At 63.1% G+C, this 56469-nt stretch carries 51 protein-coding genes and 1 pseudogene (1 of these 52 only partly in view); 23 read left to right on the top strand and 29 right to left on the bottom strand.

The window, feature by feature from the left end:
• A protein-coding gene (locus KHP60_RS09565) for a YggS family pyridoxal phosphate-dependent enzyme (protein ID WP_213563668.1) crosses the window boundary here: on the bottom strand, window positions 1-443 show its 5' portion. The gene continues 352 nt to the left of window position 1, outside the view; the window shows 443 of its 795 coding nt (coding positions 1-443); the start codon lies at window positions 441-443; the stop codon falls past the left edge of the window.
• Complete coding sequence (locus KHP60_RS09560; protein WP_213563667.1) at window positions 440-1675, bottom strand: PLP-dependent aspartate aminotransferase family protein; 1236 nt, start codon at window positions 1673-1675, stop codon at window positions 440-442. Before KHP60_RS09560 ends, KHP60_RS09565 begins: the two co-directional genes overlap by 4 nt.
• Window positions 1676-1796: 121 nt before the next feature.
• On the opposite strand from KHP60_RS09560, the gene KHP60_RS09555 reads away from it, so the two are divergent.
• Entirely contained in the window at window positions 1797-3233 is a 1437-nt protein-coding gene (locus KHP60_RS09555; protein WP_213563728.1) for a PLP-dependent aminotransferase family protein, read from the top strand.
• Window positions 3234-3268: 35 nt separating this feature from the next.
• Here KHP60_RS09555 and KHP60_RS09550 read toward each other — a convergent pair whose 3' ends face one another.
• The 11 genes from KHP60_RS09550 to KHP60_RS09500 all read right to left on the bottom strand — a co-directional run bounded on the left by KHP60_RS09550 (window position 3269) and on the right by KHP60_RS09500 (window position 13616).
• Window positions 3269-3961, bottom strand: coding sequence for a B3/4 domain-containing protein (locus KHP60_RS09550; protein ID WP_213563666.1), 693 nt, complete (start codon window positions 3959-3961; stop codon window positions 3269-3271).
• Window positions 3962-3984: 23 nt separating this feature from the next.
• The gene (locus KHP60_RS09545; RefSeq protein ID WP_213563665.1) at window positions 3985-4230 is read right to left on the bottom strand and encodes a hypothetical protein; all 246 of its coding nucleotides are present in this window, start codon (window positions 4228-4230) and stop codon (window positions 3985-3987) included.
• A 97-nt stretch (window positions 4231-4327) separates the two neighbouring features.
• Complete coding sequence (locus tag KHP60_RS09540; RefSeq protein ID WP_249688661.1) at window positions 4328-4552, bottom strand: hypothetical protein; 225 nt, start codon at window positions 4550-4552, stop codon at window positions 4328-4330.
• A gap of 150 nt (window positions 4553-4702) precedes the next feature.
• On the bottom strand, window positions 4703-4873 hold the full coding sequence (locus KHP60_RS09535) for a hypothetical protein (protein ID WP_213563664.1): 171 nt from the start codon (window positions 4871-4873) through the stop codon (window positions 4703-4705).
• A gap of 45 nt (window positions 4874-4918) precedes the next feature.
• Window positions 4919-5599 carry a hypothetical protein gene (locus KHP60_RS09530; RefSeq protein ID WP_213563663.1) on the bottom strand — a complete coding sequence of 227 codons (681 nt, stop codon included), beginning with the start codon at window positions 5597-5599 and terminating at the stop codon, window positions 4919-4921.
• Window positions 5600-5686: 87 nt separating this feature from the next.
• Entirely contained in the window at window positions 5687-6580 is an 894-nt protein-coding gene (locus tag KHP60_RS09525; protein WP_213563662.1) for a metallophosphoesterase, read from the bottom strand.
• A gap of 18 nt (window positions 6581-6598) precedes the next feature.
• Window positions 6599-7717, bottom strand: a complete 1119-nt coding sequence (locus KHP60_RS09520) for a GTP pyrophosphokinase family protein (RefSeq protein WP_249688660.1) — start codon at window positions 7715-7717, stop codon at window positions 6599-6601.
• A gap of 186 nt (window positions 7718-7903) precedes the next feature.
• Window positions 7904-8458 carry a hypothetical protein gene (locus tag KHP60_RS09515; protein ID WP_213563661.1) on the bottom strand — a complete coding sequence of 185 codons (555 nt, stop codon included), beginning with the start codon at window positions 8456-8458 and terminating at the stop codon, window positions 7904-7906.
• Window positions 8459-8547: 89 nt separating this feature from the next.
• The gene (locus KHP60_RS09510) at window positions 8548-9156 is read right to left on the bottom strand and encodes a type II TA system antitoxin MqsA family protein (RefSeq protein ID WP_213563660.1); all 609 of its coding nucleotides are present in this window, start codon (window positions 9154-9156) and stop codon (window positions 8548-8550) included.
• Window positions 9146-9481 (bottom strand): hypothetical protein, encoded by a 336-nt coding sequence (locus KHP60_RS09505; protein WP_213563659.1) that lies wholly within the window; start codon window positions 9479-9481, stop codon window positions 9146-9148. The genes KHP60_RS09510 and KHP60_RS09505 overlap by 11 nt, the downstream gene beginning before the upstream one ends.
• A 433-nt stretch (window positions 9482-9914) precedes the next feature.
• Window positions 9915-13616 carry a vitamin B12-dependent ribonucleotide reductase gene (locus KHP60_RS09500; protein WP_213563658.1) on the bottom strand — a complete coding sequence of 1234 codons (3702 nt, stop codon included), beginning with the start codon at window positions 13614-13616 and terminating at the stop codon, window positions 9915-9917.
• A 1124-nt stretch (window positions 13617-14740) separates the two neighbouring features.
• Between KHP60_RS09500 and KHP60_RS09495 the strand changes: the two genes are divergently transcribed.
• The 3 genes from KHP60_RS09495 to KHP60_RS09485 all read left to right on the top strand — a co-directional run bounded on the left by KHP60_RS09495 (window position 14741) and on the right by KHP60_RS09485 (window position 16283).
• Complete coding sequence (locus KHP60_RS09495; RefSeq protein WP_213563657.1) at window positions 14741-15508, top strand: ImmA/IrrE family metallo-endopeptidase; 768 nt, start codon at window positions 14741-14743, stop codon at window positions 15506-15508.
• 102 nt (window positions 15509-15610) lie between these two features.
• Complete coding sequence (locus tag KHP60_RS09490; protein WP_213563656.1) at window positions 15611-16024, top strand: NADH:ubiquinone oxidoreductase subunit NDUFA12; 414 nt, start codon at window positions 15611-15613, stop codon at window positions 16022-16024.
• 31 nt (window positions 16025-16055) lie between these two features.
• Window positions 16056-16283, top strand: a complete 228-nt coding sequence (locus tag KHP60_RS09485; RefSeq protein WP_213563655.1) for a hypothetical protein — start codon at window positions 16056-16058, stop codon at window positions 16281-16283.
• A gap of 8 nt (window positions 16284-16291) precedes the next feature.
• Here KHP60_RS09485 and KHP60_RS09480 read toward each other — a convergent pair whose 3' ends face one another.
• Together KHP60_RS09480 and KHP60_RS09475 are read right to left on the bottom strand one after the other, a co-directional pair.
• Complete coding sequence (locus KHP60_RS09480; protein ID WP_213563654.1) at window positions 16292-16909, bottom strand: hypothetical protein; 618 nt, start codon at window positions 16907-16909, stop codon at window positions 16292-16294.
• A gap of 87 nt (window positions 16910-16996) precedes the next feature.
• The gene (locus KHP60_RS09475) at window positions 16997-18001 is read right to left on the bottom strand and encodes an SDR family oxidoreductase (RefSeq protein ID WP_249688659.1); all 1005 of its coding nucleotides are present in this window, start codon (window positions 17999-18001) and stop codon (window positions 16997-16999) included.
• Between the two features lie 239 nt (window positions 18002-18240).
• Between KHP60_RS09475 and KHP60_RS09470 the strand changes: the two genes are divergently transcribed.
• Window positions 18241-18834, top strand: a complete 594-nt coding sequence (locus KHP60_RS09470) for a DUF2155 domain-containing protein (protein ID WP_213563653.1) — start codon at window positions 18241-18243, stop codon at window positions 18832-18834.
• A gap of 154 nt (window positions 18835-18988) precedes the next feature.
• Here the strand turns inward: KHP60_RS09470 and aat are convergent, their stop codons facing one another.
• The 6 genes from aat to KHP60_RS09440 form a co-directional block, all read right to left on the bottom strand.
• Window positions 18989-19660: a leucyl/phenylalanyl-tRNA--protein transferase gene (aat, locus tag KHP60_RS09465; RefSeq protein WP_213563652.1), complete on the bottom strand. Its 672-nt coding sequence runs from the start codon at window positions 19658-19660 to the stop codon at window positions 18989-18991.
• Between the two features lie 61 nt (window positions 19661-19721).
• Complete coding sequence (locus tag KHP60_RS09460; protein WP_213563651.1) at window positions 19722-20324, bottom strand: methyltransferase domain-containing protein; 603 nt, start codon at window positions 20322-20324, stop codon at window positions 19722-19724.
• Window positions 20325-20408: 84 nt separating this feature from the next.
• Window positions 20409-21767 (bottom strand): acetyl-CoA carboxylase biotin carboxylase subunit, encoded by a 1359-nt coding sequence (gene accC / locus KHP60_RS09455; protein WP_213563650.1) that lies wholly within the window; start codon window positions 21765-21767, stop codon window positions 20409-20411.
• Between the two features lie 8 nt (window positions 21768-21775).
• The gene (accB, locus tag KHP60_RS09450; protein ID WP_213563649.1) at window positions 21776-22252 is read right to left on the bottom strand and encodes an acetyl-CoA carboxylase biotin carboxyl carrier protein; all 477 of its coding nucleotides are present in this window, start codon (window positions 22250-22252) and stop codon (window positions 21776-21778) included.
• 26 nt (window positions 22253-22278) lie between these two features.
• The gene (gene aroQ, locus KHP60_RS09445) at window positions 22279-22746 is read right to left on the bottom strand and encodes a type II 3-dehydroquinate dehydratase (RefSeq protein ID WP_213563648.1); all 468 of its coding nucleotides are present in this window, start codon (window positions 22744-22746) and stop codon (window positions 22279-22281) included.
• A 276-nt stretch (window positions 22747-23022) separates the two neighbouring features.
• Window positions 23023-23802, bottom strand: a complete 780-nt coding sequence (locus KHP60_RS09440) for a DsbA family protein (RefSeq protein WP_213563647.1) — start codon at window positions 23800-23802, stop codon at window positions 23023-23025.
• Between the two features lie 302 nt (window positions 23803-24104).
• Between KHP60_RS09440 and KHP60_RS09435 the strand changes: the two genes are divergently transcribed.
• Entirely contained in the window at window positions 24105-25286 is a 1182-nt protein-coding gene (locus KHP60_RS09435) for a pyridoxal phosphate-dependent aminotransferase (protein ID WP_213563646.1), read from the top strand.
• 291 nt (window positions 25287-25577) lie between these two features.
• Here the strand turns inward: KHP60_RS09435 and KHP60_RS09430 are convergent, their stop codons facing one another.
• Complete coding sequence (locus tag KHP60_RS09430; RefSeq protein ID WP_213563645.1) at window positions 25578-28307, bottom strand: ribonuclease E/G; 2730 nt, start codon at window positions 28305-28307, stop codon at window positions 25578-25580.
• Window positions 28308-28955: 648 nt separating this feature from the next.
• Here KHP60_RS09430 and KHP60_RS09425 point away from each other — a divergent pair.
• From KHP60_RS09425 to prfB, 3 genes are all read left to right on the top strand, one after another.
• On the top strand, window positions 28956-30158 hold the full coding sequence (locus tag KHP60_RS09425) for an N-acetylmuramoyl-L-alanine amidase (RefSeq protein WP_249688658.1): 1203 nt from the start codon (window positions 28956-28958) through the stop codon (window positions 30156-30158).
• Between the two features lie 103 nt (window positions 30159-30261).
• A complete protein-coding gene (locus tag KHP60_RS09420; protein ID WP_213563724.1) occupies window positions 30262-32706 on the top strand; it encodes a penicillin-binding protein 1A in 2445 nt (814 codons plus the stop codon).
• A gap of 170 nt (window positions 32707-32876) precedes the next feature.
• A protein-coding gene (gene prfB / locus KHP60_RS09415) for a peptide chain release factor 2 (protein WP_213563643.1) occupies window positions 32877-34005 on the top strand; the annotation gives its coding sequence in 2 pieces (ribosomal slippage) (window positions 32877-32945 and window positions 32947-34005; 1128 coding nt in all).
• 230 nt (window positions 34006-34235) lie between these two features.
• Here the strand turns inward: prfB and KHP60_RS09410 are convergent.
• Together KHP60_RS09410 and KHP60_RS09405 are read right to left on the bottom strand one after the other, a co-directional pair.
• Complete coding sequence (locus KHP60_RS09410) at window positions 34236-34682, bottom strand: hypothetical protein (protein ID WP_213563642.1); 447 nt, start codon at window positions 34680-34682, stop codon at window positions 34236-34238.
• Window positions 34683-34762: 80 nt separating this feature from the next.
• Window positions 34763-35230 carry a peroxiredoxin gene (locus tag KHP60_RS09405; RefSeq protein ID WP_213563641.1) on the bottom strand — a complete coding sequence of 156 codons (468 nt, stop codon included), beginning with the start codon at window positions 35228-35230 and terminating at the stop codon, window positions 34763-34765.
• Window positions 35231-35497: 267 nt separating this feature from the next.
• Here KHP60_RS09405 and KHP60_RS09400 point away from each other — a divergent pair, with 267 nt between their 5' ends.
• Window positions 35498-38962: a DUF3971 domain-containing protein gene (locus KHP60_RS09400; RefSeq protein WP_213563640.1), complete on the top strand. Its 3465-nt coding sequence runs from the start codon at window positions 35498-35500 to the stop codon at window positions 38960-38962.
• A 4-nt stretch (window positions 38963-38966) separates the two neighbouring features.
• Here KHP60_RS09400 and tyrS read toward each other — a convergent pair whose 3' ends face one another.
• Complete coding sequence (tyrS, locus tag KHP60_RS09395; RefSeq protein ID WP_213563639.1) at window positions 38967-40229, bottom strand: tyrosine--tRNA ligase; 1263 nt, start codon at window positions 40227-40229, stop codon at window positions 38967-38969.
• 236 nt (window positions 40230-40465) lie between these two features.
• Here tyrS and KHP60_RS09390 point away from each other — a divergent pair, with 236 nt between their 5' ends.
• Together KHP60_RS09390 and KHP60_RS09385 are read left to right on the top strand one after the other, a co-directional pair.
• Window positions 40466-40585 carry a hypothetical protein gene (locus KHP60_RS09390; protein ID WP_213563638.1) on the top strand — a complete coding sequence of 40 codons (120 nt, stop codon included), beginning with the start codon at window positions 40466-40468 and terminating at the stop codon, window positions 40583-40585.
• 21 nt (window positions 40586-40606) lie between these two features.
• Window positions 40607-40930, top strand: a complete 324-nt coding sequence (locus tag KHP60_RS09385; protein WP_213563637.1) for a hypothetical protein — start codon at window positions 40607-40609, stop codon at window positions 40928-40930.
• Between the two features lie 21 nt (window positions 40931-40951).
• Here KHP60_RS09385 and KHP60_RS09380 read toward each other — a convergent pair whose 3' ends face one another.
• Window positions 40952-41608 (bottom strand): alpha/beta hydrolase, encoded by a 657-nt coding sequence (locus KHP60_RS09380; RefSeq protein WP_213563636.1) that lies wholly within the window; start codon window positions 41606-41608, stop codon window positions 40952-40954.
• Between the two features lie 232 nt (window positions 41609-41840).
• Here KHP60_RS09380 and KHP60_RS09375 point away from each other — a divergent pair, with 232 nt between their 5' ends.
• From KHP60_RS09375 to KHP60_RS09350, 6 genes are all read left to right on the top strand, one after another.
• Window positions 41841-43013 carry a cysteine desulfurase family protein gene (locus KHP60_RS09375; protein WP_249688657.1) on the top strand — a complete coding sequence of 391 codons (1173 nt, stop codon included), beginning with the start codon at window positions 41841-41843 and terminating at the stop codon, window positions 43011-43013.
• 70 nt (window positions 43014-43083) lie between these two features.
• Window positions 43084-44556 carry a Fe-S cluster assembly protein SufB gene (sufB, locus tag KHP60_RS09370; protein ID WP_213563634.1) on the top strand — a complete coding sequence of 491 codons (1473 nt, stop codon included), beginning with the start codon at window positions 43084-43086 and terminating at the stop codon, window positions 44554-44556.
• 117 nt (window positions 44557-44673) lie between these two features.
• On the top strand, window positions 44674-45426 hold the full coding sequence (gene sufC / locus KHP60_RS09365; protein WP_213563633.1) for a Fe-S cluster assembly ATPase SufC: 753 nt from the start codon (window positions 44674-44676) through the stop codon (window positions 45424-45426).
• Between the two features lies 1 nt (window position 45427).
• On the top strand, window positions 45428-46741 hold the full coding sequence (gene sufD, locus KHP60_RS09360; protein ID WP_213563632.1) for a Fe-S cluster assembly protein SufD: 1314 nt from the start codon (window positions 45428-45430) through the stop codon (window positions 46739-46741).
• A gap of 118 nt (window positions 46742-46859) precedes the next feature.
• The gene (locus KHP60_RS09355) at window positions 46860-48095 is read left to right on the top strand and encodes a cysteine desulfurase (protein ID WP_213563631.1); all 1236 of its coding nucleotides are present in this window, start codon (window positions 46860-46862) and stop codon (window positions 48093-48095) included.
• Window positions 48096-48114: 19 nt separating this feature from the next.
• On the top strand, window positions 48115-48489 hold the full coding sequence (locus KHP60_RS09350) for an SUF system Fe-S cluster assembly protein (protein WP_213563723.1): 375 nt from the start codon (window positions 48115-48117) through the stop codon (window positions 48487-48489).
• A gap of 123 nt (window positions 48490-48612) precedes the next feature.
• On the opposite strand, the gene KHP60_RS09345 is transcribed toward KHP60_RS09350, so the two are convergent.
• On the bottom strand, window positions 48613-49377 hold the full coding sequence (locus KHP60_RS09345; RefSeq protein WP_213563630.1) for an SDR family oxidoreductase: 765 nt from the start codon (window positions 49375-49377) through the stop codon (window positions 48613-48615).
• A gap of 236 nt (window positions 49378-49613) precedes the next feature.
• On the opposite strand from KHP60_RS09345, the gene KHP60_RS09340 reads away from it, so the two are divergent.
• A complete protein-coding gene (locus KHP60_RS09340) occupies window positions 49614-50819 on the top strand; it encodes an FAD-dependent oxidoreductase (RefSeq protein ID WP_213563629.1) in 1206 nt (401 codons plus the stop codon).
• On the opposite strand, the gene ybaL is transcribed toward KHP60_RS09340, so the two are convergent.
• Complete coding sequence (gene ybaL, locus KHP60_RS09335) at window positions 50718-52616, bottom strand: YbaL family putative K(+) efflux transporter (protein ID WP_213563628.1); 1899 nt, start codon at window positions 52614-52616, stop codon at window positions 50718-50720. The two genes, KHP60_RS09340 and ybaL, sit on opposite strands and share 102 nt — an antisense overlap.
• A gap of 170 nt (window positions 52617-52786) precedes the next feature.
• Here ybaL and KHP60_RS09330 point away from each other — a divergent pair, with 170 nt between their 5' ends.
• Window positions 52787-53167, top strand: coding sequence for an iron-sulfur cluster assembly accessory protein (locus tag KHP60_RS09330; protein WP_213563627.1), 381 nt, complete (start codon window positions 52787-52789; stop codon window positions 53165-53167).
• Window positions 53168-53170: 3 nt separating this feature from the next.
• The gene (locus tag KHP60_RS09325; protein ID WP_213563626.1) at window positions 53171-53563 is read left to right on the top strand and encodes a TfoX/Sxy family protein; all 393 of its coding nucleotides are present in this window, start codon (window positions 53171-53173) and stop codon (window positions 53561-53563) included.
• Here KHP60_RS09325 and KHP60_RS09320 read toward each other — a convergent pair.
• Complete coding sequence (locus KHP60_RS09320; RefSeq protein ID WP_213563625.1) at window positions 53556-55016, bottom strand: DEAD/DEAH box helicase; 1461 nt, start codon at window positions 55014-55016, stop codon at window positions 53556-53558. The two genes, KHP60_RS09325 and KHP60_RS09320, sit on opposite strands and share 8 nt — an antisense overlap.
• Window positions 55017-55203: 187 nt before the next feature.
• Here KHP60_RS09320 and KHP60_RS09315 point away from each other — a divergent pair, with 187 nt between their 5' ends.
• A complete protein-coding gene (locus KHP60_RS09315; protein WP_213563624.1) occupies window positions 55204-55902 on the top strand; it encodes an alpha/beta fold hydrolase in 699 nt (232 codons plus the stop codon).
• Between the two features lie 310 nt (window positions 55903-56212).
• A pseudogene (locus tag KHP60_RS09310) lies at window positions 56213-56469 on the top strand (porin family protein); the annotation flags it as partial.

The following is a 56469-nucleotide window of genomic DNA, read 5'->3' as shown; positions in this document are numbered from 1 at the left end:
GTGTTGACCTGCACGTAGACGTCGAGGAAACGGTCCTCTCGCTCCAGACGCTCGTTGAGGAGATCGGCGAGGCGCAGGCTGTCGAGCGCATGGAACTCACGAGCGAAGCGGGTCAGGTACTTGACCTTGTTCGTCTGGAGATGCCCGATGATGCTCCAGTCGATGGCAAGGTCACCGAGCGCCGCACGCTTCGAGATGGCCTCCTGGATCTTGTTCTCGCCGAAGGATTGTACACCCGCCTTGAAGGCCAGCCGCAGGATGTGAGCCGGGACCGTCTTCGTGACGGGCAGGAGCCGCACGGACGCGCGGTCGCGCCCGGCACGGGCGCAGGCACGCGCGATGCGTTCCTCGACCGATGCCAGATTGGTGCGGAAGGTGGAGAGCGGATCGGATCCGAACCGCTGCACATCTTCTGGAGTCAGCACGGTGTGATCGTCAGTCACGACGCCTCCATGGCTTGGCGCAGGTCCCCGATGATGTCGTCGGCGTCCTCAAGACCGACCGACAGACGGACGAGGTCTTCCCCGACGCCCTCGATCAGATGGGCATCCTCGCGGATCGACTGACGCGCACGGGTCAGGCTGGCGGGATGGCAGATGAGGCTGTCGGCATCGCCGAGGCTGACGGCGCGGGTGATGAGACCGAGCCGATCCATCATCCGGCGAGCCCCCTCAAACCCGGCATGGAGCCCGAAGGCGAGCATGCCCGAGCCGTTCGACATCTGCTTGCGGGCGATGGCGTGGCCGGGGTGGGAGTCGAGGAACGGGTAGCTCACCCAGGCAACCGCCGGATGTGCCTCCAGCATCCGCGCGACGGCCAGCGCCGATGCGCTGTGGCGCTCCATGCGCAGGGTGAGCGTCTTGAGGCCGCGCAGGATCAGGAAGGAGGCAAGAGGCGAGATCGCGGCACCGGTGATGTAGCGCAGGCCTGTCTCGTGCAGCTTGTGAAGGGTCTCGGCGTCTCCGAGCAAGGCGCCGCCTAGGGCATCGCCATGGCCGTTGATGTACTTGGTCAGCGAATGCAGCACGATGTCGGCGCCATGCTCGATGGGCCGCTGCAACGCGGGCGAGGCGAAGGTGCTGTCGACGGCGACCTTCACGCCCCGCGCGTGGGCACGCTCCGCGATCGCAGCGATGTCCAGGATGGCGCTGAGCGGATTCACGGGTGTCTCGAAGTAGACGAGGCGTGTCCTATCCGTCATGGCCACATCGAGATTGTCCGGCTCGGCAAGATCGACGGGGATCACCTTGATGCCGAAGCGCGGCAGGGCCTGCTCGACCATGGCGACCGTGTTCGAGTAGAGCGTCTGGTGCACGATCAACTCGTCGCCTTGCGACAGCAGCGACAGGGTCAGCGCCCCGAAGGCGGCCATGCCCGAGGCGACGACGAGACCGGCCTCTGCGCCCTCGATGTTGGCGAGCCGGCGCTCGAGGATCTCGGTCGTCGGATTGTGCTCGCGTGCGTAGAGCCTGCCGCCAAGCGCGGCTTCCGCCTCGTTCGCCGCCACGCTCTCGAACCCGTAGGTGGAGGTCAGGAAAACCGGTGGCTGGACGGAATTCGAGAACTTGGCTGGGTCGAAGCCGTGATGAATGGTGCGTGTGGCCAATCCAGGTTCCTCACCGTTGCGCGGTGAATTACGGAAGTCTGCTTCGGGTTGCCTGACGTTGCTGCTCATCGACTGTTACGATCCCTCTAGGAATTCTCCTGGAATAACGACATACTGGCCCACGCAGAACGTCCAGTTGGTGATAAACGAAGTGGTCCAGTTGAGAAAGGGCGATGGACTCCCCCGCGGAATGGGAGCGCGCCAGATCTATGAGGCACTGCGGGACCAGATCCTGGCCGGCACCTTCGGCAAGGATGGCCGTCTGCCGTCGTCCCGGAGCCTGGCCCTTGAACTCGGCGTCTCCCGGACGACTGTCACGGTCGCCTATGAGCAACTGCTCACGGAAGGATTCATCGAGGTCCGTCAGGGGGCGCGGCCGCAAGTCGTCCCTGTGGTCGTCGATCAGGGAAGGCGAAAGGCATCCGGCAGGGGGCTGCGCCCCATCCGCCTGTCGTCCTTTGGCGAACGCGTTCGCGCGACGCCTCCATGGCATCGGAGGGAGGGTGACAACCTGATCGCCGACTTCCGTTACGGTGACCTGTCGCCGGGAGACTTCCCGACTGTCGCCTGGAAGCGGGCGATGAGCGCCGCCATGGCACAGCGGCCGGAGCGGCTGAGCTATGGCGATCCCCGGGGATCGCGACGGCTGCGTCTGGCGTTGCAAGGCTACCTGTGGCGATCCCGAACGCTGCATTGCGAACCCGAGCAGATCGTCATCGTCAACGGCTCGCAGCAGGGCCTGGACCTGTGCGCGCGCCTGATCCTCGATCCCGGCGACCGCTTCGTGATCGAGAACCCATGCTATGCCATGGCCCGGCAGATCTTCGCCGGTACGGGTGCCATGCCCGTGCCGGTCACCGTGGATGGAAACGGGCTGCGGACCGACCTGCTGGCCGGGATCGAGGCGCGGATGGCCTATGTCACGCCCTCGCACCAATTCCCGCTCGGCGGAGTGATGTCGGTCACTCGCCGCAACCAATTGATCGAATGGGCGCGGCAGCGCGATGCCCTCGTGATCGAGGACGATTACGACAGCGAGTACCGCTACGACATCAATCCCGTCCCTCCGTTGCACGGACTGGCTGACGGCGGCAACGTGGTCTATCTCGGGACCGTCTCCAAGACGCTCTCGCCGACTCTGCGGATCGGCTATCTGGTCGTCCCACCCGGGTTGCAGGACGCATTCGCGACAGCCAAGCGACTGACCGACCGCCATTCCCCCATGCTCGAGCAGGAGGCTTTGGCACTGCTCATCGAGAGTGGGGCCTACGAGCAGCACGTACGCCGGGCGCGCCGCCTTAACGGCGAACGGCGGCAAACTCTGCTCAACGTGTTGCGCCTGAGATTCGGCGACCGGATCACCGTCGAGGGTGCGGATGCCGGGTTGCACGTCGTCGTGCGGTTCACGGATCTGCCGCGATCCCTCGAGCCCGCCCTCATCGAGAGGGCACGCCTGGCCGGGGTCGGCGTGCATTCCACCTCACCGCTTTATGATCCTGGCGACGGGGGCATCCGCGCCGATCATGTCAGCCTCATCATGGGCTATTCCGCCCTGGACACCCGGCGGATCGAGAGAGGGGTGCATCTCCTGGCGGAGGCCGTCGGGCAGGTGCAGGGACTCGCTTGAATGGGGCGTCGGGATCGTGCCGACGCGCCCGATATTCATGTCCCGGCGGCGGAGACCCGCTGCTTCCGGATCTCACAGCCCGGCATGAGCTGCGACAAGCCTTGGACGAGCATCCCGCCCGCTTCCTCGAGCGCGTCTTCCGGCATGGTCCCCAAGGCCTCGAGGATGAACCACATCCGGCCCGTCGTGGACTCCAGCCGTGTGCGCGTGCCCTGGCGCCAGTTCCATCGTCTGCATGTGACGCCGAGATCGTCCCGCCAGATGACCTCTCCCGGTGACGGGTTCTCCACGACGGGTTCTCCGTTCATGACCGTGTCGAAGAGTTCCGTCCCATCAGCGACGGTGAGCTGCGGTCTGCCGACGTACGCATCGTAGTTCTCCCCGCCGACGGGAAGGGCGTAGCGGAGGCTGACGGCATTGTAGAGATCGACGACGGGGTTGATCGCGGGGATCCGGCCGTCCTTGATGACGCGCTTTCTCAAGGCCTGGGCAGAGCATGGCGTCCGGCTGGGCTTCGCCCCGAAGCGCTGGTACGCTTCCGACCAACTGGCCAGATGGGCGTCGGCCCAAGATGGTCCGCCCGCCGAGACGAAGTCGCAGGCAGTTGCCAGGAGGTTGGGGTCGAGGCTTCCTTCCTTGGCCCCCGTGGCATCGACGTGAATGCTCAGGGCATGGAAGTCAGGGGCAATCGCCCCGATCGGTTCGGCGATGATCGGAGTCTCGAACATTCCACTCGATTCCATTGACGGTTTCAGGTTGAACTATCGACCACGGTCGGGGCGGTCAACTTACCGCTCCCTGGCGCGGGTGGATCCATCCGATGGAAATGGGTTTCGTCGCCAATCAGTATCTTGGCCAGTCCATCGATCTCCTGCACCACGCGATCGATCTGGCGGTACTCCGGTCCGCCGATCGGGATGTCCGCCAACGTACGCGTGAGGAGATGGCGGGTCGGACGCAAGGAGTCGAGCAGTTTGTCTGCAATCTCCTTTGTCATGAGGCGCCGGGACCGTCTCGAGTGGCCGTGTCGCATTGGAGTGGACCTCGAAGTTCCTCGTGTCGGACAGGATAGGGCGTCGATATCGTATCGCCTCTCAATGGCTGGAGCCGGATCGGCGAGGGGTGACGCCGAACCGCCCGCGGACGTAACCGAACGACAGCGATGCGGCCAGGCGTTCGATCCGCTGCTCCTGGATGAGGTTCTCGGCGAGCAGGGCCTTGATGGCCGTCCTCGGATCGCCGCCACAGGCTTCGATCAAGGCCGTGACGTCCGCCTCCATCTCGTCCGTGTCGCATACAGGCTGGATCTGGTCAGTCATCGTCACCTCCCTCGAGAGCAGCGACGTTACTGATTCAGGATCCGGACCGCCAGGAGAATGTTCTTGCTTTGTTCGTGGTCTGTGGAATGCGGGGAAAGCCCGCCGGATCGCAGAACCATGTCCATGCACCCGACGTTCATATGGCCCGGCTCACCCCATCATCGCCATGAGATCCGGCTCCCTCTCGCGTTCCGGCTCCATCCCGGCGAGTTCAGCAAAACCATCCAAGTACCGTTCCCAGCCGTCGGCCCCGAACAGCTCCTCGATGCCGAACTCGACCAGACGGTTCTGGCGCGTAAACAGGAGACCGAGGCGTTCCACCGCGACCGGGTCGAGGGCGTCGCCCTTCGGCAGGACGCCGCCGAGCTAGGCCTGGGCCGCCTTGGCGACCAGGAGGCGCAGGGACTCCCTTGTGAACGTGGGCTCCACCGCGGTCGTGACGTCGATGAGCGTTCCGTCGATGATCAGGTTTGCCCCCGACGTGCCGAGGGCGCCCGCCTTGGGAAGGGTCGGGTGCAGGATCGCGAGCGAACGGGGTCTCAGCGATCCATCGGCATCGAGGTTCTCCCAGATGGCCAGCAGCTCCGCGTTGATTGCCGGGCTGATCCGCACGGAATCGAACTTCGGATGGCCCACGGTCTGGGTCTGGTGCTGGAGTTCGAGACGGGCCATCGCCTGGCAGGCGTGCAGGATGCGCCCGTGCGGGACGTCTCCTCCGTCCGCGAACTCCTTGAAGGTCGCCCTGGCCTCGTTGACGAGGTCGCACCACTCCCTCAGGTACGGCTTGCACCTCGGGACGTTGAAGGCCTGCCGGACGCGCGCCTCGGCCGGGAGCATCCCGGCGCGGACCTCCACGGCCGCCTCGTTCGCCATACGGCGCACGAGGCAGCGGACGAGGTACTCAGCCGCCTTGAACACGATCCCAGGCTTCCTGCCGGAGGAGGAGACGAGCAGGGGCGCCCCGATATACCCCGTCGGCACACGGCGGATAGTATGCTCGAACAGCTCCTTCATGGGAGCGGTGTCGGAGAACGGCGTGGTTCGCATGGCCCGGACCTCCGTGGGTGCAACACGGAGGAGGGTGCGGGCAGGGGGAGCAAGGCACTAGCGGGCTGGCAGCGGTCGCGCGCGTTCTCACTTGCCCGGGGAACTGTCCAGAATCGTCTCCAATCCTTGCAAGTGGGGACATTCCTGGACAGAGATCCTCCCATTGGATTGGGCCGTACAGGCGAATTCCAGGCCGTCTGCGGCCGGGTCGATAATCAAGGCCGTCAGGCGCCCGGTCGCGTAGGCCCCCGTGTCGAGGGCAATGCGGCTGCCCACGACCTCCGGGAGCTTGCTGTCGGTGATGCTGTGCCCATGCACGACCGTGTGCGACAGCGGCCCCGGGTAATCGAGGAAGCCCTTCCGGATCGTGAGGCAGTCCTTCCGGTTCTGGGCGTCGACGGGCTTCCCAGAATCGATGCCGGCGTGGACAAAGGCGAAGGAGCCGTCGGTATCGATCAGGGACGCGGATCGGAGCAGGTCCAGATGGTCGGCGAAGTCGATCCTGACAGTCATGCGCGCGTCGTCGAAGTCGCCGAGCGGATCGTAGCTTTCCAGCGTGGCCCTGCCGCCGTTGCGCAACCACAGGGCAAGGATTCGCTCGTCGGGAACGTCCTCCGTCACGATATGCAGGAAATAGTCGTCATGGTTGCCGAGCAGTAGGCGCGACGATGGCCAGCGCTTCAGGGTCCTGGCGACCAGCTCCATGGCGCCCCGGCTGTCGGGCCCGCGGTCGACGATGTCGCCCAGGAAGATGACGCGCGGCTCCTGCCCGCGCCGCTCGGCGTCCGAGGCGATGAAGGCGAGCATGGATCGCAGGAGATCGGATCGGCCGTGGACGTCGCCGATGGCGTAGGTGAGGCGGGAGATGGGCAGGGAATGGATCCTTGGCTGGGCGAGAGCCAGTCGGTGACGCTTAATGGGTGGAAGGCAAGTTCTGACCGAAGAGGGCAGGAAAACCAGCACCCATCTCGCTGGGTGCATTCCGATTGCGATCTTTGGCTAGTTGCGCTGCCGCCACGCCTCGAAGCTCTCACGAGCGACATCCGTCAGCATGCTGGCGAAAACTTCCTTGTCTCCTGCATACAGGCAATGCCGGATCACTGTGTACGGATTGAGGGTTTCTCCCTCGTTTGTCCGCTCGAATTCAGCTTGGTACCGCTTCACCTCCGAGATAGTCCCGCGGAGGTAAAAGTTGAACTTACCCCGCGTAATGTCCGGCTTGAGATCGACGATCTCCTTTGTGAAACCATCCACCTTATGCGCTTCAAACTCATGGTTCGGGAAGAAGTGCCCAGCGATTCTAAGGAAGCTGAAGGCATTGAGCGGAGCATGGCGCCGCGGCGGGATTTCTCTTGCCTCATGCAATTCGGCGCCGACCGCTTCCGACTCTTGGTCGATCTGATCGTAGTCGGAATTCTCACGATCGATCTCTTCGCTTGTGGAATCGCGAATCGCGCGAAACTCACGGTCAGCCAGTTCGAACAAGGCCGCCAGTGTATTGATGCGGCGCTTCAATCCGTTCGGGATCGATTTCTTGTACTTGATCTTGTGGTCGAGAATGCTCCACGAATCCTGCACCACGGTTCTGATCTGCAACTCAAAGGGATGGTCGGCATAGATCGCATACTCTTTCAGTGCCTTGCGTCCCCCACTCAGCCGCAGGTCGAGATGCAAGCCTTTGTAGCCAAACGATCCTTCTGTATTCTCAATCTGCGAGATTTTGTCGGTCACGGACATCACCTCGAACTCCTGCGAGATTAGTTCCCGGACACGTTCAACGTCATCCTCGTATAGGCACACGATCCGGAGACCTATCAGGTCCGTGATATGTTCGCGGATGGTATAAGGAGCCTTCTCATCCTCGAGACGCTTCCTGTACTTGCGGTTGAACTTACCAAGGCACTCTTCTCGGTCCTTTACGCGCCCCTCGACCTTTGACACCGAAATGACGCTCTCAGATGACAGCAGTGAGCTAATCAACGTGATGAAAGATTTTCTTGCCCCGTCGATGATTGCCCGGTTGGACTCGTAGTATTCACGGAACGCGTTCTTCTCGGTTTCATAGTCCAGAGACGCCACTGACTTTCCCCACGTCCGCTCGATCAGGCCGGCGACCATAGCGAGAAGCCAACGCAATTCAACCGGGCACTTCGATCAGGGGAGGAGTTTTGCATCCAGGTTCGATGTCGTGCCGACCGTGCAGCAGCAGCGCCGCGCCGGACTCGATTAAGGATTCGAGTTCCGACGCGGCGCTTCATTACACCGATGCCCGTTCTGGAGGAAAGTATTCCGGAGGCAGTAGCTTCAGTGCGGATTCGGCGTCGGCTCAAGCTTTTCGAGCAACTCGGCAGATGCTTGCCGCTCCTTCCACTTCCGGAAGATTGCCAAGACCGACTTATCGGTGATCCCGTACCTATCCGGCCTGCTCTCGTCTAGGATCCGCCGGACCTTGCCCGGGACGTCACGGTGCCAGAACTTTGGGTGGCTTGGGCTCGTGGTTCGTCCGATTTCCTGGTAGTCACCATTCCCTGCCCACTTCAGGCCCTTGGCCCCGAGCAAGGATCCGATCTGGCTGGGATGGAACCCGAGCTGTTCCCCTATCTGCTTCGCGGTATGTACATAGATCAGGGCCGCCTCTGCCGAGACTGTCGGCAGGTCGGCAGATGCATCGGAGGCGGCGACCCGGGCAAATGCCTCCTCTTGCTTTCCGGTGCGGAGGCCGTGCATCTCGCCGACTAGGCGTTCGATGCCGGTCGTGAGCCGCTTGATCTGCTCCATCTGGTCCTGATTGTGCGCCCTGAGGATCTCGTTCTGCTCACGGAAGTGATCGGCAATCGTGAGTTCCACGTGGCGGAGCATCTCCTCCTGCTTGGAGCGGGGCTCCTTCCGCTTGGGCAGGTGGATGAGCTGGGCGGACGGCTTGTCGGAGTCCTCCGTCGGCTTGTCGGTCATGCGGCCTGTCCCCTCGCCACCACTTGCCTCCGGGCATCGCGGACGGTCTCGAAGGCTTCCTCCGCGACCCTCTCCGCGAACCGCTGCATCTCGGCACTCGGCGCCGTTCCGACCTTCGACATCACCATCGTGCGCATGAGCCGCTTCGCATCCTGTTCGAACCGTTCGATCGCGGCTTCGGCCTCTTCATTGATGACACCTGCCTGACGCATCAGTTGCCGGGTCAGTTCGGGATCCTCGGCGAGCAGGCGGATGAGCTTGTCTGCCGGCTTGTTCTGCGGAACCTTGCCGCGCTCCCAACGGGTCCAAGTCTTCGGCCCGGTCGAGAGCATCTGCTCCATGTCCGTCTGCTTCAGGCTGTACTTGGTCCGAATCCGAAGGAGTTCATCCGCCGAGAGAAGGCCATCCATCTGGCGGATGGCCGCCGCGACGGCGAGTTCGTGCTCCGAGATCTGGCTGCCGCGGTAACTGACGTTGCCACAGGCCGTGCAGACCATCCGGCCGTCCTGGATCGTCGCGGACTTGCCGTCGTGCTCGACGACGTACGGCTCGATCCTTTCCTCAACCGCTACCTCTTCGCAGGCTATGCATCGATCAAGGGTCATGCCGTACGTCCTTCTTGAATGAGGTGATCACCAGACGTTCCGTCCCATGCCGGTCCGCCGAGACCAGCAGCTTCAGGAACATGCGGCACCCGCAGACATCGACCCAGATCGAGTAATAATCTGAGGTGGTGCCAGGGTAGTGCTTGCGAGTGGTCTGGCTATCGAAGCAGTGGACATCACCAATCTCGCTGATGATGATCTCCCGCAGATCGTCCGAATCCAGTCCACGTCGACGTAGCTCCTCGAAAACAGGCGCGAAGAACTCGCAACTGTCCTCGTCGGCGGCCAACTGCCTTACGAGCGCCAGCGCGTTTATAGGCTTCATTGGTTCTCCAATAGGTAGCACGGTGCTACCTCAGTTTCAAGGTGTGAGAGATCTAGGGCGAGCATCGGCCTCGGGATCGCACATGGCGACCAGCCCGGGCACAACTCCGAAGGGCGTCCTGCGGCATCTTCCGAACGCAAACGAATGGCCATCTCCGATGGACGCTACTCAGGAGACTGGCCGGGCGAAAAGTACCGAACAGGCGAGGGAGCTAGGCTCGAGACCCCGGCTGTCGGTCCGCTGCGCAAGGCGGCGAACCGTTATGTCAACAATTTGATCCGTCGGGGAAAAGCCGCTCTGGGCAGGGGGAAGATCCCGCCCGGACCGTACCGCCGCAGGGGTGCGGCGGTACTTTGGCTTCTTTTGAGGCGCGGTTAGCGAGATTATCGCCAACCTATGCGAGCGTCCTCAGCCGGCCATCAAGTCGGCATACTCAGCTGCACCCGGTTGTTGATCCGCACGTATCGCACTTCAAACAAGTTCCATTGCGGACCAGCGTGAAGTTGGCGCATTCGGGGCAGGCTTCGCCCACATAGCCCTTCATCTTGGCCTCGGCGCGCCGGTCGGCGACCGACGGTGCAGAGAAGGCGAGCTTGGACATCTCGGCTTCACCGACCTTCTCCTCCACCGGAGCGGCGGTCGTGGCGAGTTCGCCCTTGAGGGCGTTCGCGCCGACGGTCAGACCGGGCGAGCGCTGAACACTGCCTCCGGCGCTGCCGCCGCCACCCGGAATGAGCATCAGGCGGTCGACGGAGCCGCGGGTGAAGCCGCGGGACACGATGGCCGTGGCCGGCGCGGGCTCCGGCGCCTTCGACTGGGCCTCGCCCGACCCGATGGTGGTGGGGCCGGCCTCCGAGGGATCCACGTGGGCGAGGTCGTTGCGTGCCAGATAGGACACGGCGAGCTCGCGGAACACGTAGTCGAGGATCGAGGTCGCGGACTTGATGCGCTCGTTGCCCTGGACGAAGCCCGCCGGCTCGAAGCGCGTGAAGGTGAAGGCCTCCACGTATTCCTCCAGCGGCACGCCGTATTGCAGGCCGAGCGAGATCGCGATGGCGAAGTTGTTCATCATGGCCCGGAAGGCGGCGCCTTCCTTGTGCATGTCGATGAAGATCTCGCCGAGGCGTCCGTCGTCGTACTCGCCCGTGCGCAGGTACACCTTGTGGCCGCCGACGACGGCCTTCTGGGTGTAGCCCTTGCGGCGGTCGGGCATCTTCTCGCGGTCGCGCAGGGCCACCACGCGCTCGACGATCTTCTCGACGATCTTCTCCGACACGTGCGCAGCCTTGGCGGCCGCCGGCATGGCGGCCAGCGCTTCCACCGCGTCCTCCGAATCCTCCTCCTCGTCGGCGATGAGAGCGGAGTTGAGCGGCTGCGAGAGCTTGGAGCCGTCGCGGTAGAGGGCGTTCGCCTTGAGCGCCAGCTTCCAGGACAGCATGTAGGCGTTCTTGCAATCCTCGACGGTGGCGTCGTTGGGCATGTTGATGGTCTTGGAGATCGCGCCCGAGATGAAGGGCTGCGACGCCGCCATCATGCGGATGTGGCTCTCGACCGAGAGATAGCGCTTGCCGATCTTGCCGCACGGGTTGGCGCAATCGAACACGGCGTAATGCTCGGTCTTCAGGAAGGGGGCTCCCTCGAGAGTCATCGCGCCGCAGATGTGGATGTTCGCGGCCTCGATGTCGGCCTTCGAGAAACCGAGGAACGAGAGCAGGTCGAAGGACGGATCGTTGAGCCTGTCCGCCGGCACCTTCAGCGTGCCGGTGAGGAAGTCCTCGCCGAGCGTCCAGCGGTTGAAGACGAACTTGATGTCGAAGGCCGATTTCAGGCCCTTCTCCACCGCGTCGATCTTCTCGTCCGTGAAGCCTTTCGCGCGCAGCGAGCCCGGGTTGATGGCGGGAGCTTGGCGCATGGAGCCGTGGCCGACCGCATAGGCCTCGATCTCGGCGATCTCATGCTCGCGGTAGCCGAGCGCGCGCAGCGCGTCGGGCACGGCCCGGTTGATGATCTTGAAGTAGCCGCCGCCGGCGAGCTTCTTGAACTTCACGAGCGCGAAGTCGGGCTCGATGCCGGTGGTGTCGCAATCCATCACGAGGCCGATCGTGCCGGTGGGGGCGATCACGGTGGCCTGCGCGTTGCGGTAGCCGTTCTTCTCGCCGAGCTCGAGCGCCTTGTCCCAGGCGGACTTCGCATGGGCGACCAGGTCCTGGTCCGGGCAGGAGGCATGATCGAGCGGGACCGGGTTGACGGCGAGGCCCTCGTAGCCGGCCGCCTCGCCATGGGCCGCGCGGCGATGGTTGCGGATCACGCGCAGCATGTGCTTCGCGTTGGCCTTGTAGTTCGGGAAAGGCCCGAGCTCGCCCGCCATCTCGGCCGAGGTGGCATAGGACACGCCGGTCATGATCGCCGTGAGCGCGCCGCCCAGCGCACGGCCCGCGTCGCTGTCGTAGGGCAGGCCCATGGTCATGAGCAGGCCGCCGATATTCGCGAAGCCGAGGCCGAGCGTGCGGTACTCGTAGGAAAGCTGCGCGATCTCCTTCGACGGGAACTGCGCCATCATCACCGAGATCTCGAGCACCACCGTCCAGAGGCGGCAGGCATGCTCGAAGGACTCGGCGTCGAACTTGTGGTTCTGCCGGTCGAAGAACTGCAGCAGGTTCGCCGAGGCGAGATTGCACGCCGTGTCGTCCAGGAACATGTATTCCGAGCACGGGTTCGACGCCCGGATGCGGCCGCCGGCAGGGCTGGTGTGCCAGTCGTTCATGGTGGTGTTGAAGTGCAGGCCCGGATCGGCGGACGCCCAGGCGGCATGGCCGATCTGCTCCCACAGGTCGCGCGCCTTCAGGGTCTTCACGACCTTGCCGTCCTTGCGCGCCGTGAGGTGCCAGTCGGCATCGTTCTCGACGGCCCGGAGGAAGTCGTCGGTGAGCGAGACGGAGTTGTTGGAGTTTTGCCCTGAGACCGTTAGGTAGGCGTCGGAGTCCCAGTCGGTGTCATAGATCGGGAAGTCGATGTCGGTGTAGCCCTGGCGCGCGAACTGGATGACGCGCTTGATGTAGTTGTCCGGGATCATGACCCGGCGGGCCAGCTTGATCTCCTTCTTCAGCGCCGGGTTCTTCTCCGGATCGAAGCAGGCATCACCCTCGGCCTCGCAGTTCACGCAGGCCTTCATGATGGCCTTGAGGTGCTTGTTGCCGAGCTTGGAGCCGGTGACGAGCGCCGCGACCTTCTGCTCCTCCTTCACCTTCCAGTCGATGTAGCTCTCGATGTCCGGGTGATCGACGTCGACCACGACCATCTTGGCCGCGCGCCGCGTGGTGCCACCCGACTTGATCGCGCCGGCGGCCCGGTCGCCGATCTTGAGGAAGCTCATGAGGCCCGACGAGCGGCCGCCGCCGGAGAGCTTCTCGCCTTCGCCGCGGAGCTTCGAGAAGTTGGAGCCGGTGCCGGAGCCGTACTTGAACAGGCGCGCCTCGCGGACCCACAGGTCCATGATGCCGCCCTCGTTCACCAGGTCGTCCTCGACGCCCTGGATGAAGCAGGCATGCGGCTGCGGGTGCTCGTAGGCGGACTTGGACTTGGTCAGCTTGCCGGTCTTGTAATCCACATAGAAGTGGCCCTGGCCGGGACCGTCGATGCCGTAGGCCCAGTGCAGGCCGGTGTTGAACCATTGCGGGGAGTTCGGCGCCACCATCTGGTTGGCGAGCATGAAGCGCAGCTCGTCATAGAACGCCTGGGCGTCCTCCTCGGAGGAGAAATAGCCGCCCTTCCAGCCCCAATAGGTCCAGCAGCCGGCAAGGCGATCGAAGACCTGCTTGGAGGAAATCTCGGAGCCGAAGCGCTGATCCTCGGGCAGGGATGCGAGGGCGGCTTCGTCGGGCACGGAGCGCCACAGCCAGGAGGGAACGTCGTTCTCCTCCAGCTTCTTCAGCCGGGCGGGGACGCCCGCTTTGCGGAAGTACTTCTGGGCCAGCACGTCGGACGCCACCTGGCTCCAGGTCTCCGGCACCTCGATGTTCTCGAGCCTGAAGACGACCGAGCCATCCGGGTTGCGGATCTCGCTCGTGGCGAGCCGGAAGGCGAGGGAGGAATAGGGACCTTGTCCCGGTACTGTATAGCGCCTCTTAATCCGCATGACTCAGTTCCTTAATTTAGGGACAAACCATCCCTTGTCGCGACTACGCTGCGACGCCCCCAACCCATTTTTTTGACACTTTGGCGTCTCGCTTTGACGAAACGCTTTACAAGATACCAACCACGATCATCCCAAGCGGCATCATTCGCACGGCAATCCCTCGCTGCGTGACACACGACGCTCCTCGCCATTTTGGGGATGCTGAACCGACCTTTTCGGGTCGGCTGCTTGCCTCGTTTTTGGCCCCCCGGAAGCTATTCGCGCTACAGGCCTCGCGTCAAGACACATCAACAACTTGTGCCGCCTGATGATGTTCCGTCTAGATATAGTGGGAAGATGTTAATACTGTGGAAAAATGGCTAAGCCTCAGAGACTCCTTTGAGAATCCATTTCCAAATTTTCAATAGGCAAATTTGGTCGGCTACTAAGCATCCAAAAAATCACGCTGATAGTTTCCAGATGTTGTGCCGGCGCATCAATCGAACCGGCTTTATGGAGGTAGCGGCTAGCACTACCTTAATCGCTGAAATGGCCTGAATGCGCGAAATTTGTCTTCGGCCGTGAGGGAAGGCGCCTGACTTAGAATCAGCAGCCCCTTCAAGCGACACAGCAGGCAGTTTTTGGTCGACGATGGAGACCGCCAACAAGGACATCAGAGTTCTATCGTTCATTCGAAATTGAGAACAACGCCTGGGGATATGCTGAGACGAATGTCTAGCAGGCTCAGTCCTTCGCAGAGCCGAAGCCGAAAGGCCGTTCAGTGACAAACTGACAAGGAGCCTAAGATTCGCTTCATCAGGACGTCGTGGCAGTCAGCGTGCGACTGTAGGCACAGATAACGGCTAACCCGACAAGAAGTGGCGAGGCCCCCAAAAAGGAAAGTGACTTGTCCACAGATATTGCCCTTCATCACAACATATAGTAGGAACAAAATTTGCAGACACAAGTTATTGATTATTGAGTGGCAAAAGAATCCGCCCGGCACCCGCTTTTTCAGTTCCATACGAGTTCCCGAGCGCGTGAAAACGCTGCTCAAATGCATCAAAGGAAGATGTGAGCCGCGTGAAAGTGGCCGAGGCCAGCCAACCCTCAAATCGGGGGGGCTGCCTAGGCGGGAGAGGTCGATGTCTAAGGATTTTAGAGTCAAGGGGCGCACTAACCGCGAAGTTCAAGCAATAGCTAACAAGCTGAAGCGCTACTTCGGCGTCAATGCCTCGCGTCCCGTCAATATAATTCGTTGCTTGCAATCAGGAGTGATTGAAACTGAGCAGGGAAAGAAGCGTCTCATCTTCAAGACCCTGCCTGATGAACAGATGGGCGATGATGATGGCCGCACAGAATTTCAGCCGGGCGTAGTCATTATCTCGATTAAGGAGTCAGTTTATAAAAACGCAAATTGGGGTGATGGTCGCTCTAGGATGACCCTCGCGCACGAGTTGGCTCATGCCGTCATGCATGAGGGGGCAACCAAATTCAGGGCTACTGGAGCGCAGGGCACAATTGATCTCGTGCGGGTAAATGCTTTTGAATCTGCTGAGCACCAAGCGAAGGTGTTTGCCGCTGCATTTCTGATCCACGACGAAATGGCCACCGAACTAGAGACGGCTGACGCCATTTCCGAAGAATTTGTGGTCAGCCTTGAGGCTGCCAAGATCGCCTTTGAACGCCTGACCAGACAGGTGGAACGGGCGAAGTCAGTAGAGCGCATCCAGCGACTCAGCGATCAGTTTCGCGCTGACGCTTGCGAAAAAAAGCAAGAATTGCATTATTCTGATGAACCATGCACCACCTGCGGAGAGAAGAAGCTGATCCCAATTGGCATCAAGTTCCTCTGCCAAAGCTGCAACAGCATCGGAGATCAGTTCCAGGACGGTGATAGGCACGGCTCTTAGTGGCGCAAGGTAGCAGGTTCTCGCGACTCGGAAGGCTGGACTTCGCTCCCTCTTGCCGCCATATTCCGCCCAAACTTACGAACCCCTCCGGCAGCAGCAGCGATGAAACAGTTTTGGACTCAGTTCTTTACCTGGTGGAACGGACAGACCATCGGCACGCGGTTCTTCACGTGGCGCAAGGGGCAGTTCGTGGGAGAGGACGAGTTCGGCAACCGCTACTACCGCTATACCCAGGCTGAGGCGATCGACTCCAATGTGGGCGCCGAGCGCCGCTGGGTGGTCTATAACGGCTATGCCGACGCTTCGAAGGTGCCGCCCGGCTGGCGGGCGTGGCTCTGCCATAACGGCGATGTCCCTCCGAGCGAGGAGACCTACAAGCCGCACCCTTGGGAGAAGCCCTATGTGCCCAACATGACCGGTACAACCGAGGCCTATCGTCCGCAGGGCTCGAGCCTTTCGGCCGGGCGGCGACCGGCCGCGACCGGCGACTACGTGCCGTGGACCCCGGGGGAGTGAGGCTCCGAAGAGCCTCGCCTCGACAAGCTTCATGCTGAAACGAACTCAGGCCCGGACCTGCCTTGAGTGCGGCCTTGCCTATGGCCATCCCGAGTTCAGCTATCATGCCGGCCGGATCGAGAACGGACCGGCGTATTGGTCGGATCGCGGGTTCCTGTGCTCCCATGCCTGCTCCACGGCACATTTCGAGCGACGCGACAGGGAGGGAGATCCGATGACGGAGCCGGCGCCCAACCCCTTGGCGCAGGATTGGTCCTGAGCGGGGCTTCAGCCCTTCGGATGAAAGTAAGACTGGCGCCGCAGGACACCCTCGGAGAAGAGCCCGAAAGCCTGGATGACATGACCCTGCGGCACGTCGATCCCGCGCGCGATGCCTGAACCCTTCAAGACCCCGCCGCGCTCGTCCGGCTCGGCATCGCGATAGGTCCCGCCGTCGCCCAGGATGCAGTTCTGGCAACGGATGGGGCCGAGGATCTGAGCGCCCCGGCCGATCCGATTCGACAGGGTCAAAGACCCTCCGCCCAGGAGCCTGGCCCCGTCCCCGACTTCGATGGCCTCGCCCGCGCCGGCCTTGAGGGTAAAGCCGCCTTCCTCGCCGATCTCCCCTTGGGCGCCGATAACGACCGATCCGCCTTCCGCGACGATCCGGGTTCCGGGAAACAGCTGCGTTCCCCGGCCGATGCCGACATGGCCTCCGTCGATCGCCTGGACGATGGTGTTGGGCCAAAGGATCACGTCCGGCTCGAACTCCACCTGGCGTGAGACCAGGACGGAGAGCGGCGCGGGCAGAATGACGCCGCGACCCGCGAGGGCGATCGTCTCCTCCTGCGACAGGAAGCCGAGCCGCGCGCGCTCGACATCGCCCGGCCGGTCGTGTTCATGCATGGCGTCTTCGGTCCTATCCACGGTGGAGTGGAGAGCTTAGCCGCAGCCGGGCAGCCATGATAGTCTCGGCCGCAGAGGCCCGTGCGGCTAAGGTTGGCCGCTGCCTCCGGCTGCTCCGTAGACCTGTCCCGTCGCGTAGCTGGCATCGGCCGCGGCGAGCTGGACGTAGATCGAGGCCAGCTCGACGGGCTGACCGGGACGACCGAGAGGCGTGTCTCCCCCGAATTGCTGCAGCTTCTCCTGGGTCGCGCCGCCGCTGACCTGAAGGGGCGTCCAGATCGGTCCGGGCGCGACGCCGTTGACGCGAATGCCCTTGGGCCCGAGCTGCTTCGCCAGGGACTTAGTGAAGTTCATCATCGCCGCCTTAGTCATGGCATAGTCGACGAGGTTCGCCGACGGATCATAGGCCTGCTCGGACGTGGTCTGGATGATGGCCGATCCCGGCGTCAGGTGCGGAAGGGCGGCCTTCGTCAGCCAGAACATGGCGTAAATGTTGGTCTTGAAGGTCGCGTCGAAGTCCTCCGACGTGATGTCCAGGAGCGATTGCCGCTGCTGCTGGCGGGCGGCGTTGTTGACGAGAATGTCGAGCCCGCCGAGCTGTCGCACGGCATCCGTCACGATACGGTTGCAGAGGGCCTCGTCGCGGATGTCACCGGGAAGCGCAACGGCGACTCGGCCTTCCTTCTTGATCAGGTCGATCACCTCCCGCGCATCGGGCTCCTCGTCCGGGTGATAGCTGATGGCCACATCCGCGCCCTCCCGTGCAAAGGCGATGGCCGCGGCCCGGCCCATCCCGGAATCGCCACCGGTGATCAGCGCCTTCCGGCCCTGCAGCCGTCCTGACCCCTTGTAGCTCGTCTCGCCGTGATCGGGCCGCGGGTCCATCTGGCCGGCCAAGCCCGGCCATGGCTGCGACTGTGAACGGAACGGCGGCTTCGGGTATTTCGTGGTGGGGTCGTCCTTGGCCACGGCGCTGCTCGGGGAGGATCCCGCCGTCTGGGCGGTTGCCGAGCCTGTTGCCGAAACAAGCCCGGCCGCTGCCCCACCCATGACGCCGCGCCGTGAAATCGAATTGCCGTTGCTCTGGTCCATGCGCCAGCCTTCCGTCATTGATCGAGCCGGGTTAACTGGCGGGAGCATCTCGGGTTCAGAATTTTCTTTGACGTTGTCGTGAGGAGGGATCCTCGATGTTCGCGTGGATCTTCGGGGGCTTCTTTCCCGGCTTGCCCTTTTTCGATCATGGTTCGCGTGTTATCGCGTTACCGGGATTGATGGTGCGGCCGGACAGGTCGGACAGGAACCGCCAAATCGGACTTGGCTTGGATCATATGATGAAATTCGGATGGACGCGGGCGGCTCTTGTGCTCGCATCGGTAATCGGCAGCCTCGGCACGGCGCACGCGGACCGGATCAAGAATCCCACGGCCGTCTTCTCGGGGCTCGACAAGATCACCGGGCGCATCGTGTCGTTCGAGGTCGCGATCGACGAAACCGTGCAGTTCGGCGCGCTGCAGATGACCCCGCGGGTCTGCTTCACCAAGCCGCCGACGGAAACGCCGAACACGACTTCCTTCATCGAGGTCGACGAGCCTGCCACCGACGGAAAGACCAAGCGGGTCTTCTCCGGCTGGCTGTTCGCGGCAAGCCCTGGCCTGCATGGGCTGGAGCATCCGGTCTACGACATCTGGCTCGTCGACTGCAAAGGCGGCACGGAGGTGATTGCCGAGCCGAAGGAGACGCCCGAGGAACTGCCCCCGGTCCAGGATACCGCCCGCGCTCCGGCCGAGACGGGGCGTCCTGGCGACATCATGGCGCCGACTGGGACCACCACGGCGCCACGACCGCCTGCCGTCGAGACCGCGCCTCTCCGTCAGCCGGCTCGGCGCCAGGCTCCCGCCGCGCCGATCATCAACACGGATCGCTAGAGCATCCGCCCAAACGGCCCCGGCCTTTCGATCCGTTCCGGTACTCAGTCCTTTGAACAGCGCTGCGTTCGATGAGAAAAAATCGGGCCCGTATTTCAATGGCGCGGCCCTTCGGGCGGCTGACGCGGACCTCCGGTTCCGTACGGGCGCCAGGTCAGAGCGCAATCGCCGCGAGAGCTTCCTCGCCGCTGACGTTCTTGCCCTTCGGCCAGGAGTTCCAATTGGCGGCATGCTCCATGGCGTTGCGCAGCATCTGCTTGTAGGCCCGCCTCGGCACCTCAATGGCGCCGAACTGTGCCAGATGCGAGGTCACGAACTGGGTGTCCAGAAGCGAGAACCCGCCCCGACGCAGCCGGGCCACCAGGTGAACGAGGGCGACCTTGGAAGCATCCCGTTCGGTGTGGAACATGCTCTCGCCGAAGAAAGCCCCGTTGAGGCGCACTCCGTAGAGGCCTCCGACGAGGCGGTTGTCCCGATAGACCTCGACCGTGTGGCAGTAACCGGCATCGAAGAGTTCGCCGTAGAGTTCCCGGATGCGCCGGCTGATCCAGGTCTTCTCCCTGTCCGCACCGGGCGCGGCGCAGCCGGCGACTACTCCGTCGAAATCCTCGTCGATACGGATCTCGAACTGGTCCGAGCGGACCGTACGGGCCAGGCGCTTCGAGATGTGAAAATTGTCGATAGGAATGATCCCCCGCTCACGTGGCTCGACCCAGAAGAGCGAGGGGTCATCCGCATCTTCCGCCATGGGAAAAATGCCGGCCGCATAGGCTTTCAGCAGAATGTCGGGGGTAATCTCGATGGCGTGGTCGGGGGACCGGGTCATTCACACACGTATCCGATCATTCGGGCTATCCTTCATAAAATAGGATAGCTGATATGCGAAGTCAGTTCGGCCTCAGGTAGATTTTGCCGAGTTCCCGGATCTCTTCGTCGGTCTTCTCAGCCCTTGTTGCGAGACCCCACAGATCATACCGTTGTGGACGGCGAAGCCCAAAGAATTTGGCGAACCCGGCTTGGACGCAAGCCTCTCCGAGAATTTTCAGCGTAAATCCCGTATGGTGAGCCATATAGAGGTTGCCGTGCTTCATGGCCGGCCTGAATCCGTACAGCATGTCGATCGGTGAGACCGGGCCACTCTTGCTCTTATAGAGCAGTGTCTCGATGTCTCCCGAAGACAGCCTCTCGCCGACCGCCTGGAGATCCGGACAGGTCAGGATGATGAAGCCATCCTGCCTGAGAACGCGACGCATCGTTTCCAAAGCCAATGATACTTCGCGCGGGTAAAGATGCTCGATGTTGTGCGCCGAATAAACAGCATCGAAACTGTCGGGGTCGACCTGGGACAATTCGGGAAGTTTGTCCACGATGTCGGGACTAACGCCCTCGTCGATATCAAGGGTTGCCTCTTTCCATTCCGGATTTGCGAAAGCCCTGACGGTCTGGTGCCGGCGTTTATGGCCGCAGCCGACATGAAGAAAGCGAGGCATTGTCTTTCATGGCGTCGCTTTCAGGAAGCGACGCCCTCTGTTCCGACAATACCAGAATAGAAGATGTGATATTGTATAACAAGCCTATTCGTTTTCGCCCAGCCCGCCTGTCTTGAGAAAGTTCTCGAGCCAGTGGATGTCGTACTGGCCGTTCTGGATATCCGGGTTGCGCACGAGGGTGCGGAAGAGCGGCAGGGTGGTGTCGATGCCGTCGACCACGAACTCATCGAGGGCACGGCGCAGGCGCATGAGGCACTCGTTGCGGGTGCGGCCATGGACGATGAGCTTGCCCACGAGGGAGTCGTAATGCGGCGGGATGCGGTAGCCCTGGTAGGCTGCCGAATCCACGCGCACGCCGAGGCCGCCCGGGGGGTGGAAGTAGCTGATCGTGCCCGGTGAGGGGCGGAAGGTCGAGGGATGCTCGGCATTCACGCGGCACTCGATGGCGTGGCCCTCGATCCTGACGTCTTCCTGCTTCACCGACAGCGGATGGCCTGCCGCCACCCGGATCTGCTCGTTCACGAGATCGATCCCGGTGATCATTTCCGTGACGGGGTGCTCCACCTGGATGCGGGTGTTCATCTCGATGAAGTAGAATTCGCCGTCCTCGTAGAGGAACTCGATGGTGCCGGCACCCGCATATTGGAGGTCCTGCATGGCCCTGGCCACGACTCCGCCGATGCGCTCGCGCATCTCGACGTTCAGGGCCGGCGAGGGGCCTTCCTCCCACACCTTCTGGTGACGGCGCTGGAGCGAGCAGTCGCGCTCGCCGAGGTGGATGGCGTTGCCCTTGCCGTCGCCGAGAACCTGGATCTCGATGTGGCGCGGCTTCTCGAGATATTTCTCGATATAGACCGCATCGTCGCCGAAGGCGGCCTTTGCCTCGGTCTTGGCGGTCTGCAGCGCGTGAACGAGGTCGTCCTCGTTGCGCGCCACCTTCATGCCGCGTCCGCCGCCGCCGGCAGCCGCCTTGATGATCACCGGATAGCCGATGTCCCTTGCGACCTTCTTGGCCTCGACGTCGTCGGAGATGCCGCCCTCGGATCCGGGCACGCAGGGGATGCCGAGGCGCTTGGCGGTGCGCTTGGCCTCGATCTTGTCGCCCATGATGCGGATGTGCTCCGCCTTCGGGCCGATGAACGCGATGCGGTGATGCTCCAGCACCTCCGCGAAACGGGCGTTTTCGGACAGGAAGCCGTAGCCGGGATGGATGGCGTCCGCGCCGGTGATCTCGCAGGCGGCGATCAGGGCGGGGATGTTGAGATAGCTGTCGCGGGCGGCCGGCGGGCCGATGCAGACGCTCTCGTCGGCGAGGCGCACATGCATGGCATCCGCATCGGCGGTGGAATGCACCGCGACCGTGGCGATGCCGAGCTCCTTCGCCGCGCGCAGGATGCGCAGGGCGATCTCGCCTCGATTGGCAATGAGGATCTTATCGAACATATCGCGCCTTACTCGATGACGAGGAGGGGTTCGCCGTATTCAACAGGAGTTCCGTCTTCGACAAAGATGGCGGTCACGGTGCCGGCGCGGGGCGCCACGATCTCGTTGAAGGTCTTCATCGCCTCGACGAGCAGAACCTTGTCGCCAACCTGTACCTTGGAACCGACCTCGACGAAGGATTTCGCCTCCGGGGAGGGTTTGCGATACGCGGTGCCAACCATGGGCGAGAGCACGGCGCCGGGATGAGGCGCGCCGGTCTTTGCGGCAGCCTCGCCCGGGGCGGCAGCCGGAGGCGGTGCAATGACGGGGGCAGGGGCGAGCGCGGCGGGAGCCGCGACCGGAACGGTGACGGCGGCGGTGACCATGCGCGCGACGCGGATGCGAAGGTCGCCCTTCTCCACTTCAATCTCGCTGAGATCCGTGTCGGCGATCAAATTCGCCAGCTCACGGACGAGATCGGGATCGAAAGGGTTATCCTTGGCCATGGGGCTTACCTCTACTTCTTGAGGAACTAGTGCTGGGAGGGCTTCGCCTGAGGGGCTCGCTCGACCATCACCCGGTGAACCGCTTCCAGGCCGAGCAGATAGCTCATGGGCCCGAAACCACAGATCACGCCGACGGAGACGGGCGCTATGAGCGAGCGATGGCGAAAGCCCTCGCGAGCATGAACATTCGAAATGTGGATCTCGACCGTCGGAGCGCCGCTGCCGGAAATGGCGTCGCGCAGAGCGATCGAGGTATGGGTATAGGCGCCGGCATTGATGACCACGCCGGCTCCTTGGGCTCCTGCTTCCTGGATCCAGTCCACCAGCTGTCCCTCGTGGTTCGACTGGCGGAACGTGATCGCTACCCCAAGGTTCTCGGCCTTTTCGCGTACGAGCTTCTCGACGTCCTGCAGGGTCGTGCTGCCATAGACTTGAGGCTCTCTGCTGCCGAGCAGGTTGAGATTGGGTCCGTTGAGGACGAAGACGGTGGTCATCGTGAAAAGGAGCGTTCCTTGAAGCTCCGCCTTGCGGAGCAGAAACGCCCTCTTAGCCAAAAGGCGAGCAGGGGGGAAGGGGAAAACCAAGGCTTTCCCAAGCTTGGCTTGGGTTCCGTTGCATGATTGGCGTGTTTTCCCGGTCATGGTCGTCCCCGGACCCGATCCGCGGATCAGGCCCGGTTGCCGCGATGAGGAGAAGCGCCGCGCTTTTCGGATCCGGATCACCGGCACAAGGCCGGTGACGACGATGAGCGGGTCAGAGGGTGCGGGAGCTTAACCGCAGCTCGCCTTGCCGCACTGGCGGACATTGTTCACAAGCTGCTTCAGGGGATCGAGGCCAACGGCGCCGGGGATGACTGTCTCGCCGACGATGAAGGCCGGCGTTCCCGTCAGGCTGAGCTTGTCCCCGAGAGCCATGTTCTCTTGGAGCGCATTGCGGACCTCAGGACTTTCGACGTCCTTCTGAAGGCGGGCCATGTCGACGCCCATATCCTTGGCGACCGCCATGGCGCGCTCGCCGTTCACCCGACCGCGGCTGTCCATGACCTTGACGTGGTAATCGAAGAGCTTCTGGCCCTGGAGCTGGTTCTTGACCGCCAGCGCCACGCGGCTGGCCTCGACGGAATCGGGTCCGAGGACAGGGAAATCCTTCAGGACGACGCGCAGCTTGGGGTCGCTCTTCATGAGCGTCTGGACGTCGGAAAGGGCCTTCTTGCAGTAGCCGCAATTGTAGTCGAAGAACTCCACCAGGGTGATGTCGCCCGATGGGTTGCCGACCACGTAGGAATGGGAGGCATTCAGGAGCGATTGCTTCGTTTCCTGCACCGCGCCCGCCTGGGCGACCTGCTGCGCCTCGGCTTGGCGCTTCTCGAGCTCGGCGATCACCTCGGTCAGAACCTCCGGGTTCTTCACGAGATAATCTTTCACGATCTCGCCGATGGCCCGCTTCTGCTGCTCGTTGAAGACCGTGCTCTGCGCCATCGCGGCTGGAGCGATGGCCAGGGCGCCGAGCAGAGCTGCGGTCCGGCTGATTTTGAGAGGCGAAAAGCGCATATTCGGTCCTTTGCGGAGGTCTTTGTCGCTCCAGCGTCTAACGATGGTTCGAGGCGGAGTTGAGACCCATTGTTCCATCGTGAGTTAGCGGCTTGAGGAGTGCCGCGTCAAATCACGGCTTCGTTTTGAGGCGTTAGAACTTCCTCGTCGTCACCGGCCCTGTGCCGGTGATCCCGACAGCGTGGAACGCCGCACTCTTCCGATCGGGATGGCCGGGACAAGCCCGGCCATGACGGGAGATGCCTCCAAAGACAGGAAGAACTGTCTTGAGACCGCCTCTGCAACCGGCTACGAGCCTCTCCATGACCAAGACAGCCGCCGACCTCCATTCGCCCCTCATTGCGCGCCGCATGGACCGCGTCGCCTCCTTCCTGGCCATGGACGTGCTGAGCGCGGCTGCGGCCAAGGAGCGGCGCGGCGACAGCGTCATCCACATGGAGGTCGGCCAGCCTTCCGCGCCCGCGCCCCGCGCCGCCCGGGAGGCGGCCAAGGCCGCCCTCGATCTCGGCCGCATCGGCTACACCGAGGCGCTCGGCATCTCGGCCCTTCGGGAGCGGATAGCCCGGCACTACCGCGATGCTTACGGCGTGACCATTGCGCCCGAGCGGGTCGTGGTGACGACCGGCTCCTCGGCCGGGTTCGTGCTGGCTTTCCTGAGCCTCTTCGACCCGGGCCAGCGGGTGGCGATCACTGCGCCGGGCTATCCGGCCTATCGCAACATCCTGGAGGCGCTGGGCATCGGGCCGGTCACGATCCCGCTCGCCAAGGCCGACGGCTGGATCATGACCGCTCAGGCGATCGAGAAGGCCCATGCGGAAAAGCCCCTGCACGGCATCCTCGCCATGAGCCCAGCGAACCCTTCGGGGACCATGATCGGCCGCAAGGCGCTGGCGGAACTGGGCGAGACCTGCCGCCGCCTGGGCCTGTGGTCCGTGTCCGACGAGATCTATCATGGCCTGACCTATGGTGAAGCCGCGTCCACGGCGCTCGCCTCCGACGACGATGCGGTCGTGATCAATTCCTTCTCGAAATATTACTGCATGACCGGCTGGCGCATCGGCTGGATCGTCGTGCCGGATCGTCTGGTGCGGCCCATCGAGCGGCTGGCGCAGAACCTCTACATCTCGCCGCCCTACCTGTCGCAGGTGGCGGCGCTCGCCGCCTTCGATGCGGCCGAGGAACTGGAAGCCGTGAAGGCAGGCTATGCCCGCAACCGGGCCTATCTCCTGGAAGAGCTGCCCAAGGTCGGCATCACGGAAATGCACCCGGTGGACGGGGCCTTCTACATCTATGCCGACATCGCCCGCTTCACGAACGATTCCATAGGTTTCTCCAAGCGCATGCTGGAGGAGGCGGGCGTCGCCGCCACGCCCGGCCTCGATTTCGATCGCATCGAGGGCTCGCACTACCTGCGGTTTTCCTTCGCAGGCTCCGAAAACGATTGCCGCGAGACGGTGGCGCGGCTGAGGGCGTGGCTGAAATAACCCTTACCCGTCATCACCGGCCCTGTGCCGGTGATCTCGATTTGAAAAGCACGACGCTTCGCAAAGGTGGGATGGCCGGCACAAGGCCCGCCATGACGGTGAAAGAATACCCCTGCTGCAGCATCCCGCTTTGCAGCGATGCGCTCAAATCACCAGGAAGTCGCCGGCGGTCAGCGTGACCTTGCTGACGATCTTGATGATCTCGACCGGCTTGTACCGGCAAGCAGCGTAGGCGCCAAAGCAAAATGGCCGGGACGAGCCCGGCCATTCCCATTTTGAACTGATGTTCGATTACGAGCCGCTCAGGACCGACTTGGCCTTGGACCACCAGCCGGCGCGCTTCGGGCGCTCCGGATCAGGCGGGGTGAGGACGACCGCGACCGGCTCCGGCTCGGGAGCTACGGGAGCGGGCGGCGGCACGGGTGCCTCGGCCACGGGATGGGGCGGGGTGACGATCGGCTCTCTCTCGGCCGCAGGGCTGGACTCAGCCGCTTCAGCTTCGGCGCCGGCCTCGACCGGAGCGGGTTCATCCGAAGCCGGTGCGGCCTGAGCCTCGTCGGGAGCCACGAAGCCTTCCTCCTGGGCGAATTCAACCGTCTCGTCACGGCCGCGTCCACGACCGCCGCGTCGCCCGCGACGGCGGCGGCGACCAGCGCCGGAATCCTCGTCCGACTCGCCGGCCTTGACGGGGGCGGCCTCATCGCCGGAGGTCTCGACCTCGGCCTCTCCCTCGTCGGATTCGCCCTCGGTTTCTCCGGCTTCGGCGCCGTCCTCGGCCTCGCCGTCAGCCGCAAAAGCCTCCCGGTCGCGACCGCGACGGCGGCGGCGACGGCGACGACGGCGTCCACCGCCTTCCCCTTCGCCTTCCTCGCCGCGCTCTTCGCCGCCCTGAGCTTCCTCGGCGGCTTCCTCTTCGGCCTCAGCCTCGACATCGATGTCCTCGTCGGGCTCGTCGACAGGCACGATGGCGTCGATCTGAATGCCGGTCGCGGCCGACTTGTGCTCGAGCTTGAGGGCGGGCTCGCCCCGCTCGATGGCATAGGTGGTGGTGCCGTGGAGGCTGTCGTCGGCCACGATGGAAATCGCGACGCCGAAGCGGGTCTCCAGCTCGCGCAGGTGGATGCGCTTCTGGTTCAGGATGTAGAACGCCGCCTCCATCCGCGTGCGGACGATGAGGTTGTAACTGGCATTCTTGATGAGGGTTTCCTCGATCGAGCGCAGCACCTGCAGGGCGACCGACGGGGTCGAGCGCACGAAGCCGGTGCCGGCGCAGTGCGGGCAGGGAATCGAGGAGGATTCCAGCACGCCGGTACGGATACGCTGGCGCGACATCTCCAGCAGGCCGAAGGGCGAGATGCGGCCCACCTGGATGCGGGCGCGATCGTTCTTCAGGCACTCGTTGAGCTTCTTCTCGACGGCGCGGTTGTTCCGCTTCTCCTCCATGTCGATGAAGTCGATCACCACGAGGCCGGCGAGGTCGCGCAGGCGGAGCTGGCGGGCGATTTCCTCGGCCGCTTCGAGGTTGGTGCGCAGCGCCGTGTCCTCGATGTTGTGCTCGCGGGTCGAACGGCCGGAGTTCACGTCGATGGAAACGAGCGCTTCCGTCGGGTTGATGACGAGGTAGCCGCCCGATTTCAGGGTCACCACGTTCGAGAACATGGCATCGAGCTGCGCCTCGACGCCGAATTTCGCGAAGAGAGGCTGCGGATCGCGGTAGGGCTGGACCAGCTTCGAATGGCTCGGCATGAGCATCCGCATGAAGTCCTTGGCCTCGCGATACCCCTCGTCGCCGGACACCATCACGTCGTCGATGTCCTTGTTGTAGAGGTCGCGGATGGCGCGCTTGATGAGGGAGCCTTCCTCGTAGACCAGGGACGGGGCCGCCGACTTGAGGGTCAGCTCGCGCACGCTCTCCCAGAGGCGCATCAGGTATTCGTAGTCGCGCTTGATCTCGGGCTTGGTGCGCGAGGCGCCGGCCGTGCGCAGGATGATGCCCATTCCCTCGGGCACCTCCAGCTCCTGGGCGATTTCCTTCAGGCGCTTGCGGTCGGCCGCGTTGGTGATCTTGCGGGAGATGCCGCCGCCCCGGCCCGTATTGGGCATGAGCACCGAATAGCGGCCGGCGAGCGACAGATAGGTGGTCAGGGCCGCGCCCTTGTTGCCGCGCTCTTCCTTGACGACCTGGACCAGCAGGATCTGCCGACGCTTGATGACTTCCTGGATCTTGTACTGCTTGCGCGGCGTGCGCCGGCGCTGGGGAAGATCCTCGATGGCATCGTCGCCGCCAAGCTGCTCGACGATCTCGTGCTCTTCCACGTCGTGATCGTCTTCGTCTTCGTCGTCCTCTTCCTCATCGGCTTCCGCATCGCCCTCGGGCGAGCGGGATTCCGGGGGCTCGGAAGCGTCATAACCCTGCGCAGACTCGGCGCTCTGTGTCGTGTCGACATGGGCGGAGGCTTCGACGGCCTCGACGGCAGCCTCTTCTGCGTTCTCGCCGGGAGCCGCATCTTCAGCCGTCACCGCGCTGAAGGCGTCAGAGGCCGAGGCCTCGCGCTCTTCGCCAAGGCTCTCGGGGGTGTCCGAAGTATCGCCTTCGCGAGCCGCCGCACCGTCTTCGGTGCCGGCCTCGGCTTCGGACGAGACCACGGTCTCGTCGTTCTCGGTCCGCCGCTGCGAGGAACGGCGCCGGCGGCCGCGGCTGCGGCGCTCTTCCTCGTGTTCCTCCTCGCGCTGGGCTTCCGCCTCGGCTTCGAGCAGAGCCTGTCGATCGGCGACGGGGATCTGATAATAATCGGGATGAATTTCGCTGAACGCGAGGAACCCGTGGCGGTTTCCACCGTATTCCACGAAGGCCGCCTGGAGAGACGGTTCGACCCGGGTGACCTTGGCGAGATAGATGTTCCCGCGCAGCTGCTTACGGTTGGCGGATTCGAAGTCGAATTCTTCGACTTTCTGTCCACGTACCACCACGACCCGGGTTTCTTCCGGGTGTGAGGCATCGATTAGCATCTTGTTTGCCATGTTGAACTCTCGACATGGCGATCGAGGGCAGGACCTGAGGCAGGGGCCGCATTGTGGGCGGATGGGCACGCCGCAGGTAAGGGCGGCGGGCTGAAATTGCGTTAGGAGTGCTGTCGATCGCCATCGTGCGCCGCATGCGGGCGCATTCTGGGTTGAATTGGGCCGGCTCTTGGCCGGAAAGGGTGGAGCTTGGGCGTGCGCGGGATGAAACGCGCGATTCAAACGGTGCAGAAACGAAGGTCAAAGCTGACTTCGCGTGCGCAACCATTCGACACGGCCCTTTCGTAGATATCGATGGACCGGAAGCCGGCCATCGGCGAGTGGCGACAAGCGTCGCCATATGGTCCTGTCCGTGAGCCTGTCGAGGGTGACGGGTCTCCTGAAGGATCGGTCAACACAACCGTCTCCTCCGGATCCGCCGTCAGATTCGGCCATGCCGGACGGGATCAAGATCATTACAGAGCGATTGGGGCATTTGGCAAGATCTTGTGTCACTGTGCCTTGAATGCAACAGAGTCTCATTAAACCGCCGTGCGACGTGAGGTTCCGTTAACCAAAGGCCGTCTATCAGTATAGGAAGGACGCTAAAACTCTCAGCGATCACCGATGCCCTTCATCCCATATATCCGCATTATCAGCATGTGCCTCATGGCGTCCCTCGTGGCCGCGTGGTCGGGGCACGCCCATGCGGCCGGAGAGGGTGCAAAGGCTGGCTCGCCCGCCATAGCCGCCGCCGTTGCGGTCGAATCGGACGGGGCGAAAACCCGTTTCAAGGTTACCCTGTCGAAGGCGGTGACGGCCCAGGTGTCTCTGATGGAACGCCCGGACCGGGTCATCATCGACCTGCCGGAGGTGGCTTTCCATCTCCCCCAGGAGGCCGGGCGCAGCAGGGAAGGCCTTATCGCGTCCTACCGCTACGGTCTCTTCGCTCCGGGCCGGTCCCGGGTGGTGATGGAACTCACGCAGCCGGCAATGGTCTCCGGGATGACGACCGCACCGGACGCCACGGGCGCCGCGACGATCCTGACCATCGAACTCTCCCGCACCGAGCGCGAGGAATTCCGCAGGGCGGCTGTCGAAAACCCGGCGGCGAAGGAGGCTTCGGCCGCGCCCCTCGCACAGGAGACCAAGGATGCCCGACCGGTCATCATGATCGATCCCGGCCACGGCGGAATCGATCCGGGCGCGAATGCTTCATCGGGCAGTATCCTTGAGAAGGATCTCGTTCTCTCCTTCGCCCAGCGACTGCGGAAGAAGCTTGAGGACAGCGGCCGCTACAAGATCATCATGACCCGAGACCAGGATGTGTTCGTCTCCCTCGGCGACCGGGTGCGTGCCGCCCGAGCGGCTCAGGCCGACCTCTTCATCTCCGTCCATGCGGATTCGATCTCGGGCGGCCAGGAGGTGAGGGGACTGACGGTCTATACCGGGTCCGAACGGGCATCCGACGCGGATTCCGCCCGCCTCGCCGACCGCGAAAACAAGGCGGATGCGGTGGCAGGCGTCGAATCGGTCGACATGCCGGACGATGTCTCGGACATTCTGATGGAACTTACCCTTAGGGAAACACGGGGCTTCTCCCACAATTTCGCCGGCCGTCTCGTCGGTGAGTTCGATTCCGTTGCCCGCCTCAACAAGAACCCCCACCGGCAGGCACGCTTCCAGGTGCTGCGGGCCCACGACGTGCCCTCCGTCCTCGTCGAACTTGGCTATCTGTCGAGCCAGAAGGACCTCGACCTGTTGATGTCGGAGGAGTGGCGGGCCAAAATGGTCTCGGCCATGTCCGTCGCCGTGGATCGCTTTTTCGCCGCGCGGTTCGCCCGCAGGGGCACTGCCGCAGTTTTACCATAGATACAGTGTGGATAGCGGGGGCGCGATTCATCGGGTAACGAGGGTCCGCGTTTCAAGATCTGCATAAACAGGCGCCATGGGCGCCGTCATGGAACACCTTCGGATGCGCTTCGTCCTACGACTTTTCGGCTTTCTCTTCAGCGTTGGAGCGATCTTCTTCCTGATCGGCGCCGTCGGGCTCGCCTATGGATTCTGGTTCTACTCGAAGGATCTGCCGGATCACGCCCAGCTCGCCACCTACGAGCCGCCGGTGATGACCCGCATCCATGCGGCCGACGGCAGCCTCATCGCCGAATATGCCCGCGAGCGCCGGCTCTACGTGCCTATCCAGGCAGTGCCCAAGCTGGTGATCGATGCTTTCCTCTCCGCCGAGGACAAGAATTTCTACAAGCATGTCGGTATCGATCCCGAGGGCCTCGTGCGCGCCGTGGTGGTCAATCTCCGCTCTGGCGGAACGCGCGAGCAGGGCGCCTCGACGATCACCCAGCAGGTGGCCAAGAACTTCCTCGTCGGCAACGAGCGGAGCTATGAGCGCAAGATCCGCGAGGCGCTGATCGCCCTGCGGATGGAATCGACCTTTTCCAAGGACAAGATCCTCGAGCTCTATCTCAACGAGATCTTCCTCGGCACCCTGACTCCGGGCCGCAACCTGCATGGCATCGCGGCCGCAGCGCTCGACTATTTCGGCAAGTCGATCCACGAACTGACCATCGCCGAGGCCGCCTATATCGCGGCCCTGCCCAAGGGGCCGAACAACTACCATCCATTCCGCCAGCGCAAGGCCGCCGTGGAGCGCCGGAACTGGGTGATCGAGCGCATGGCCACCAACGGCTACATCTCGAAGGAGGCTGCCGAGGAGGCCCAGAAGGAGCCGCTCAACGTCAAGCCACGCGTGGTCTCCCCGAACAGCATCGCCTCGGGCTACTTTGCCGAGGGCGTACGGCGCGACATCGCCGAGCGCTACGGCGAGGAGACCCTCTACGAGGGCGGTCTGCTCATCCGTTCGACCCTTGATCCCAAGATGCAGGCCATGGCTCGCAAGTCCCTGGTCGATGGTCTCGTGCGCTTCGACGAGGCGCGCGGCTGGCGCGGCGCCCACCAGAAGATCGACCTTTCGGGCCGCGAGTGGGGCCTGGCGCTCTCGGAAGTGCCGGCGATGGCCGACGTGCAGCCCTGGCGTCTGGCCGTCGTGCTCGAGGTCGCGCGCGGGCAGGCCAAGATCGGTCTGCAGCCCAAGCGCGAGGCATCCGGACAGATGGTTAAGGACCGCGAGACGGGCACCGTGACGGCCGATGGCGCGAAATGGACCCGCCGGCCCGTCGAGCGCGCCGTTTCCGTGGGCGACGTGGTCTATGTGGAGCCGGTGACCGACAAACCGGGCCAGTTCCGCCTGCGCCAGATCCCCGAAATCTCAGGCGCCATCGTTGCCATGGACCCCAATACGGGCCGCGTCCACGCCATGGTGGGCGGCTTCTCCTACGATCAGAGCGAGTTCAACCGGGCGATCCAGGCCATGCGCCAGCCGGGCTCGTCGTTCAAGCCCATCGTCTATGCGACGGCCCTCGACAACGGCTATACGCCTTCGAACCAGATCATGGATTCGCCCTTCGTGCTCGATATGGGTCCCGGCCAGGCGGCCTGGGCCCCGTCGAACTACGACGGCAAGTCGGGCGGCTTGCGGACGCTGCGCTACGGCGTCGAGCATTCCAAGAATCTGATGACGGTGCGCCTCGCCAACGAGGTCGGCATGCCGGCCATCTCGGAATATGCCCGCCGCTTCGGCGTCTATGACGACATGCTTCCGCTGCTCTCCATGTCGCTCGGCGCCGGCGAGACCACGGTCATGCGCATGACGGCGGCCTACTCCATGTTCGTCAATGGCGGGCGCCGCATCAAACCGACTCTGATCGACCAGATCCAGGACCGCAACGGCCGGACGATCTACCGCCACGACGACCGCAAATGCGCGACCTGCAACGCGGAGAAGTGGGATGGCGGTGCTGCGCCCAAGCTGACCGAGACCCGCGAGCAGGTGCTCGATCCGCTCACCGCCTACCAGATGACCTCGATCCTCGAAGGCGTGGTCCAGCGCGGCACGGCGCAGTCGGTCAAGGCGGTCGGCAAGCCGCTCGCCGGCAAGACCGGCACCACCAACGACGCCAAGGACGTTTGGTTCGTCGGCTTCTCGCCCGATCTCGCCGTCGGCGTGTTTCTCGGCTACGACCAGCCGAAGTCTCTCGGCAACGCGGCGACGGCCGGCCAGTACGCGGCGCCCGTGTTCCGCGACTTCATGCAGCTGGCACTCAAGGACAAGCCTGCGACGCCGTTCCGTGTGCCCGCCGGCATCAAGCTCATCCGCGTCAATGCCGCCACCGGCACCCGGGCAGGCGGCGAGGGCGGCGGCACCATCCTCGAAGCCTTCAAGCCCGGCCAAGCCCCGCCAGAATACGTGCCGCCGGAGCCCGAAGAGGCTCCGCAGGTCGAGTATCAGGGCGCGCCGGGGGTACCCCGGCAGGCTGTGGGCGTGGGCACCGGCGGATTGTATTGACCGCTTCCTTACCCATATAAAAACCGCCCTCCCAATAACGGAAACGGATTGCTCTTCGGCTGAAGCATCGGTCGCGGGGCAATCCGTTGTCTCGAGGGCGGAGTTCCTTTGACACCCGGCGGCAGTCCTTCTAAGACCCTGCCATCACACGGACGGACAGCAAAGAAACGATGCGCGCCGAAATTCAACATCTCGTAGAAGAGACCAAGCAGTCAGTCGGGCTGCTGAGGAGGCATCTTTGACTGGGATACTGCCCAGCGACGCCTCGCGGAACTAAACGCGCAGGCCGAGGATCCCAACCTCTGGAACGATGCGGACGCCGCGCAGAAGATCATGCGCGAGCGCACGTCCCTCGAAGACCAGATATCGGCCGTGAAACGTCTCGAGCAGGATCTCGAGGATGCCATCACCCTGATCGAGCTCGGCGAAGCCGAAGAGGACGAAGCCACGATCCAGGAGGGCGAGTCGACCATCCGCAGCCTTCAGGCCGAGGCGGCCCGCCGCCAGGTCGAGACCCTGCTCTCGGGCGAGGCGGATGCCAACGACACCTATGTGGAAGTGCATTCGGGCGCCGGCGGCACGGAAAGCCAGGACTGGGCCAACATGCTCCAGCGCATGTATGCCCGCTGGGCCGAGCGCCGGAAGTACAAGGTCGAGCTTCTCGAAATCACCGACGGCGAAGAGGCCGGCATCAAGAGCGCCACGCTCCTGATCAAGGGTCTCAACGCCTATGGCTGGCTCAAGACCGAGTCCGGCGTGCACCGGCTGGTGCGCATCTCGCCCTATGACTCCAATGCCCGCCGCCATACGAGCTTCGCGTCCGTGTGGGTCTATCCGGTGGTGGACGACCGCATCAACATCGAGATCAAGGAATCCGACTGCCGCATCGATACGTTCCGCTCCTCGGGCGCGGGCGGCCAGCACGTGAACACCACCGACTCGGCGGTGCGCATCACGCATATTCCCAGCGGCATCGTCGTAGCCTGTCAGCAGGAGCGCTCCCAGCATAAGAACCGGGCGACCGCCTGGAACATGCTGCGCGCCCGCCTTTACGAGGCCGAGCTGAAGAAGCGCGAGGAGAAGGCCAGTGCGGAAGCCGCCGCCAAGACGGATATCGGCTGGGGTCACCAGATCCGCTCCTACGTGCTCCAGCCCTACCAGATGGTGAAGGACCTGCGCACCGGCGCTCAGTCGACGAGCCCGCAGGACGTGCTCGACGGTGACCTCGATCCCTTCATGGAAGCCTCCCTCGCCCAGCGCGTCTACGGCGGCGAGGCGGAGGTCGAGGATATCGATTAGGACGAGAAGGCCCGCTCGACCAAGGAGCGGGCCTTATTCTCTGCAGATGGTCATCTACACGATAAGGAAATCGGAGAAGCTGGGCGTCGTCCCTTTGACGTTCGCAAAGCGCACTGCGGCCAGAGGGCCAGAGCCGTCCGGATCGTGAGAGAGAAATTGGCCCTCCAGACTGAAGACTATCCTAGTGTCCGCATCAATCGCGGCCGTTCCTGTGACAAGCGCCCACGGGCTCAAGTCGCCTTTCTCAAGGGTGCGAAAGATCGACATCGTCGCTCCCATTGAACGAAGTATCGATTATGTGCCCTGAGTTCCGGGCGGTAACGAGCGTCGAGGTCGATGCTGCCGCCATCCTTGTGCCGAACGACACCTTCATCATTGAAAGTCTCCCGCTCAAGTTTCGGGAATTCGGCCCGGCCGGAAAAATCTCCAAACTCCCACTTCCATTGGAACGTCAGCTCAGCATCTTTACCCTTGACCTCAAGGAATCGGATGCCTGAAGCGTCGCCCCACATCTTCAAGGTTTTGCACGCCATGGCCTTGTCTGCACCATCGAACTTCGTGGAGCCCCACTGCGGACCATTGAAGGTATAGGTCAGGAAGGCCGGCTTCTTGTTGGCCCTGAGACTGGAGAGAGCATTCCAGCTTTGACCCGAGAGGACGGCTTTGTAGTCAGGCATTGCAACATTAGGTGGGAAAGGGGCTTGGATCTGCAACTCTAAAACATAAATGAAATTTCATTGCGATCGTATGGCATTTCCTATTCCAAGGCCAGCGCCGCCGCCAGCACCTCCTTGGCATGGCCCGGCACCTTCACCTTGTTCCAGACCCGGGCGATCTTGCCCTCCCGGTCGATCAGCACGGTCGTGCGCTCCACCCCCATGTATTTGTGGCCGAACATGCTCTTCTGAATCCAGATGCCATAGGCTTCCAGAACCGTCTTCGCTTCATCGGAGGCGAGGGCGAAGTCGAGGCCGTACTTGTTCCGGAACCGATCGTGGCTCTTCAAGGAATCCGGAGAGACGCCGACGACCTCCGTGTCGGCGGCGGCGAAATCCTGCTTGAGGGCCTGGAAGTCTTTCGCTTCGAGCGTGCAGCCGCTGGTATTATCCTTGGGGTAGAAAAACAGCGCGACCTTGCGGCCTTTCAGGCCGTCGAGGCTGATTTCCCGACCATCTGTCGCAGGCAGGGAGAAGGGCGGAGCTTTGGTTCCGATGCTAAGAGACATGAGTCGCCTTCCTTTTGGCGGAATATACTGATTGGAAATCTCTACAGCACCGGGCCAATAATGGTCTCCACTTTGGGATCAATCCGATGCTTGCATCTAGAAGCGCATCGTGCGTACCGGAAACCAGGACCACTTTTCTGCACGAAGCGCTCGTGTGCACGACTGAAAGGGACAGTCGCGGGGGTCTCCCGAGACGGTTAAGGTCTCTATCTCTGATTCCCTGATGAGCGCCCGAGCGCAAGAACCGGATTATCCAACGTCACAAGAATGAAGCTGCCATTTCGTACCACGTTGTCCCGGCGAGACCCGGTCAAGCGGAGCCTCCTCAAGCGCGTTCTTCGTGGCACTCTCTATGTGAAGCTTGGGCTTGTCGTCTTTGTGCTTGCCGCGCTCGGCCTGCTTTATCTGCGTCTCTCGGCGGCTCCGATGAGCTTCGGACGCCTGCCCGAACGGGTCGCGGAAGCCTTGGCGGCGCGCATCGGGCCCGGCTGGAACGTGACGTTGCGGAATACGGCCATCGAGCTGCACGACGGTTCTCCGGCCCTGCGGGCGAACGGGCTCGACATTCGGGCGCCCGGCGGCGATCTCGTGCTGCGGGCCCCTTATGCGATCTTCAGCGTCGATCTCACCTCGCTCCTGACCGCCAACCTTCAGCCCAAGGCGATCGAGGTGCGTGACCTGCAGGTGAGGGTCCTCGTCAACCGCGACGGATCGCTCTCGTTCTCGCCCGTGCAGGCGGCGGAGTCCGAGCCGGGCGCGTTACCTGCTCCCGTTGCACCGGAGCCGTCCCGGGAAGCTGCAGCGTCGCTGGCTCTCGATGCCAACGGGCCCTCGCCCGTGTCGGGCGTCGTCGGGTCGCTGCTGGAACTCATCGTCGGCCCTGGAAGCGTTCTCAACTCGCTCGGCCAAGCGGAGCTGACCAATGCGCGCCTCGTCTTCGTCGATGCGGATGGTCGCGAAAGGGCCAGGTTCCAACGGGTGGATGCCGCCTTCGACTGGACGGAGAACGGCGGCCGGCAGTTTGCCGCCACGGTCGAAGGGGATCAGGGACCCTGGCGACTCAACGGCGATGCCGTTGCGGACGGAAATGGCGCCTATCGGGCCGGCGTGGTCGCGAACGAAGTGCCGATCAAGGACATCCTTCTCCTCGCAGGGGCTTCCGATCTGCCGGCGGCCACGGATCTCGAATTCTCCGGACGGTTCGACATCGCCTATGCGGATGGTCGCATCGCGGAGCTGAAGACACGGCTCGCGAGCAATGCCGGCACGTTCCAGATCGAGGACAAGGATACGTCGCCATTCCCGGTGGAGCGCGCAACGATCGAGGCACAATGGGTCGAGGCCGAGAAGGCTCTCGAACTCCAGGAACTCGGCCTGCAGGGCGGGAACACGAACCTGCGCCTGCAGGGGCGCCTCGCGACTCCCATGGCGGACAAGCCTTGGCGTTTGTTCCTCGGCGGCCGCGATATCGTGTGGTCCGGTGCGGCAGCGGGAGACCGTCCTCTTCAAGTCAGCGAGTTCGCCGCCGATCTGTCCGGCCCGGACGGTGTCACGATCAACAGCGTCACGCTGAAAGGGCCTGAGCTGTCGGCCCGCATCAGCGGCCTTCTCGGAGCCTCTGCAGATCCGAAGGCCCTGAATCTGAACGTCCGTGCGGAGAAGACGAATATCCGCTCCGCCCTGCGGATCTGGCCTGAGGCGGTCGCTCCTCCGGTCCGCAAATTCCTCGTGTCCAACCTGAAGGCGGGCACGCTGGATTCCATCGATCTCAAGGTGGCTATGTCCGGCGAGGATATCGCAAAGGCGGTGACGGGTGGTCCGACCCCCGATGAGTCCCTGAAGATCGATTTCGCCATTTCCGACGGCGTCCTCCAGGTAGCGGACGGCCTTCCGCCGATCTCGGGGATGAACGTGAACGGTCACGTAACGGGCAAGAAGGTCGGCGTGCGTGCGTCGACGGGTCTGGTCCAGATGGCGGACAACCGCTCCCTGGACGCCTCCGACGGCGCGTTCATCCTGGACAATTATTGGGATGACAATGCGTTGGCCCGCATCGATTTTCGCCTCACCGGCGGTGCCGACGGATTGGGCGCCCTGCTGCTGGAACCGCGCATCAAGGAAATCGCCGGGTTCAATATCGATCCCGCCACGATGAAGGGGAAGACCGATCTGCGCGTCGGCATAGGCCTTGCCGTCCATGACATCCCGGCCTTCGCCGACCTGCCTCTCAGAGTGAGCGGAACGGTCAATGATTTTGGCGTCGACAAGTTCTTCGGCAAGGACCGTCTGGAAGGGGCCGATCTGGCGATTGCTTACGACCGGGGCGATCTCGTCGTGAAAGGCGACGGCAAGCTCGCAGGAAACCCGGCCGCCATCGATCTGCACAAGAACAAGCAGGGCGGGCAGGCGAGCGTCGCGTTCTTCCTCGATGAGGCGGCGCGCAGCCGGCGGGGGCTGTCCTTCGGCACCCAGCTTACGGGAACGATCGGACTCAAGGCGAGCCTTCCTCTCGGCGCATCGGCCCCGTCGAACATCCTGGTCGAAGCGGATCTTGCCAAGGCCGGCGTGGATCAGCTGATCCCCGGCTGGGTGAAGCCGGTCGGACGGCCCGGAAAGCTGACCTTCACCATGGTCGAAGGGCCGTCCCACGAGATCCGTGATCTGCAGCTCGACAGCGGCAGCGTGCAGCTGAAGGGCAATGCGACGCTCTCGAGTGAGGGAAGCCTGGAGAAGGCCGAACTCTCGACCTTCAAGCTTTCGCCCGGCGACGACATGCTGGCCCAGATCGAGCGCGCCAGCAACGTCTACAAGGTCGCGATCCGCGGCAATGTGGGCGATGCCCGACCCTTCGTGAAGGGTGGCGCAGGCTCCTCCGCTTCCGGACGAAATGCGCCTTCGCAGAAGGACGCCAAGGATTTTGATCTCGACCTGAGCCTCAACATCCTTACGGGCTACAACGAGGAGGCAATCACCAACGCCGTGATCAAAGCCTCCGTGCGCAAGGACAACCTTCGTCAGCTCGACATGAAGGGGCGGCTCGGTGCGACGGACATCGTCGGGCGGACCCTGCCGGATGCCGGTGGTCCAGTGGTGATCCTGCAGGCGGAGGATGCCGGCGCGCTGCTGCGCTTCACCGATGTCTACAGGCGGATGTCCGGTGGAGATCTCATTCTTCAGCTCGCGACGGGAGACGGCCCGCAGGCCGGGCATGTCATCCTGCGCTCGTTCGCTCTGGTCAACGAGCCGGCCCTTCGCCGGATCATCCCGACACAGACGCAGATCATTGCCGGGCAGGACAAGGCCGGCAATCCGCAAGCCGTCCGCGTGGACGTGAACGAGGTGCAGTTCGCCAAGGCCCGTCTCGAATTCACCCGCAACGCCGGTCGGCTCGATTTCAAGGATGCTGCGATTTGGGGCAACCAGATCGGGTTCACACTGGGCGGCTTCATCGATTACGCCCGCGACCGGCTCGACATCACGGGCACCTTCGTTCCGGCCTATGGACTCAACAATGTGTTCGCCCAGGTGCCGCTCTTCGGGCCGCTTTTGGGCGGAAGCCAGTATGAGGGGCTGTTCGCCGTCAATTTCCGGCTCAATGGTCCGGCGAGTTCGCCGTCGCTGACGGTCAATCCGCTCTCGGCCGTCGCCCCCGGCTTCCTGCGCAAGCTCTTCGGTGTGGGAGCCGGAGCGGAACCGCAGACAGGATCGCTGCCGACGGTTCCGGAACGTTAAGCCTTTAGACGGCTCGCAGGAGCACGTGCTTCTTCTTGCCGAAGGACAGCTTGATCACGCCCTCGGCCGTAACGTCGGACAGGTTCAAGGTGCCTCGCTCGTCCGAGACGGTCTGGTCGTTTACCTTGAGGCCGCCGCTCTTCACCTGCCGGCGCGCCTCGCTCGATGACGGTACGAGCTTGGCGTAATCGGGCCCGAAGGCTGCCAGGATGCCGAGACCTCCTTTGAGGACATCCGTCGCGATCTCGACGGTCGGCAGGCTTTCCGCCAGGGCTCCCTGCTCAAAGGTCTTGCGAGCGGTCTCTGCCGCCAGTTCCGCGGCCTCGCGGCCATGGAGGAGGGCGGTTGCTTCCGTTGCGAGAACCTTCTTGGCTTCGTTGATCTCGGCACCCTGAAGCGCTTCGAGCCGTGCGATCTCGTCCATGGGCAGAATGGTGAAGAGCTTCAGGAAGCGGGCGACATCCGCATCCTCGGTGTTGCGCCAGAACTGCCAGTAATCGTACGGGCTCAGCATGTCGGCGTTGAGCCAGACGGCCCCGGAGGCGGTCTTGCCCATCTTGGCGCCGGAAGCAGTGGTCAGGAGCGGGCAGGTGACGGCGTAGAGCTGCGGCGTGCCGAGGCGGCGGCCGAGATCGATCCCGTTGACGATGTTGCCCCATTGGTCCGAGCCGCCCATCTGCAGCACGCAGCCGTAGCGCCTGTTGAGCTCCACGAAGTCGTAGGCCTGGAGAATCATGTAGTTGAATTCCAGGAACGACAGTTCGTGCTCCCGGTCGAGGCGCAGCTTCACGCTGTCGAAGGACAACATGCGGTTGACCGAGAAGTGTCGGCCCACGTCGCGCAGGAATTCGATGTAGTTGAGTTTGGTCAGCCACTCGGCATTGTCGGCCATCATCGCATCGGACTTGCCTTCTCCGAAGCTGATGAAGCGCGAGAAGACCGTCCTGATGCTTTCCTTGTTGGCCTCGATCTGATCGATGGTCAGGAGCTTGCGGCTCTCGTCCTTACCGGATGGATCGCCCACCCGGGTCGTCCCGCCGCCCATGAGCGTGATCGGCTTGCCGGCGCCCGTCTTCTGCAGCCAGTGCAGCATCATGATCGAGAGCAGGTGTCCTACGTGCAGCGAGGGGCCTGTGCAGTCGTAACCTACATACGTCGTCAGGCGCCGTTCGAGGGCCGCAGTATCGACGCCCTCGAAATCCGAGGTCTGATGAATGAAGCCCCGCTCGGTCAGGACCTTCAGAAATTCGGACTTCGGCGCGCTCATCGCTTCTCTCGTCTTAACTCGATCACAGATGCCGAAGCCTGTAGCAGGTTCGTGCGCTCATTTCATCCTCTTCAGACACAATGTCAGATTGCGTGTCGTGAAGAAGTTTCCACGAGCGGGAAGCTTGACAGAGAGAGTTCAGAGGTAAGTGATATTGTTACAATTGCGTAATGTAGGCTGCACGTGCTGCCTCTGTTTGTCGAACGGAAGAGTTCCCTCATGGTCGAGATTTGGTCATGGGGCACAGGGAACAATTCCTCAACGGTGGCGCCGGCAACGACACGCTATTGGGTGGAAGCGGCAACGACTGGCTTGACGGCGGCGACGTCATGGACGGCTGGGACGTCCTGTCCTAAGAGCGTGCGACCCGCGGCATAGTGGTCGACCTGACCAGCAACGCCCATGGCGGGGCCGCGGCCTGGGATACGATCCGCAACATCGAAGTCGTGCACGGCACGAACTTCGACGACAGCCTGACCGGCATCGACAATGGCGGCGGCACCGGCGAGCTGTTCTACGACGTGGATAGCTCGGGCGGCGTGACGGCGATCAAGTTCGCCGCCGTGACTGCAGGTACGGCGCTCAGCGCCGCGAACCTCCTTCGTCGTGTGAGCCTCGACGTAGCGTGGTCGTTCTACGCGGCTTGCCGCAGAGAACGGTACAATCAAAAGCAATGGGCGAACTCGAGGCCTGCCCATTGAACCCATCGTGTTGGGATCGGCTCAAGCCGCCTCTTCGGCCGTTCCCAGGCGCTTGTCGAGATACTCGTCCACGGCGACCATGAGCTCGTCGACCCGGCCGTCGAAGAAGTGGTTGGCGCCGTCGATCACGGCGTGCTCGAGCTTCACGCCCTTCTGGGTCTTCACCTTCTCGATCACGCTGACCACGTCCTTGACCGGAGCCACCCGGTCCTCCGAGCCGTGCACGAAGAGGCCGGAGGACGGGCAGGGGGCGAGGAAGGAGAAGTCGTAGCGGTTGGCCATGGCGGCAATCGAAATGAAGCCTTCGATTTCCGGACGGCGCATGAGGAGCTGCATGCCGATCCAGGCGCCGAAAGACACCCCGGCAATCCAGCAGGCGCGGGCGTCCGGGTTCATGGCCTGCGCCCAGTCGAGGGCCGCGGCCGCATCCGAGAGCTCGCCCTGGCCGTGGTCGAAAGCGCCTTGGCTGCGGCCGACGCCGCGGAAGTTGAACCGAAGGACCGAGAAGCCGCGCTTCGCGAAATCGTAGTACAGATTATAGACGATCTGGTTGTTCATCGTCCCGCCGAATTGCGGGTGCGGGTGCAGGATGATGGCGATGGGGGCGCCCTTTTCCTTGGCAGGCTGGTAGCGTCCCTCGATGCGACCGGCAGGACCCGTGAAGATGACTTCAGGCATATACGCGAACCTCTTGATCGCCCCTCCATCCGAAGGGGGAAACTGTGGGCGACCTTGACTCCAGGCCGCGGTTCCTCATAAAAGAACCCTTAGAACTATTCTAAAATGTTCCATTGTTTCATTGATCCGCGCGATGACGGGCATCGGGAGAAACACGGGACAGATGTGGTTGCGGTGCTTTAGCACGGCAACCAGGGTCGGTTGCAAGAATTTCGTGAGGCTCCAAGCAGCTATGGCTCCTGGCCAGCGCATATATCTCGACCATAACGCGACCTCGCCCCTACGGACGGAGGTTGCAGAGGTCGTGCTGCGCGCTCTCCAGCTTCCCGGAAATGCCTCGTCCGTCCATGCCGAGGGTCGCGCCGCGCGGGCAGAGATCGAGAATGCCCGGGAAAAAGTAGCCCGCCTCGTTGGGGCCAGGGCGAAGAACGTCGTCTTCACGAGCGGTGGGACCGAAGCCGCTAACCTTGTTTTGTCGCCAAGCTTCCGTCGTCTAGGAGATTCGGGAGCGACAAAGCTTCTGGTCGGGGCCGTGGAGCACCCGTGTGTCCTCAACGGCCATCGCTTTGCTTCCGATGCCGTCGAGGTCATTCCTGTCGGCAGTCGCGGAATCCTTGATCTTGCCTGGCTCAGGGCCCACTTGGAGAAGGCGGGGGATGAGCGGGTTCTGGTCTCGGTCCAGCTTGCCAACAACGAGACCGGCGTACTGCAGCCGGTGGCCGAGGCCGCCCGGCTGGCTCATGAGTATGGCGGATTGGTCCACACCGATGCGGTTCAGGCGGCCGGCAAGATCCCGGTCGACATAGCCGAGCTTGGCGTCGATGTGCTGACGCTCTCCGCCCACAAGTTCGGGGGACCGAAGGGGATCGGGGCTGTGGTTCTGGCCTCCGACCAGTTCGGGATCGCCGAGAAGCTGATCCGGGGTGGTGGCCAGGAGAAGGGTTTCAGAGCCGGCACCGAGAATGTGGCGGCCATCGCGGGCTTCGGCGCTGCGGCCGAGTTGGCCCTTGCGAACCTGGCGCAGGAAGCCGGGCGGCTCGGGGCTTTGAGAGCCGAGGCTGAGGCGCAGGTCCGCCGGATTGTGCCCGATGCACTTGTTGTGGCTTCCGCTGCTGAGCGGTTGCCTAATACTTTCGCCTTTGCCATACCCGGCCTCAAGGCCGAGACGGCATTGATCGCCTTCGATCTGGCAGGCGTGGCCCTGTCATCCGGTTCGGCATGCTCGTCCGGGAAGGTCAAGCGATCGCATGTGCTCGACGCCATGGGCGTGGAGCCCGCCCTTGCTGAGGGCGCTTTGCGTGTGAGTTTAGGGTGGTCGACCACTCATGAGGACGTGATCCGCTTCGCGGAGGCGTGCGAAAGGGTTGTCGGCACCTTATATAAGCGGAAGGCGAGCGCGGCCTGAGAAGGCCTTGCGTCGTATTCCAGAGTCATCAACCCGCGGCCCTTGAAGCCGTGAGCGGTGGGAGAGACAGATGCCTGCAGTGCAGGAAACGATCGATCAGGTCCGTTTGATCGACGTCGATCAGTATAAGTACGGCTTCGAGACCGAAGTCGAAATGGAGAAGGCCCCGAAGGGCCTCTCCGAGGATGTCATCCGCTTCATCTCTGGCAAGAAGGGCGAGCCGGAGTGGATGCTCCAGTGGCGCCTCGATGCCTACAAGCGCTGGCTCACCATGAAGGAGCCGAACTGGGCACGTGTGTCGTACGACAAGATCGACTACAACGACATCTACTACTATGCTGCGCCGAAGAAGAACCCGTCGCCCAAGTCCCTCGACGAGGTCGATCCGGAAATTCTCAGGACCTACGAGAAGCTCGGTATCCCGCTGCGCGAGCAGGAGATCCTGGCCGGCGTCGAGCCCGAGCGACGGGTCGCCGTGGATGCGGTCTTCGATTCCGTATCGGTCGCCACGACCTTCAAGGCAGAGCTGGCCAAGGCCGGTGTGATCTTCATGCCGATCTCCGAGGCAATCCGGGAATATCCGGACCTCGTGCGCCAGTATCTCGGCTCGGTGGTGCCAGTAACTGACAACTTCTTCGCCACCCTGAACTCGGCCGTGTTCACCGACGGCTCGTTCGTCTACATCCCGCCGGGCGTGCGCTGCCCGATGGAGCTGTCCACCTACTTCCGCATCAACGAGAAGAACACGGGTCAGTTCGAGCGCACCCTGATCATCGCGGACAAGGGATCGTACGTCTCGTATCTCGAGGGCTGCACGGCCCCGAAGCGCGACGAGAACCAGCTCCATGCCGCCGTGGTCGAGCTGATCGCGCTCGACGATGCCGAGATCAAGTATTCCACGGTCCAGAACTGGTATCCGGGTGACGCCGAGGGCCGGGGCGGCATCTACAACTTCGTCACCAAGCGCGGCGATTGCAGGGGCAAGAACTCGGTCATCACGTGGACACAGGTCGAGACCGGCTCCGCCATCACCTGGAAATACCCGTCGTGCATCCTGCGCGGCGACAACTCGCGCGGCGAATTCTACTCGATTGCCGTGTCGAACGGCATGCAGCAGGTCGATTCCGGCACCAAGATGATCCATCTCGGCAAGAACACCACGAGCCGGATCATCTCGAAGGGCATCGCGGCCGGCAGGTCCGAGAACACCTATCGCGGTCTCGTCTCGGCTCACCGCAAGGCGACCGGCGCGCGCAACTTCACGAACTGCGACTCGCTCCTGATCGGAAACCAGTGCGGGGCGCATACCGTGCCTTACATCGAGTCGAAGAACGCGACCGCGGTGTTCGAGCACGAGGCAACCACATCGAAGATCTCGGAAGATCAGATGTTCTACTGCCAGCAGCGCGGCCTCTCGGATGAAGAGGCGACGGCGCTCATCGTGAACGGCTTCGTGAAGGACGTGCTGCAGCAGCTCCCCATGGAGTTCGCAGTCGAGGCGCAGAAGCTGATCTCGATCTCGCTCGAAGGCTCAGTCGGTTAATTCAGGAAACAACACGTGGGTACCCGGGACAAGCCCGGGCATGGCGAGAAAAGCTTCGAAGCCCGTCATGGTCGGACTTGATCCAACCATCCACGCCTAGAACAACGGAATATTCAGATGCTCGAAATCAAGAACCTGGTCGTCCAGATCGAGGACAAGCGCATTCTCAACGGCCTCAATCTCACCGTGAACAAGGGTGAAGTGGCTGCCATCATGGGCCCGAACGGATCGGGCAAGTCGACCCTGTCCTATGTGATCGCCGGCAAGGAGGACTATGAGGTCCTCGACGGCGAGATCCTGCTCGACGGCGAGAACCTGCTGGAGATGGAGCCGGATCAGCGCGCCGCCGCCGGCGTGTTCCTGGCCTTCCAGTATCCGCTTGAGATCCCCGGCGTCGCCTCGATGACCTTCCTGAAAGCCACTCTCAACGCTCAGCGCAAGGCGCGCGGCGAAGCGGAGCTCACCACGCCGGACTTCATCAAGCGCGTGAACTCTGTAGCCACCCAGCTTGAGATCCCGAAGGACATGCTCAAGCGTGCCCTCAACGTCGGCTTCTCTGGCGGTGAGAAGAAGCGCATGGAAATCCTGCAGATGGCGCTGCTCCAGCCATCCTTCTGCATCCTGGACGAGACCGACTCCGGCCTTGACATCGACGCCCTGCGCATCGTGTCCGAGGGCGTGAACGCCCTGCGCTCGCCAGACCGCGCTTTCCTCGTCATCACGCACTACCAGCGCCTTCTGAACCACATTGTGCCGGACACGGTGCACGTGATGCATAGCGGTCGCATCGTGAAGTCGGGCGGCAAGGAGCTTGCCCTCGAGCTCGAGGCGAACGGCTATGCCGATTACCGCGAAAGCGAGGCCGCTTAAGATGGCTGACGTCACTCTCATGAAGACGCCGGCGGAAACCGCGCTGGTGCAGGCATTCGAGAGCGCGAAGACGGCGTTGCCGGGCAACGGCGAGTCGCGGGCTCAAGCCTTCGAGCAGTTCACCCAGCGGGGCCTGCCGCACCGCCGGGTCGAGGAGTTCAAGTATACCGATCTGCGGGCGCTCCTGCGCGAGGTGGCTCCGTTCGCAGGCGTTCCGACGACCGACGAGGCCAGGGCTGCGCTGACAAGTGCCAAGGCACTCGCGGGCGTCGAAGCGCTTCAGGTGCCGTTCGTGAATGGCCACTTCGTGCGCGAGGCGGTGGACTTCCGCGCCCTGCCGGAGAACGTCGAGATCGTGCCCCTGGCCGAGGCTCTGGCGAATGGTCACGACTGGCTTGCGAAGCTGAGCCCTGTGCCGTGGGCGAACGACAATCCGGTCTACCAGCTCAACACGTCCTTCATGGCCGATGGCGTCATGATCCGTGTGGCTGGACCTGTCGAGAATCCGGTGCATCTGCGCTTTGTCACGGCTGCGGCTTCGGCCGTTGCCACCGCCACGCGCATTCTCGTTGTCGTGGAGGAAGGCGCGTCCGTGACCCTGCTCGAAACGCACGAGAGCACCGATGGCGCCAACCATCAACCGAACGACGTTGTGGAGCTGATCGCGGGCGACCGTACCAACATTCAGCATGTGCGCGTCAATGCCGAGGGTGACAAGGCGCTCGCCTTGTCGACGCTCGCCGCCAAGATCGGCGGCGAAGCCGTGTTCAACAGCACCAACGTCACGGCCGGCTCGGCAACCTCGAGGCACCAGGTCTTCGCCATCCTCGATGGCGAGAACACGAACCTGCGCGTCAACGGCGCGACGATGCTGAAGGGCTCGCAGCACGGGGACTCGACCCTCGTGGTCGAGCATGCGGCTCCCCATTGCGAGAGCCGCGAGCTGTTCAAGACCGTCATTGACAACGAGGCTACCGGCGTCTTCCAGGGTAAGATCATCGTTCCGCATCATGCCCAGAAGACCGATGGCCGCATGATGTCGGCGGCGCTCCTCCTCGAGGAGGGCGGCTCCATGAACAACAAGCCCGAGCTCGAAATCTTCGCCGATGACGTGCAGTGCGCCCACGGCGCCACCTGCGGCCAGCTCGACGAGGATCTCCTGTTCTACCTCATGGCCCGCGGCCTGCCGAAGAAGGAAGCCGAGAGCCTCCTGGTTCAGGCTTTCCTCGGCGAGGCGCTGGAGTTCGTGGAGAACGAAACCGTCCGCGAGTCACTCGTTGGCACGGTCGAGGGCTGGCTGAAGGCTCGCTCGTAATACCCGTCTCGTCATGGCCGGGCTTGTCCCGGCCATCCCGATCAGAAAGGCACGACGCTTCTCCGATCGGGATCACCGGTACGAGGCCGGCGGTGACAATGGAGGAGAACATCAGGCAATGAACGCTCCTGTGAAGCCATACGACGTCGAAGCGATCCGGGCGGAGTTTCCGATCCTGACGCAACAGGTCTATGGCAAGCCGCTGGTCTACCTCGACAATGCCGCCTCGGCCCAGAAGCCGCGCGCGGTGATCGACGCGATGGTGAACACGATGCAGACCGGCTATGCCAACGTTCATCGCGGCCTGCACCACATGGCGAACGTTGCGACCGAGGACTTCGAACGGGCGCGGGAAACCGTGCGGGAGTTCCTCAACGCCGAATCCGTCGACGAGATCGTGTTCACCAAGTCGGCGACGGAAGCCTACAACCTCGTGGCCGATTCCTTCGGCCGCATGGGGATCGGGGAGGGCGACGAGATCATCCTCTCGATCATGGAGCACCATTCCAACATCGTGCCCTGGCACTTCCTGCGCGAGCGGAAGGGGGCCGTGATCAAATGGGCACCGGTGGACGATGAGGGCAACTTCCTCATCGACGAGTTCGAGAAGCTCATTACGCCGCGCACCAAGATCGTCGCCATCACGCATATGTCGAACGTGCTCGGCACAGTGACGCCGATGAAGGAGATCATCCGCATTGCCCACGCCCACGGCATTCCCGCGCTGGTGGATGGGGCCCAAGGCGCGGTGCATCTTCAGGTCGACGTGCGCGATCTCGATGCGGATTTCTACGTCTTCACCGGGCACAAGGTCTATGGTCCAACAGGCATCGGTGTTCTCTACGGCAAGCGTGAATGGCTCTCGAAGATGCCGCCCTATTCGGGCGGTGGCGAGATGATCCGCGAGGTGCGCCAGGACGCGATCACCTACAACGACCCGCCGCACCGCTTCGAGGCGGGAACGCCGCCGATCATCGAGGCCGTTGGCCTCGACGCAGCCCTGCGGTTCATGATGCAGCTCGGGCGGGAGAACATCCAGGCACACGAAGCTGCGCTTTCGGCCTATGCCCATGAGCGTCTGGGTGCCATGAACTCGATCCGAATCATCGGCCGCGCCAGGGGCAAAGGCGCTATCCTGTCCTTCGAGATGAAGAACGCGCACGCCCATGACGTCGCAACCGTCATCGACAGGCAGGGCGTGGCGGTCCGGGCCGGCACGCACTGCGCCATGCCGCTCCTGGAGCGCTTCGGCGCCACCTCGACCTGCCGCGCCTCATTTGGCCTCTACAACACCATGCAAGAAGTCGATAAGCTGGCGGATGCCCTGCAGAAGGCGGAAGCCCTGTTTGCTTGAGGATTGACCTGTGAATGATATGACCCCGACCCAGGATGGGCCCAACGCGCCGCAGGTGTCCCCGGGCTCCGCGATTCCGCCGGAAGAGCTCGACCGCATGACGGACGACATCATCGCGGCGCTCAAAACCGTCTACGATCCGGAAATCCCGTCCGACATCTATGAACTCGGCCTGATTTACCGGGTCGACATCGACGACGAGCGCAACGTTACCATCGACATGACGCTGACCGCGCCGGGCTGCCCGGTTGCTGGCGAGATGCCGGGCTGGGTCGAAAACGCCGTGTCCACCGTCCAGGGCGTCCAGAACGTCCAGGTGAACATGGTCTTCGATCCGCCGTGGGACCAGAGCCGCATGTCGGACGAAGCACGGGTTGCGCTCGACATGTGGTAGGCTGGATCGGCTCATCATTTCACATTGCGTCACGGCCGGGCTTGTCCCGGCCGTTTTTCGTTCGACTCTCGCTGTCATTCCAAGGCGAGCGTGAGCGAGAGCCCGGAGTGACAGTGCGGCTCCTCAGGTCCGGTTGATGGAAACGCCGCCATCGACGAGGAGTGCCGTGCCCGTCGTGAAGCTCGAGGCATCCGAGGCGAGATAGAGCGCCGACCGCGCGATCTCCTCGGGACGGGCCCGGCGCTTCAGGGCGTGCAGGCCCTCGACGAAGGCCAGCGCCTCGGGGGTGCTCACCCAGGCGTCTGCCAGGGGTGTATCCGTGCCGCCGGGCAGCAGGGCGTTGACGCGGATGCCCCTTGGGCCGAACTCGCTGGCGAGAGATTGCGTGAGCCCGATCAATCCGGACTTGCTCGCCGCATAGGCTGCCACGCCGGGCATTCCGGCCGTGTAGCCGACGAACGTGGAGGTGAAGATCAGGGAACCTCCGCCGCGGTCGAGCATGGCGGGAATCTGGTACTTCGCACCCAGAAAGGCCGCCGTGAGGTTTACCGCGAGCGTCTCGTTCCAGCCTGCGAGCGATACGTCCGGTGTCGGCCCCATCTCGCCATTCGTGCCCGCATTGTTGAAGGCGATGTCGAGTCCGCCGAATTGGCGGATCGCCATGTCGACGAGCGTGCGAGCCAAAGCCTCGTCCCTGATGTCGCCGCCAACCGCAACGGCACGGCCGCCATCCCTTTCGATCTCGGCAACGAGTGCGTTCAACGCGTCGCTCCGCCGTGCGGTCGCGATGACGTTCGCGCCTTCCCGCGCGAACAATCTGGCAGTCGCAAGGCCGATCCCGGAGCTTGCTCCAGTCACGATGGCGGTCTTGTTCATAAGCGTGGTCACGGCGCGTCCCTTTCCTTCACGAGCTCAGTGCTCGGGACTGGGATCTCAAATTACCCATTCACTTCCGACCCGTTTTCTGCGCCCGATTCCTGTGATGAAAGCGAGATGGCGATGGAATGGCCGTCATGGGAAAGGAGCTTCCAATTTGTAAGAGAGGAGAAATGTTATAGATTGGGCGTGACGAACAGACGATCTGAGGGCGCTTCCCGAGGAGATCGCTCTTGAACACGCCTCACATGTCAAAGATCCTTCGGACCCGCTGCTGCATTGTCGGGGGCGGCCCGGCCGGTATGATGCTGGGATATCTTCTCGCCCGGCAGGGTGTAGAGGTTCTGGTTCTCGAGAAGCATGCCGATTTTCTGCGTGATTTTCGCGGGGACACCATCCACCCATCGACGCTGGAGGTCATGCACGAGCTTGGATTGCTCGATGAGTTTCTCTCCAGGCCTCATCAGGAAACCCGGACAGTCAGCCTGGTCGTGGGTGGCACAACCTTGAAATTGGGCGATTTCTCCCACCTGCCGACGCACTGCAAATTCATTGCGTTCATGCCGCAATGGGATTTCCTCGATTTCCTGGCCGATCACGCCCGCGAGTATCCTCATTTTCATCTGCGCATGCTGGCGGAGGTGACGGATCTCATCGAAGAGCAGGGCAGGGTAATCGGTGTACGGGCCGCGACCCCTGAAGGAGCTCTCGATGTGCATGCCGATCTGGTAGTGGCAGCCGACGGGCGGCGCTCAATCGTTCGCGAGAAGGCAGGCCTGGAAGTCATGGATATCGGCGCGCCGATGGATGTGCTCTGGATGCGGGTGTCCAAGCTGTCAGGCGATCCCGGCCAATTGCTTGGGCGCATTGAGGCAGGGCAGATGCTGGTCATGATCGACCGCGGACAATATTGGCAGTGCGCCTACCTCATTCCGAAGGGCTCGCTCGAGAGACTGAAGCAGGAAGGATTGGCGGCATTCCGCTCGAAACTAATTGGACTTGCTCCATTCCTCGGGGAACGCATCGAGGAGCTTCGGTCTTGGGACGACATCAAGCTGCTGACGGTCGCCGTCGATCGGCTGAAGCATTGGTTCAAGCCTGGTCTTCTGTGCATCGGCGACGCGGCCCATGCCATGTCGCCCGTAGGCGGAGTCGGCATCAATCTCGCCATTCAGGACGCGGTGGCGACGTCCAACATCCTGGGCCCGTCGCTAAAGGATGGGCCGGTGGGAGTTGAGCAGCTCGCACTGGTCCAGAGCAGGCGAGAGTGGCCCACGCGGATGACGCAAGGGCTGCAGGTCCTGCTTCAGAACCGGATGATCGATCCCATCCTCAACAGCAGGGGATCGGTCTCAGCGCCCTGGATCATCCGCTGGCTGGCGCAATGGCCCCTGTTCCGTCGGCTTCCTGCCCGTCTGATCGGTATCGGTTTCAGGCCGGAGCACGTGCGCTGACGGTACCGTGGCGCGAGCCTCGTGCGCCTCGGAATCATCCTGATCGTCGTTCACAAGGTCATCCGCCTCCGCGATGGAGGACAGCACCGGCGCGCGCGGCGCGTCGGGCACCGCGGCGAACATCGCACGGGCGATTTCCTGCTCTCCCATCACGATCCGGGTCGCGCCGTATTTCATCACATGATCTTCCTGGGCTGCGGAATGTACTCGCACGATGATCGGAAGATCCGGGTTTATCCCGCGGGCCTGCTCGACGACCTGGCCGCTCTCGAAAGCGTCCGGGATTGCGACCAGGAGACAGCGGGCCTCCTTGATGTTGGCGGCTGCGGCAACCTCCGGATCGGCCGCGTTTCCCACGACGAACTCAAGTCCACCTTTCTGCAGACCGGCCACCTGCTCCTTGTTGGTCTCGACGACGAGAAAGGGAATACCCATCGAGGCCATCTTCTCGCTGATGTACTTGCCGACCCGCCCATGTCCCACGAGGACGACATGGTCGCTGAGAGACGTGATCGGAAGTGGCTCGCGGGAGATTGCCGCGGCCGCGGCCTCGGCCGCAATCGCCTCCTGCTCCGCAGCGGCAGCCTCTGCATTCGCCTGGGCCCGTACGGCCTCCCGCTTCGCGAACCAACGGTCCAGGAGGGTGAACAAGAAAGGGTTCATCATGATCGACAGGATCGCGCCTGCGAGGATCAGATCGCGTCCTTCGGTCGGCAATATCTGAAGCTCGACTCCCAACCCCGCCAGAATGAAGGAGAATTCGCCGATCTGAGCAAGGCTTGCTGCAATGGTCAGCGCAGTCGTGTCGGGGTGGCGGAAAAGCCGGACGATGGCGTAAGCCGCTGCCGACTTGCCGATGACGATGATCAGGAAGGTTGCGAGAACGGGGCCGAAATCCTCGATCAGGATCATCGGGTCGAACAGCATGCCGACCGAGACGAAGAAGAGAACCGCGAAAGCATCCCGCAGAGGCAGGGTCTCGGATGCTGCCTGATGGCTGAGTTCCGACTCGCTTAAGACCATGCCGGCGAAGAAGGCGCCGAGGGCGAAGGACACACCGAACAGTTCTGCCGCGCCGAAGGCGGTGCCCAGGGCGATGGCCAGGACCGACAGGCGGAACAGCTCCCGCGAGCCCGTATGGGCGACATAATGCAGGATCCAGGGAATGACGCGGCGCCCGACGATCAGCATGATGGCGAGGAAAGCCAGGACCTTGCCAAGCGTCACGCCGAGGGAGACCGCAATGGATTCGAGGTCAGCCGAGGTGCCGGCGGTGGCGCTCGCGAAGGCCGGCAGCAGCACCAGCGTCAGCACCATGGCCAGGTCTTCCACGATCAGCCAGCCGACCGCGATATGGCCGCGCTCGGTCTCCACGAGGCGGCGCTCCTGCAAAGCGCGCAGCAGCACAACCGTGCTGGCGACCGAGAGCGCCAAGCCGAAGACGAGGCCCCCGCCAATGCTCCATCCCATCAGCAAGGCGAGGCCCATGCCGAGAGCCGTGGCGCTCGCGATTTGCACGATGGCGCCTGGAATGGCGATGGCTCGGACCGAGAGGAGATCCTTCAGCGAGAAGTGAAGGCCGACGCCGAACATCAGCAGGATCACGCCGATTTCCGCCAGCTGGTTGGCAAGCCCCTGGTCCGCGACGTAGCCGGGGGTGAAGGGCCCGGCGAGCACGCCGGCCAGCAGATAGCCGACAAGGGGAGAAATCCGGAACCGGTGTGCAAGTGCGCCGAGGCCAAATGCCATCACGAGGCCGATGACGATCGTGGATATCAGCGGCATATGATGCGGCATCGGCTTTCCTGAAACGGCGCGGCTTGTCGGGATGATCTCTCCGATATGGTCGAACTAGGCCGTTCAGGCAACCCGGAATGGTCTCGACGTTTGCCCTTCCAGCTCTTATCTATAGAGAAATGAACTCGTTCTGCCCGGGCCTTGAACCCGGCTGTCAGGAGAGAAGGCTTATGGCACTACCCGGATTCAAGGTCGTCACCTTGAGCGACGCGGCGGCGAACCGCGTCAAGGACATCATCGCTAAGGCGGACCGCCCCATCGTCGGCGTCCGCGTGGGCGTCAAGAACGGCGGCTGCGCCGGCATGTCCTACACCATGGAATACGCGGAAAGCATCAGCCCGCTCGACGAGGTGGTCGAGGACAAAGGCGTAACCGTGCTGATCGATCCCAAGGCCGTGCTGTTCCTGCTCGGCACGGAAATGGATTTTCAGACGACCAAGATGGCGTCCCAGTTCGTCTTCAACAATCCCAACCAGACATCGGCCTGCGGCTGCGGCGAATCGGTGGCGATCACGCCGGCCACCCCTGCGGCGCTTCAATCGGCCGGCTAAGCGATGGATGCCGAGGATCTTCGCGACATCTTCCGCGGTCTCGGCCCCGTTCAGATTCGCCGGATGTTCGGCGGGCAGGGCATTTATCAGGACGAACTGATGTTCGCCCTCGTCGCTTCCGGCGAACTTTACCTCAAGGTCGACGACGAGAGCGTCGGGTTCTTCCGCGACGTGGGCTCCCGTCCTTTCGCCTTCGAGATGCGCGATGGCCGTAAGAGCATCATGAGCTATTGGCTCATGCCCGAATCGGCTCTCGACGACCCCGATGAGGCGGCACAGCTTGCAAACATGGCCCTGGCGGCCGCCCGGAGAGCGAAATCCGCCCAACTGCGAAAAGGCGGCAAGGCCGCCCCGGGTCGGAGGGCTCGGAAGAAGGCGTCCGAGCCCGTTACCTAGTCTTCTTGGCCGTCACAGGCCGCATGAGGAAGGCGGGCACGTGATCGCCAAGGCCGATCACCGGCTCATCCGCGTCCTCGTCCCGGCGCGAGCGTCCCTGGTAGCCACGCTCCGGCGAGCGCTCGTTGCGCTCCTGTCGAGGCCTTCGGCTCTGTTGCTCCTCCCGCGGAGGCTGGGCGGCCCGGGCGACAGGTGCCTCTTCGCGAGGTTCCTCCGCATGTCCGCGGCTCCGGTCCGACGACCGCACCTTGACCTTGCGCCCGCGCGAGCGCTCCTCGCCCCGTCCACTGCGGCGGCGGGAGGAGCCTTCTGATTGCGGACGCTCGGCCAGGGTCGGCCCTTGCCATTCGACCGGCTGGCCAATCAGCTTTTCGATGGCAGCCAGAGATTTCTCCTCGCCGGGGCTCACCAGTGTGAAGGATTGACCCGAACGTCCCGCTCGGCCGGTGCGGCCAATCCGGTGCACGTAATCCTCCGCGTGATGGGGAATATCGTAATTGAACACATGGCTGACGGCCGGAATGTCCAGACCGCGGGCCGCCACGTCGCTGGCCACCAGGATGGGGATCTCTCCGGTACGGAAGCTGTCAAGCGCCGCCATGCGGGCATGCTGGTCCATGTCGCCGTGAAGCGCGGCCGCTGCAAAGCCATGCTTCTGCAGGGAGCGATGGAGTACGGCCACGTCGCGCTTACGGTTGCAGAAGACGATGGCGTTCTGGAGCTCGGTAGCGCCCCGGATAAGCTCCCGCAGCGTCTCGCGCTTCTCGTAATCCTCGCGACCGGTCGCCACGAGGCGCTGGATGATCGTCGAAGCCGTCGACGCGGCGCGGGCGACCTCCACCTTCACCGGATTGTGAAGGAAGGCGTCTGCCAGGCGCTGGATCTCCGGCGGCATGGTTGCGGAGAAGAACAAGGTCTGACGGGTGAAGGGCACGAGCTTCACGATGCGCTCGATATCGGGGATGAAGCCCATATCGAGCATCCGGTCCGCCTCATCGATCACGAGCAGCTCGACACCGGTCAGCAGGAGTTTTCCCCGCTCGAAATGGTCGAGCAGGCGCCCCGGGGTCGCGATCAGCACGTCGACGCCGCGGGTGATCTTGGCATCCTGGTCGCCGAAGGACACGCCGCCGATCAGGAGGGCGACGGACAGGCGATGGTTGATGCCATACTTGTCGAAGTTTTCCTCGACCTGGGCCGCCAGCTCGCGGGTCGGCTCGAGAATCAACGTGCGGGGCATGCGCGCCCGGGCCCGCCCGGATTCGAGCAGGGTCAGCATCGGGAGCGTGAAGGCCGCCGTCTTGCCCGTGCCGGTCTGGGCGATGCCCAGCACGTCGCGGCGTGCGAGGACGTGGGGGATGGCCTGGGCCTGGATAGGCGTAGGCTCTGCATATCCAGCGGCAGCGACGGCCTGTTGAACTTTATCGCTAAGTCCGAGTTCGGCGAACGACATGAATGCTAATTACCGTTGAGGGCTAGGCGCGCTCTAATGTGCCGGCCGCGCTCTACGGCAACAAACAGGCGCGAGACTGGTTTCACCTGAGGCTCTTGCTCAAGTTGAGGAGTGGCGGGACCATAGGACAAGCTATGCGCTTGTCAATCCAGGGAAACTTGCCGAGAGACGACAAAGGACAGTTTGAATGGCCGAAACACTTGTTCTGATTCCCGGATTGGCCTGTACCGCCCGGCTTTTCGAGCCCCAGATCACCGCCCTGTCAGCGGGGCGAACCATCGTCGTCGCGGACCACACGCAGGATGATTCGATTGCGGCGGTCGCTGCCCGGCTTCTGCGCGAAGTGCCTGGCAGGTTCGACCTCGCGGGGCTCTCCATGGGCGGATATATTGCCATGGAGGTTGTGCGCCAAGCGCCGGACCGGGTGGAGCGGCTTGCCTTGCTCGATACGAGCGCGCGTCCCGACGCCCCGGAGGCCAGCCAGGACCGGAAGCGGCTGATCGCGCTGGCTGAGGCGGGCCGATTCGAGGAGATCCATTCCGCGCTCTGGCCGCGTCTCGTCTATCCCGATCGGCAGAATGACCGAACTCTGCAGGACATCATATGCGGGATGATGCGGGAAACCGGCGCCGAAGCCTATATCCGACAGCAGAGGGCGATCACGGCGCGCTCCGACTCACGCCCTTTGCTTCCGGGAATCGAGATCCCGACTCTCGTGCTGGTCGGGGAGGGAGACGCCATTACGCCGCCGGAAATTGCCCGGGAGATGGCCGAGATAATCGAGTGGGCTTCTCTGGTAGTCGTTCCTGAGGCCGGGCACATGTCGACTCTGGAGCAGCCGGAGCGGGTAACCCAGGCTCTGCGATTGTGGCTAGGCCAGGGTTAACCATGGATCTGCCGGCGGCTTGCGAGGCTCCTGAGAACTATGGTCAATGACTGGTTACCGGCCCCGCCGGAGGTCCGTCGCCGGTTGCGACGTGTGAATAACCGTTTGAAGTAACAGGTATATTTGCGATTGTTGATTGTGGAGAACGGATTTTCGCCACCGGCAGTGCGGAGCGTAGATCCGCCCATCTTCGGTTGCGGACGCGAAAAGCTGCGCTTCTCGCCTTAACTGTGGCAGGAAAGTGACAGACGCTTGGTGAAGTCTGGGCTACAAGCTGCGTCACATCCTTCTAACAGACGGACCAAGACAAATGAAAAAGATCCTCCTCTCCTCGGTTGCCCTGCTCGGCCTCGCCACTGGCGCCATGGCTGCTGACCTTCCCTCCCGCCGCGCTCCGGCTCCGATCGTTGCTGCCGTTCCGGTGTTCACCTGGACGGGCTTCTACGTCGGTGTGAACGCCGGCTACGGCTGGGTTTCGGATGACCGCATCGTCGATCCGGTTTTCGGCTTCACCGGCGGTGATGACGAAGGCGGCTTCGTCGGTGGTGGCCAGATCGGCTACAACTA

It is taken from the genome of Microvirga sp. 3-52, assembly GCF_018383585.1.
Classification (GTDB): Bacteria; Pseudomonadota; Alphaproteobacteria; order Rhizobiales; family Beijerinckiaceae; genus Microvirga.
Note: the sequence above shows the minus strand (reverse complement) of the source record. Positions and strands in the feature narration are given on the sequence as shown.

Coding starts and splice junctions, on each gene's coding strand:
- KHP60_RS09560 (WP_213563667.1), bottom strand. CDS start 1,675: ATGAGCAGCAACGTCAGGCAACCCGAAGCAGACTTCCGTAATTCACCG.
- KHP60_RS09555 (WP_213563728.1), top strand. CDS start 1,797: ATGGGAGCGCGCCAGATCTATGAGGCACTGCGGGACCAGATCCTGGCC.
- KHP60_RS09550 (WP_213563666.1), bottom strand. CDS start 3,961: ATGTTCGAGACTCCGATCATCGCCGAACCGATCGGGGCGATTGCCCCT.
- KHP60_RS09545 (WP_213563665.1), bottom strand. CDS start 4,230: ATGACAAAGGAGATTGCAGACAAACTGCTCGACTCCTTGCGTCCGACC.
- KHP60_RS09540 (WP_249688661.1), bottom strand. CDS start 4,552: ATGACTGACCAGATCCAGCCTGTATGCGACACGGACGAGATGGAGGCG.
- KHP60_RS09530 (WP_213563663.1), bottom strand. CDS start 5,599: ATGCGAACCACGCCGTTCTCCGACACCGCTCCCATGAAGGAGCTGTTC.
- KHP60_RS09525 (WP_213563662.1), bottom strand. CDS start 6,580: ATGCACCCAGCGAGATGGGTGCTGGTTTTCCTGCCCTCTTCGGTCAGA.
- KHP60_RS09520 (WP_249688660.1), bottom strand. CDS start 7,717: ATGGTCGCCGGCCTGATCGAGCGGACGTGGGGAAAGTCAGTGGCGTCT.
- KHP60_RS09515 (WP_213563661.1), bottom strand. CDS start 8,458: ATGCTCCGCCACGTGGAACTCACGATTGCCGATCACTTCCGTGAGCAG.
- KHP60_RS09510 (WP_213563660.1), bottom strand. CDS start 9,156: ATGACCCTTGATCGATGCATAGCCTGCGAAGAGGTAGCGGTTGAGGAA.
- KHP60_RS09505 (WP_213563659.1), bottom strand. CDS start 9,481: ATGAAGCCTATAAACGCGCTGGCGCTCGTAAGGCAGTTGGCCGCCGAC.
- KHP60_RS09500 (WP_213563658.1), bottom strand. CDS start 13,616: ATGCGGATTAAGAGGCGCTATACAGTACCGGGACAAGGTCCCTATTCC.
- KHP60_RS09495 (WP_213563657.1), top strand. CDS start 14,741: ATGTCTAAGGATTTTAGAGTCAAGGGGCGCACTAACCGCGAAGTTCAA.
- KHP60_RS09490 (WP_213563656.1), top strand. CDS start 15,611: ATGAAACAGTTTTGGACTCAGTTCTTTACCTGGTGGAACGGACAGACC.
- KHP60_RS09485 (WP_213563655.1), top strand. CDS start 16,056: ATGCTGAAACGAACTCAGGCCCGGACCTGCCTTGAGTGCGGCCTTGCC.
- KHP60_RS09480 (WP_213563654.1), bottom strand. CDS start 16,909: ATGCATGAACACGACCGGCCGGGCGATGTCGAGCGCGCGCGGCTCGGC.
- KHP60_RS09475 (WP_249688659.1), bottom strand. CDS start 18,001: ATGGACCAGAGCAACGGCAATTCGATTTCACGGCGCGGCGTCATGGGT.
- KHP60_RS09470 (WP_213563653.1), top strand. CDS start 18,241: ATGAAATTCGGATGGACGCGGGCGGCTCTTGTGCTCGCATCGGTAATC.
- aat (WP_213563652.1), bottom strand. CDS start 19,660: ATGACCCGGTCCCCCGACCACGCCATCGAGATTACCCCCGACATTCTG.
- KHP60_RS09460 (WP_213563651.1), bottom strand. CDS start 20,324: ATGCCTCGCTTTCTTCATGTCGGCTGCGGCCATAAACGCCGGCACCAG.
- accC (WP_213563650.1), bottom strand. CDS start 21,767: ATGTTCGATAAGATCCTCATTGCCAATCGAGGCGAGATCGCCCTGCGC.
- accB (WP_213563649.1), bottom strand. CDS start 22,252: ATGGCCAAGGATAACCCTTTCGATCCCGATCTCGTCCGTGAGCTGGCG.
- aroQ (WP_213563648.1), bottom strand. CDS start 22,746: ATGACCACCGTCTTCGTCCTCAACGGACCCAATCTCAACCTGCTCGGC.
- KHP60_RS09440 (WP_213563647.1), bottom strand. CDS start 23,802: ATGCGCTTTTCGCCTCTCAAAATCAGCCGGACCGCAGCTCTGCTCGGC.
- KHP60_RS09435 (WP_213563646.1), top strand. CDS start 24,105: ATGACCAAGACAGCCGCCGACCTCCATTCGCCCCTCATTGCGCGCCGC.
- KHP60_RS09430 (WP_213563645.1), bottom strand. CDS start 28,307: ATGGCAAACAAGATGCTAATCGATGCCTCACACCCGGAAGAAACCCGG.
- KHP60_RS09425 (WP_249688658.1), top strand. CDS start 28,956: ATGGCGTCCCTCGTGGCCGCGTGGTCGGGGCACGCCCATGCGGCCGGA.
- KHP60_RS09420 (WP_213563724.1), top strand. CDS start 30,262: ATGCGCTTCGTCCTACGACTTTTCGGCTTTCTCTTCAGCGTTGGAGCG.
- KHP60_RS09410 (WP_213563642.1), bottom strand. CDS start 34,682: ATGCCTGACTACAAAGCCGTCCTCTCGGGTCAAAGCTGGAATGCTCTC.
- KHP60_RS09405 (WP_213563641.1), bottom strand. CDS start 35,230: ATGTCTCTTAGCATCGGAACCAAAGCTCCGCCCTTCTCCCTGCCTGCG.
- KHP60_RS09400 (WP_213563640.1), top strand. CDS start 35,498: ATGAAGCTGCCATTTCGTACCACGTTGTCCCGGCGAGACCCGGTCAAG.
- tyrS (WP_213563639.1), bottom strand. CDS start 40,229: ATGAGCGCGCCGAAGTCCGAATTTCTGAAGGTCCTGACCGAGCGGGGC.
- KHP60_RS09390 (WP_213563638.1), top strand. CDS start 40,466: ATGGGGCACAGGGAACAATTCCTCAACGGTGGCGCCGGCAACGACACG.
- KHP60_RS09380 (WP_213563636.1), bottom strand. CDS start 41,608: ATGCCTGAAGTCATCTTCACGGGTCCTGCCGGTCGCATCGAGGGACGC.
- KHP60_RS09375 (WP_249688657.1), top strand. CDS start 41,841: ATGGCTCCTGGCCAGCGCATATATCTCGACCATAACGCGACCTCGCCC.
- sufB (WP_213563634.1), top strand. CDS start 43,084: ATGCCTGCAGTGCAGGAAACGATCGATCAGGTCCGTTTGATCGACGTC.
- sufC (WP_213563633.1), top strand. CDS start 44,674: ATGCTCGAAATCAAGAACCTGGTCGTCCAGATCGAGGACAAGCGCATT.
- sufD (WP_213563632.1), top strand. CDS start 45,428: ATGGCTGACGTCACTCTCATGAAGACGCCGGCGGAAACCGCGCTGGTG.
- KHP60_RS09355 (WP_213563631.1), top strand. CDS start 46,860: ATGAACGCTCCTGTGAAGCCATACGACGTCGAAGCGATCCGGGCGGAG.
- KHP60_RS09350 (WP_213563723.1), top strand. CDS start 48,115: ATGACCCCGACCCAGGATGGGCCCAACGCGCCGCAGGTGTCCCCGGGC.
- KHP60_RS09340 (WP_213563629.1), top strand. CDS start 49,614: ATGTCAAAGATCCTTCGGACCCGCTGCTGCATTGTCGGGGGCGGCCCG.
- ybaL (WP_213563628.1), bottom strand. CDS start 52,616: ATGCCGCATCATATGCCGCTGATATCCACGATCGTCATCGGCCTCGTG.
- KHP60_RS09330 (WP_213563627.1), top strand. CDS start 52,787: ATGGCACTACCCGGATTCAAGGTCGTCACCTTGAGCGACGCGGCGGCG.
- KHP60_RS09325 (WP_213563626.1), top strand. CDS start 53,171: ATGGATGCCGAGGATCTTCGCGACATCTTCCGCGGTCTCGGCCCCGTT.
- KHP60_RS09320 (WP_213563625.1), bottom strand. CDS start 55,016: ATGTCGTTCGCCGAACTCGGACTTAGCGATAAAGTTCAACAGGCCGTC.
- KHP60_RS09315 (WP_213563624.1), top strand. CDS start 55,204: ATGGCCGAAACACTTGTTCTGATTCCCGGATTGGCCTGTACCGCCCGG.